At 60.5% G+C, this 54,883-nt stretch carries 58 protein-coding genes and 1 riboswitch (2 of these 59 cut by a window edge); of the genes, 40 read left to right on the top strand and 18 right to left on the bottom strand.

What is annotated here, in order from left to right; all coding sequences use genetic code 11:
• A protein-coding gene (locus ACFSKT_RS26140) for an ABC transporter ATP-binding protein (RefSeq protein ID WP_377719453.1) crosses the window boundary here: on the bottom strand, nt 1–535 show its 5' portion. Its footprint begins 251 nt before the window's first position; the window shows 535 of its 786 coding nt (coding positions 1–535); the start codon lies at nt 533–535; its stop codon lies off the left edge, out of view.
• 120 nt (nt 536–655) lie between these two features.
• Nucleotides 656–700: riboswitch (PreQ1 riboswitch) on the top strand.
• Nucleotides 701–707: 7 nt separating this feature from the next.
• Between ACFSKT_RS26140 and queF the strand changes: the two genes are divergently transcribed.
• The gene (queF, locus tag ACFSKT_RS26135; RefSeq protein ID WP_377495976.1) at nt 708–1,211 is read left to right on the top strand and encodes a preQ(1) synthase; all 504 of its coding nucleotides are present in this window, start codon (nt 708–710) and stop codon (nt 1,209–1,211) included.
• Between the two features lie 103 nt (nt 1,212–1,314).
• On the opposite strand, the gene ACFSKT_RS26130 is transcribed toward queF, so the two are convergent.
• Nucleotides 1,315–2,112 (bottom strand): metallophosphoesterase family protein, encoded by a 798-nt coding sequence (locus ACFSKT_RS26130; protein ID WP_377719454.1) that lies wholly within the window; start codon nt 2,110–2,112, stop codon nt 1,315–1,317.
• 266 nt (nt 2,113–2,378) lie between these two features.
• Between ACFSKT_RS26130 and ACFSKT_RS26125 the strand changes: the two genes are divergently transcribed.
• The 4 genes from ACFSKT_RS26125 to ACFSKT_RS26110 all read left to right on the top strand — a co-directional run bounded on the left by ACFSKT_RS26125 (nt 2,379) and on the right by ACFSKT_RS26110 (nt 5,444).
• A complete protein-coding gene (locus ACFSKT_RS26125; protein ID WP_377719455.1) occupies nt 2,379–3,422 on the top strand; it encodes a Leu/Phe/Val dehydrogenase in 1,044 nt (347 codons plus the stop codon).
• Nucleotides 3,423–3,624: 202 nt separating this feature from the next.
• A complete protein-coding gene (locus tag ACFSKT_RS26120; RefSeq protein ID WP_377719456.1) occupies nt 3,625–3,924 on the top strand; it encodes a hypothetical protein in 300 nt (99 codons plus the stop codon).
• A gap of 74 nt (nt 3,925–3,998) precedes the next feature.
• Nucleotides 3,999–4,919, top strand: coding sequence for an orotidine-5'-phosphate decarboxylase (pyrF, locus tag ACFSKT_RS26115; protein ID WP_377719457.1), 921 nt, complete (start codon nt 3,999–4,001; stop codon nt 4,917–4,919).
• Between the two features lie 48 nt (nt 4,920–4,967).
• Complete coding sequence (locus ACFSKT_RS26110) at nt 4,968–5,444, top strand: GNAT family N-acetyltransferase (RefSeq protein ID WP_377719458.1); 477 nt, start codon at nt 4,968–4,970, stop codon at nt 5,442–5,444.
• 82 nt (nt 5,445–5,526) lie between these two features.
• On the opposite strand, the gene ACFSKT_RS26105 is transcribed toward ACFSKT_RS26110, so the two are convergent.
• Nucleotides 5,527–6,711 carry a hypothetical protein gene (locus ACFSKT_RS26105; protein ID WP_377719459.1) on the bottom strand — a complete coding sequence of 395 codons (1,185 nt, stop codon included), beginning with the start codon at nt 6,709–6,711 and terminating at the stop codon, nt 5,527–5,529.
• Nucleotides 6,712–7,071: 360 nt separating this feature from the next.
• Between ACFSKT_RS26105 and ACFSKT_RS26100 the strand changes: the two genes are divergently transcribed.
• Nucleotides 7,072–8,202: a PQQ-dependent sugar dehydrogenase gene (locus ACFSKT_RS26100; RefSeq protein WP_377719460.1), complete on the top strand. Its 1,131-nt coding sequence runs from the start codon at nt 7,072–7,074 to the stop codon at nt 8,200–8,202.
• A gap of 3 nt (nt 8,203–8,205) precedes the next feature.
• Here the strand turns inward: ACFSKT_RS26100 and ACFSKT_RS26095 are convergent, their stop codons facing one another.
• The 3 genes from ACFSKT_RS26095 to ACFSKT_RS26085 all read right to left on the bottom strand — a co-directional run bounded on the left by ACFSKT_RS26095 (nt 8,206) and on the right by ACFSKT_RS26085 (nt 11,753).
• Entirely contained in the window at nt 8,206–8,694 is a 489-nt protein-coding gene (locus ACFSKT_RS26095) for a GNAT family N-acetyltransferase (protein ID WP_377719461.1), read from the bottom strand.
• 73 nt (nt 8,695–8,767) lie between these two features.
• The gene (locus ACFSKT_RS26090) at nt 8,768–11,104 is read right to left on the bottom strand and encodes a PAS domain S-box protein (protein WP_377719462.1); all 2,337 of its coding nucleotides are present in this window, start codon (nt 11,102–11,104) and stop codon (nt 8,768–8,770) included.
• 184 nt (nt 11,105–11,288) lie between these two features.
• Nucleotides 11,289–11,753, bottom strand: coding sequence for an SEC-C domain-containing protein (locus tag ACFSKT_RS26085; RefSeq protein ID WP_377719463.1), 465 nt, complete (start codon nt 11,751–11,753; stop codon nt 11,289–11,291).
• A gap of 210 nt (nt 11,754–11,963) precedes the next feature.
• On the opposite strand from ACFSKT_RS26085, the gene ACFSKT_RS26080 reads away from it, so the two are divergent.
• From ACFSKT_RS26080 to ACFSKT_RS26060, 5 genes are all read left to right on the top strand, one after another.
• On the top strand, nt 11,964–12,293 hold the full coding sequence (locus tag ACFSKT_RS26080) for a DUF1904 family protein (RefSeq protein ID WP_377719464.1): 330 nt from the start codon (nt 11,964–11,966) through the stop codon (nt 12,291–12,293).
• 118 nt (nt 12,294–12,411) lie between these two features.
• Nucleotides 12,412–12,558 carry a hypothetical protein gene (locus tag ACFSKT_RS26075; RefSeq protein WP_377719465.1) on the top strand — a complete coding sequence of 49 codons (147 nt, stop codon included), beginning with the start codon at nt 12,412–12,414 and terminating at the stop codon, nt 12,556–12,558.
• 144 nt (nt 12,559–12,702) lie between these two features.
• Nucleotides 12,703–12,924, top strand: a complete 222-nt coding sequence (locus tag ACFSKT_RS26070) for a hypothetical protein (RefSeq protein WP_377719466.1) — start codon at nt 12,703–12,705, stop codon at nt 12,922–12,924.
• A 399-nt stretch (nt 12,925–13,323) separates the two neighbouring features.
• Complete coding sequence (locus tag ACFSKT_RS26065; protein ID WP_377719467.1) at nt 13,324–13,893, top strand: ribonuclease H-like YkuK family protein; 570 nt, start codon at nt 13,324–13,326, stop codon at nt 13,891–13,893.
• A 274-nt stretch (nt 13,894–14,167) separates the two neighbouring features.
• On the top strand, nt 14,168–15,610 hold the full coding sequence (locus ACFSKT_RS26060) for a nicotinate phosphoribosyltransferase (protein WP_377719468.1): 1,443 nt from the start codon (nt 14,168–14,170) through the stop codon (nt 15,608–15,610).
• 132 nt (nt 15,611–15,742) lie between these two features.
• Here ACFSKT_RS26060 and ACFSKT_RS26055 read toward each other — a convergent pair whose 3' ends face one another.
• Together ACFSKT_RS26055 and ACFSKT_RS26050 are read right to left on the bottom strand one after the other, a co-directional pair.
• On the bottom strand, nt 15,743–16,507 hold the full coding sequence (locus tag ACFSKT_RS26055; RefSeq protein WP_377719469.1) for a M15 family metallopeptidase: 765 nt from the start codon (nt 16,505–16,507) through the stop codon (nt 15,743–15,745).
• Nucleotides 16,508–17,012: 505 nt separating this feature from the next.
• Nucleotides 17,013–18,221, bottom strand: coding sequence for a GGDEF domain-containing protein (locus ACFSKT_RS26050; protein WP_377719470.1), 1,209 nt, complete (start codon nt 18,219–18,221; stop codon nt 17,013–17,015).
• A gap of 273 nt (nt 18,222–18,494) precedes the next feature.
• Here ACFSKT_RS26050 and ACFSKT_RS26045 point away from each other — a divergent pair, with 273 nt between their 5' ends.
• The 10 genes from ACFSKT_RS26045 (at nt 18,495) to ACFSKT_RS26000 (ending at nt 30,454) form a co-directional block, all read left to right on the top strand.
• Entirely contained in the window at nt 18,495–19,274 is a 780-nt protein-coding gene (locus ACFSKT_RS26045) for a YheC/YheD family protein (RefSeq protein WP_377719471.1), read from the top strand.
• Between the two features lie 116 nt (nt 19,275–19,390).
• Nucleotides 19,391–19,573, top strand: a complete 183-nt coding sequence (locus ACFSKT_RS26040; RefSeq protein WP_377719472.1) for a hypothetical protein — start codon at nt 19,391–19,393, stop codon at nt 19,571–19,573.
• Between the two features lie 115 nt (nt 19,574–19,688).
• Complete coding sequence (locus ACFSKT_RS26035; RefSeq protein ID WP_377719473.1) at nt 19,689–19,889, top strand: hypothetical protein; 201 nt, start codon at nt 19,689–19,691, stop codon at nt 19,887–19,889.
• Nucleotides 19,890–20,381: 492 nt separating this feature from the next.
• Nucleotides 20,382–21,839: an SWIM zinc finger family protein gene (locus ACFSKT_RS26030; RefSeq protein ID WP_377719474.1), complete on the top strand. Its 1,458-nt coding sequence runs from the start codon at nt 20,382–20,384 to the stop codon at nt 21,837–21,839.
• Nucleotides 21,840–21,866: 27 nt separating this feature from the next.
• Entirely contained in the window at nt 21,867–23,777 is a 1,911-nt protein-coding gene (locus ACFSKT_RS26025; RefSeq protein WP_377719475.1) for a hypothetical protein, read from the top strand.
• Nucleotides 23,756–24,847, top strand: coding sequence for an AAA family ATPase (locus tag ACFSKT_RS26020; protein ID WP_377719476.1), 1,092 nt, complete (start codon nt 23,756–23,758; stop codon nt 24,845–24,847). The genes ACFSKT_RS26025 and ACFSKT_RS26020 overlap by 22 nt, the downstream gene beginning before the upstream one ends.
• A complete protein-coding gene (locus ACFSKT_RS26015) occupies nt 24,844–27,285 on the top strand; it encodes a DUF5682 family protein (protein WP_377719477.1) in 2,442 nt (813 codons plus the stop codon). The genes ACFSKT_RS26020 and ACFSKT_RS26015 overlap by 4 nt, the downstream gene beginning before the upstream one ends.
• A gap of 22 nt (nt 27,286–27,307) precedes the next feature.
• Nucleotides 27,308–28,510: a VWA domain-containing protein gene (locus ACFSKT_RS26010; protein ID WP_377719478.1), complete on the top strand. Its 1,203-nt coding sequence runs from the start codon at nt 27,308–27,310 to the stop codon at nt 28,508–28,510.
• A 250-nt stretch (nt 28,511–28,760) separates the two neighbouring features.
• The gene (locus ACFSKT_RS26005) at nt 28,761–30,041 is read left to right on the top strand and encodes a GIY-YIG nuclease family protein (protein WP_377719479.1); all 1,281 of its coding nucleotides are present in this window, start codon (nt 28,761–28,763) and stop codon (nt 30,039–30,041) included.
• A gap of 68 nt (nt 30,042–30,109) precedes the next feature.
• Nucleotides 30,110–30,454 (top strand): MmcQ/YjbR family DNA-binding protein, encoded by a 345-nt coding sequence (locus ACFSKT_RS26000; RefSeq protein ID WP_377719480.1) that lies wholly within the window; start codon nt 30,110–30,112, stop codon nt 30,452–30,454.
• Nucleotides 30,455–30,811: 357 nt separating this feature from the next.
• Here the strand turns inward: ACFSKT_RS26000 and ACFSKT_RS25995 are convergent, their stop codons facing one another.
• On the bottom strand, nt 30,812–31,657 hold the full coding sequence (locus ACFSKT_RS25995) for a lipase family protein (RefSeq protein WP_377719481.1): 846 nt from the start codon (nt 31,655–31,657) through the stop codon (nt 30,812–30,814).
• Between the two features lie 243 nt (nt 31,658–31,900).
• On the bottom strand, nt 31,901–32,068 hold the full coding sequence (locus ACFSKT_RS25990) for a DUF1328 domain-containing protein (protein ID WP_148933443.1): 168 nt from the start codon (nt 32,066–32,068) through the stop codon (nt 31,901–31,903).
• Nucleotides 32,069–32,311: 243 nt separating this feature from the next.
• Here ACFSKT_RS25990 and ACFSKT_RS25985 point away from each other — a divergent pair, with 243 nt between their 5' ends.
• Nucleotides 32,312–32,866 (top strand): DUF948 domain-containing protein, encoded by a 555-nt coding sequence (locus ACFSKT_RS25985; RefSeq protein ID WP_377719482.1) that lies wholly within the window; start codon nt 32,312–32,314, stop codon nt 32,864–32,866.
• Nucleotides 32,867–32,972: 106 nt separating this feature from the next.
• The gene (locus ACFSKT_RS25980) at nt 32,973–34,142 is read left to right on the top strand and encodes a PP2C family protein-serine/threonine phosphatase (RefSeq protein ID WP_377719483.1); all 1,170 of its coding nucleotides are present in this window, start codon (nt 32,973–32,975) and stop codon (nt 34,140–34,142) included.
• 56 nt (nt 34,143–34,198) lie between these two features.
• Here ACFSKT_RS25980 and ACFSKT_RS25975 read toward each other — a convergent pair whose 3' ends face one another.
• The 4 genes from ACFSKT_RS25975 to ACFSKT_RS25960 form a co-directional block, all read right to left on the bottom strand.
• Nucleotides 34,199–35,401 carry a magnesium transporter CorA family protein gene (locus tag ACFSKT_RS25975; RefSeq protein ID WP_377719484.1) on the bottom strand — a complete coding sequence of 401 codons (1,203 nt, stop codon included), beginning with the start codon at nt 35,399–35,401 and terminating at the stop codon, nt 34,199–34,201.
• Nucleotides 35,402–35,672: 271 nt separating this feature from the next.
• Entirely contained in the window at nt 35,673–36,464 is a 792-nt protein-coding gene (locus ACFSKT_RS25970; protein WP_377719485.1) for a sigma-70 family RNA polymerase sigma factor, read from the bottom strand.
• A complete protein-coding gene (gene rsbW, locus ACFSKT_RS25965) occupies nt 36,461–36,940 on the bottom strand; it encodes an anti-sigma B factor RsbW (RefSeq protein ID WP_377719486.1) in 480 nt (159 codons plus the stop codon). The genes ACFSKT_RS25970 and rsbW overlap by 4 nt, the downstream gene beginning before the upstream one ends.
• A gap of 30 nt (nt 36,941–36,970) precedes the next feature.
• Nucleotides 36,971–37,297 carry an STAS domain-containing protein gene (locus ACFSKT_RS25960; protein WP_377495909.1) on the bottom strand — a complete coding sequence of 109 codons (327 nt, stop codon included), beginning with the start codon at nt 37,295–37,297 and terminating at the stop codon, nt 36,971–36,973.
• A gap of 314 nt (nt 37,298–37,611) precedes the next feature.
• On the opposite strand from ACFSKT_RS25960, the gene ACFSKT_RS25955 reads away from it, so the two are divergent.
• Nucleotides 37,612–38,148, top strand: coding sequence for a general stress protein (locus tag ACFSKT_RS25955; protein WP_377719487.1), 537 nt, complete (start codon nt 37,612–37,614; stop codon nt 38,146–38,148).
• A 137-nt stretch (nt 38,149–38,285) separates the two neighbouring features.
• On the opposite strand, the gene ligD is transcribed toward ACFSKT_RS25955, so the two are convergent.
• From ligD to ku, 3 genes are read right to left on the bottom strand one after another with little or no spacing between them, the layout of a single operon-like run.
• Entirely contained in the window at nt 38,286–39,179 is an 894-nt protein-coding gene (gene ligD / locus ACFSKT_RS25950) for a non-homologous end-joining DNA ligase (protein WP_377719488.1), read from the bottom strand.
• The gene (locus ACFSKT_RS25945; RefSeq protein ID WP_377719489.1) at nt 39,176–40,483 is read right to left on the bottom strand and encodes an ATP-dependent DNA ligase; all 1,308 of its coding nucleotides are present in this window, start codon (nt 40,481–40,483) and stop codon (nt 39,176–39,178) included. The genes ligD and ACFSKT_RS25945 overlap by 4 nt, the downstream gene beginning before the upstream one ends.
• 1 nt (nt 40,484) lies before the next feature.
• Nucleotides 40,485–41,447 (bottom strand): non-homologous end joining protein Ku, encoded by a 963-nt coding sequence (ku, locus tag ACFSKT_RS25940; RefSeq protein WP_377719490.1) that lies wholly within the window; start codon nt 41,445–41,447, stop codon nt 40,485–40,487.
• A 193-nt stretch (nt 41,448–41,640) separates the two neighbouring features.
• On the opposite strand from ku, the gene ACFSKT_RS25935 reads away from it, so the two are divergent.
• The 10 genes from ACFSKT_RS25935 (at nt 41,641) to tsaD (ending at nt 47,936) form a co-directional block, all read left to right on the top strand.
• Nucleotides 41,641–41,862, top strand: coding sequence for a hypothetical protein (locus tag ACFSKT_RS25935; RefSeq protein ID WP_377719491.1), 222 nt, complete (start codon nt 41,641–41,643; stop codon nt 41,860–41,862).
• Nucleotides 41,852–42,031 carry an H-type small acid-soluble spore protein gene (locus ACFSKT_RS25930; RefSeq protein WP_377719555.1) on the top strand — a complete coding sequence of 60 codons (180 nt, stop codon included), beginning with the start codon at nt 41,852–41,854 and terminating at the stop codon, nt 42,029–42,031. Before ACFSKT_RS25935 ends, ACFSKT_RS25930 begins: the two co-directional genes overlap by 11 nt.
• Nucleotides 42,032–42,266: 235 nt before the next feature.
• The gene (locus ACFSKT_RS25925) at nt 42,267–42,428 is read left to right on the top strand and encodes a hypothetical protein (protein ID WP_377719559.1); all 162 of its coding nucleotides are present in this window, start codon (nt 42,267–42,269) and stop codon (nt 42,426–42,428) included.
• A gap of 84 nt (nt 42,429–42,512) precedes the next feature.
• Nucleotides 42,513–42,737: a hypothetical protein gene (locus tag ACFSKT_RS25920; RefSeq protein WP_377719492.1), complete on the top strand. Its 225-nt coding sequence runs from the start codon at nt 42,513–42,515 to the stop codon at nt 42,735–42,737.
• A gap of 85 nt (nt 42,738–42,822) precedes the next feature.
• Nucleotides 42,823–43,695 carry a YitT family protein gene (locus tag ACFSKT_RS25915; protein WP_377719493.1) on the top strand — a complete coding sequence of 291 codons (873 nt, stop codon included), beginning with the start codon at nt 42,823–42,825 and terminating at the stop codon, nt 43,693–43,695.
• A gap of 222 nt (nt 43,696–43,917) precedes the next feature.
• Complete coding sequence (thiL, locus tag ACFSKT_RS25910) at nt 43,918–45,054, top strand: thiamine-phosphate kinase (protein WP_377719494.1); 1,137 nt, start codon at nt 43,918–43,920, stop codon at nt 45,052–45,054.
• Nucleotides 45,055–45,111: 57 nt separating this feature from the next.
• Nucleotides 45,112–45,594: a tRNA (adenosine(37)-N6)-threonylcarbamoyltransferase complex ATPase subunit type 1 TsaE gene (gene tsaE / locus ACFSKT_RS25905; RefSeq protein ID WP_377719495.1), complete on the top strand. Its 483-nt coding sequence runs from the start codon at nt 45,112–45,114 to the stop codon at nt 45,592–45,594.
• Nucleotides 45,591–46,430, top strand: coding sequence for a tRNA (adenosine(37)-N6)-threonylcarbamoyltransferase complex dimerization subunit type 1 TsaB (gene tsaB / locus ACFSKT_RS25900; protein WP_377719496.1), 840 nt, complete (start codon nt 45,591–45,593; stop codon nt 46,428–46,430). Before tsaE ends, tsaB begins: the two co-directional genes overlap by 4 nt.
• Nucleotides 46,431–46,465: 35 nt before the next feature.
• Nucleotides 46,466–46,921 (top strand): ribosomal protein S18-alanine N-acetyltransferase, encoded by a 456-nt coding sequence (rimI, locus tag ACFSKT_RS25895; RefSeq protein WP_377719556.1) that lies wholly within the window; start codon nt 46,466–46,468, stop codon nt 46,919–46,921.
• On the top strand, nt 46,908–47,936 hold the full coding sequence (tsaD, locus tag ACFSKT_RS25890) for a tRNA (adenosine(37)-N6)-threonylcarbamoyltransferase complex transferase subunit TsaD (RefSeq protein ID WP_377719497.1): 1,029 nt from the start codon (nt 46,908–46,910) through the stop codon (nt 47,934–47,936). Before rimI ends, tsaD begins: the two co-directional genes overlap by 14 nt.
• A gap of 996 nt (nt 47,937–48,932) precedes the next feature.
• On the opposite strand, the gene ACFSKT_RS25885 is transcribed toward tsaD, so the two are convergent.
• Entirely contained in the window at nt 48,933–50,876 is a 1,944-nt protein-coding gene (locus ACFSKT_RS25885; RefSeq protein WP_377719498.1) for an ABC-F family ATP-binding cassette domain-containing protein, read from the bottom strand.
• A 227-nt stretch (nt 50,877–51,103) separates the two neighbouring features.
• On the opposite strand from ACFSKT_RS25885, the gene ACFSKT_RS25880 reads away from it, so the two are divergent.
• The 6 genes from ACFSKT_RS25880 to tatC all read left to right on the top strand — a co-directional run.
• Entirely contained in the window at nt 51,104–51,745 is a 642-nt protein-coding gene (locus ACFSKT_RS25880) for a 5-formyltetrahydrofolate cyclo-ligase (protein ID WP_377719499.1), read from the top strand.
• Complete coding sequence (moaC, locus tag ACFSKT_RS25875; protein WP_377719500.1) at nt 51,709–52,215, top strand: cyclic pyranopterin monophosphate synthase MoaC; 507 nt, start codon at nt 51,709–51,711, stop codon at nt 52,213–52,215. The genes ACFSKT_RS25880 and moaC overlap by 37 nt, the downstream gene beginning before the upstream one ends.
• A 29-nt stretch (nt 52,216–52,244) precedes the next feature.
• The gene (locus ACFSKT_RS25870) at nt 52,245–52,739 is read left to right on the top strand and encodes a MogA/MoaB family molybdenum cofactor biosynthesis protein (RefSeq protein ID WP_377502185.1); all 495 of its coding nucleotides are present in this window, start codon (nt 52,245–52,247) and stop codon (nt 52,737–52,739) included.
• Nucleotides 52,736–53,767 carry a molybdopterin-binding protein gene (locus ACFSKT_RS25865; protein ID WP_377719501.1) on the top strand — a complete coding sequence of 344 codons (1,032 nt, stop codon included), beginning with the start codon at nt 52,736–52,738 and terminating at the stop codon, nt 53,765–53,767. Before ACFSKT_RS25870 ends, ACFSKT_RS25865 begins: the two co-directional genes overlap by 4 nt.
• Before the next feature lie 164 nt (nt 53,768–53,931).
• Nucleotides 53,932–54,165 (top strand): twin-arginine translocase TatA/TatE family subunit, encoded by a 234-nt coding sequence (gene tatA / locus ACFSKT_RS25860; RefSeq protein ID WP_377719502.1) that lies wholly within the window; start codon nt 53,932–53,934, stop codon nt 54,163–54,165.
• Between the two features lie 181 nt (nt 54,166–54,346).
• Nucleotides 54,347–54,883: the 5' portion of a twin-arginine translocase subunit TatC gene (gene tatC, locus ACFSKT_RS25855; protein WP_377719503.1), read on the top strand. It continues 249 nt past the right edge of the window; the window shows 537 of its 786 coding nt (coding positions 1–537); it begins with the start codon at nt 54,347–54,349; the stop codon falls past the right edge of the window.

Below are 54,883 nucleotides of genomic sequence, written 5' to 3'. Positions count from 1 at the left end.
CGCGGGAGAAGAGATCCAGCCCGTTGGTCGGCTCGTCCAGAATGAGGATGCGGGGATCGGCCATGAGCGCCCGCGCGATGAGCAGCTTCTGTTTCTCGCCTTGTGAGCAGGTGCGGTATTCGCGATCCCACAGATGGAGACAGCCGAGCGTACGCATGAGCGATTCCGCGCGGGCGAGATCGGCCTCCAGCAGTTTCTCGTACAAGCCGATCGTCGCGTATTTGCCGCTAATGACGACGTGCTGAGTTCGATCGCTGGCGTACAGCTTCTCCTGCAGCGACGAGCTGACCCAGCCGATCGAGCGGCGCAGCTCGCGCAGGTCGACCTCGCCGAAGCGGCGGCCGAGCACGGAGACCGAGCCGGATGTCGGCCAGATATAGCCGGTGACGATATTGAGCAGCGTCGTCTTGCCCGAGCCGTTCAAGCCGAGCAGCGCCCAGTGCTCGCCTTGTCGCACCGTCCAGTTGACGCCGCGCAGCAGCTCATTCGCGCCCGCGCGCCAGCTGACGTTCTGAATGTCAATGACGGGTTGCATGTTAGAGAACCTCCGTTTCGCTTCGCCGTCTAGGCGACCAGGGCGCTTCGGCATTCGCGCTGGATAACGCTCCCGATTCCCAAACGGCTTTGATTCATGGTATACTACAGGGCGTTCAAAATTCGAGAGGTTCGAAATCCTCCCTCTATAAAAAACTAAGGAGCCACACAACATGAGCGGAAGAAGCAAAGAAGAACTGCAGGCAGGCGGCATCACCCAATTGGGCAATCAAGGCACGAAATACACGTTCGAGTACGACCCGTCCATTCTCGAGTCGTTCGATAACAAGCACCCGAACCGCGATTATTTCGTTAAGTTCAACTGCCCGGAATTCACGAGTCTCTGCCCGATCACGGGCCAGCCGGACTTCGCGACGATCTACATTTCGTATATCCCGGATATCAAAATGGTCGAGAGCAAATCGCTCAAGCTGTATCTGTTCAGCTTCCGCAACCACGGCGATTTCCACGAGGACTGCATGAACATTATCATGAACGACCTGATCGCGCTCATGGAGCCGCGTTATATTGAAGTGTGGGGCAAATTCACCCCGCGCGGCGGCATCTCCATCGACCCGTACACGAACTGGGGACGCCCCGGCACGAAGTACGAGCAGATGGCGGAGTATCGCCTGATGAATCACGATTTGTATCCGGAGAAAGTGGACAACCGGTAAGAACGGCCAGCCGCCTGCGGCACAACTGGCGAGGTTGACCGTTCAAAAGAAGCTCCTGCCCGCATGGGCAGGAGCTTCTTTATTGTCATCCTGCTTCAATCGCCTAAGGCTCGATCGAGATCGTCCGCACCTCGACGTCCCGGCCTAGCGTGACGATTCGCGCCGATGCTTGGAGCGAAGGGCGCCGCGGCGACGTGACGGCCGTCCCGAGCATGTGCATGCGGGTGCCAACGATCTCGAGCATGCCGGGGATGTGCAGATGACCCGTGAATACGTCGCTTACCCGGCCCGCCAGCGAAGCCTCGAACAGCCAGGGCGTCCGGCTTTGTACGTATTTGTTCAGGTCGCGGACATCGTCCACGGCCGTGATGTGGGCGCGAATCTGCGGCAGATCCAGCGGCACGTGCGTGAAGACGAGATTGCGTCCGCGCCGGCCGATATTCGCTTCGATCCAGTCCTTCGTGCCGTCGGGCACGCCGCTCAAGGCGCTGTCGAGCAGCAGCAGGCCGCAATCCCCGGTATCCACGTACCGGTTATGCAGCTCGATGCCGCGCGCGAGCCAGCCTTTGCGGGCGGTATCGCAGCCTTCCATCGCGGAGATCTTGCGGATGCCGCTCTCCGTCCGGTGGAACAGCTGATAGTCGTGATTGCCGGGCACCGACATCCAGGGGCAGGGCAGTTCGTTCAGGAGCTCGATCGCAAAATCGCGGTTGGCTTCGCTGTACCAGTCCACCATGTCGCCGAGGCAGATGACCAGGTCCGGCGCTTCGTCTCGGATCAGCGCGCGGAGTTTCACGAAGGTCGGCCACGCTTCCGCGAAAAAGCCGCGGCTGGTGCGCACCTCGTGAAGCGGCTCGCGGGACGAAATGGCATGCATATCGGAGAAAACGGCGATTTTCAAAGATGGAGCCCTCCCTTGCGTCACTTCATATTTTCTTATTATAAGTGAAGCAGTTCAATAGTGGAACCGCAAAAGAAGCGGGAGGAGACGTCGGAGTGCTGCCGAGTTAGCGCGCTGAACCGGCAGAACCTGCACATATTGAAGGCGAATGCACATATACTGATATTCCTTATTCGTTTGATCGATGCAGCTTGTTGACGATGAACCCGATCTCCTCGTATACGGTATCGCATTGCCGGCTTGGAAGAGCGAAGGGAGAGATCATCATGCTGGTATTGGAAGAGATGGAGCGCTTGTCGCTGGAGCAGGTCGTATTCTGCCAGGATCGCGCGAGCGGGCTTCGCGCCGTCATCGCCGTCCACAGCACGCGGCTCGGACCCGCCTTGGGCGGCTGCCGGATGAGGCCGTACGCGACCGAGCAGGAAGCGGTCATCGATGCGATGCGGCTAGCTCGGGGCATGACGTACAAGTCGGCTGTCTTCGGGCTCGGCTACGGCGGCGGCAAGGCGGTCATCATCGGCGATCCGGCCAAGGACAAAAGCGCGGAGCTGTTCCGGACGCTGGGCCGCTACATCGGGTATATGAACGGCAGATACATTACCGGCGTCGATCTGGGTACGTCCGTCGCCGATATGAACGAGATCGCCAAGGAGACGATCTACGTCACCGACACGCCCGGTTCGGTCATGGCGACGAACGATTTCACCGCGGATATGACCGCCTATGGCGTCTACATCGGCATTAAGGCGAGCGCGAACGCGGTCTACGGCTCGCATGCGCTGCTGGGCAGAACGGTAGCGGTTCAGGGGCTCGGTAAAGTTGGCCTTCGGTTGTGCCGCTATCTGCACGAGGCGGGCGCGAAGCTGATCGTCGCTGATCCCGACGCGCAGCGGGTGAAGCTTGCCGTCGCGGCTTACGGCGCGGCCGTGTCGGAGCCGGAGCGGATTGCCTTCGCCTCCTGCGATATATTCGCGCCGTGCGCGCTGGGCGGCATCCTGAACGAGGCGACGATTCCGCAGCTGGACTGCCGGATCGTCGCAGGGGCAGCCAACAACCAGCTGGGCGAAGAATGGCACGGCGAGCTGCTGCAGGAGCGGGATATTCTCTATGCGCCGGACTTCGTCATTAATGCGGGCGGGATGCTCATTACGGCGCGGGAAATCCAAGGCGGCTCGGAGGCGGACATGAGGCGCAGCGTCGAGGCGATCGACCGCGTGCTGCGGACGGTGTACCGGTTCGCGCGCCAGACCGGCATCGCGACGAGCGACGCGGCCGGGTATTTGGCGGAGCGGAACTTGGCACGGGCGTAAGGCGTGCGCCGAGCCGGCGCAGGAGCTGCAGATCGCGTTACAAGCCGATTGAAGGTTCACGTTGTTAACGGATCTGTTAACGGCGTGAACCTTTTTGCCGATTAACGGCCGGTTGTTATTGTTTCATGCTCTTAAATAAGGTAACATTTACCTGCTGAAAAGAGAGAGGGATAGATCCTGCGGTTGGAAGGAGGGTGGAAACGTGAACGTGAAGCTGATGGTCGAATCGGCGATCGTCGGGACGCTGCTGTACGTGTTGGGCGGCATCGTAATGGGCATGGTGATGACGGCCTATTTCGTGCCTGACATTCTCGAGGCGTACGAGTCGCCCGACATTCGCGCAGCTTATGAATCGGGGCAGGGATCGTCGCAGGTATCGTTCGGCGGACCGGTGAACCCGTGGCTGGAAGGAATGAAGGCGCTGCTTGTGTGCGCGGCCTATTACGGCATTCGCCTGGGCATTGCGAGATGGCGGCGGGTGAAGCGCCAGAGAAGGGTCTAGCGCGCGGGCGAGAACGGACAAGGCAACGGTTAAACCCGGACAAGCCGTAACGAACACATACACCGAGGTGGAGCATGAGTCATTTTGGAGATCGTCTGATCGAAGAAGGCAGAAGGAAACGAACGGCGCTCGTGGTCGGGCTGGACCCGGATCTGCGCTTTATTCCGGAGGCGATCCGGCAGGGCGCCGATCCGGAGACGGGCGAAGGCGCGGAGGAGGCGATCTTCGCATTCAACCGGGTCGTCATCGACGCGGTGGCGGAGCATGTCGTCGCCGTCAAGCCGCAGCTGGCGTATTACGAAATTTACGGCGCGAGCGGGATCACGGCGCTTGAGCGGACGATTCGTTACGCGCGGAGCAAAGGACTGCTCGTGTTGAACGACGCAAAGCGCGGCGATATCGGGCCGACCTCGGCCGCCTATGCCCGCGCGTTCCTGGGCGACGGCCCGATCGCGGGCGACATGGTGACGGTTAATCCGTTCCTCGGCAGCGACGGCTACATGCCGTTTATCGAAACGGCCGAGGCGGCGGGCAAAGGCGTCTTCGTACTGCTGAAGACGTCGAATCCGTCATCGGGCGAGCTGCAGGATTTGAAGCTGGACGGCGGCGGCATGCTGTACATGAAGCTGGCGGAGGAGCTCGAGCGTCTGGCAGCCCGCTCCATAGGGCTTCATGGCTATTCCTGCGTAGGCGCCGTCGTCGGCGGCACTTATCCGGAGGAGGCCCGCGCGATTCGCACGGCCTTGAAGAGCGCGATCTTCCTCGTGCCGGGTTATGGCGCCCAGGGCGGGTCGGCGGACTCTCTGCGGCCGTTCTTCGACGCCCGCGGCGAGGGCGCCATCGTCTCGTCGTCCAGAGCCATTCTCTATGCCTATCGGAACGTTGGCGAGCATTGGTCTTCGCTCTCCGAGGCGGAGATCAGCCGGGCGATTGGCGAGGAAGCGTCGCGGGCCAAAGATGCGATCAACGCGGTACGCGGTCTCCGATCCCAGTAAGGCAGTGTAGGAAGCGGGACAAGACCGGCACCCAGAGGAGATGACGACATGACGGTCGAATTGCGCGAACTAACGAAAGCGCATGAAACGAGGCTGCGGACGTTCGAACTGCCGCCCGAGCAAGCGAGATTTACCGCCATGCCCGCCGAGCTGCTGGAGCCGGCGCCGGGCAGGTATCCCATCGTCATTACGGCCGGCGAAGAGCCAGTCGGCTTCTTCCTGCTCCATGACAGCGAGCGGGTGAAGGATTATACCGACAATCCCCGGGCGATGCTGCTCACGGCGTTCTCCGTCGACAACGCGAAGCAGGGCCAAGGATATGCCAAGCAAGGCATGGCACTGATCCCCGCGTTCGCGAAGGAACGCTTCCCGGATTGCGACGAAATCGTGCTTGCGGTGAATCACCGCAACATCCCCGCCCAGAAGCTGTACGAGCGGGTCGGGTTCGCCGACACGGGTCGCAGGCGAATCGGCACGCAAGGGGAGCAGTTCGTATACGGTTGGACGCTGGCCGGGCGGGAGTAGAAGTTGAACGCTATAGAAGAAGGCTGCCGTCACCGGCAGCCTTCTTCGTCTTGGGTAATAGCGTCAGCGAGCGAAGGGAGGGTTAAGCCTCGAACATGCTGCTTACCCGGCCCGTTAGGCGGTCGACCTCTAGCCAGTCGACGGTGGCGGTATGGCCTTCTTCGCCATCTTCGACGAGTTCATACAGATGAACGACCACGGTGGCTTCGTCCGAGGAATCGATCTCCTGTATATAGCGGGAGCCGGCCGCTGCGGGCTCGTCGCGCAGCTGCTCCGTACGGGTGACGCTGTGTTCGCCGGTCGCGATGTAGAACGCTTCTTGCTCCGATAGCGGCGCGTTCTCGGGCATCTCGCGGGTCGCGCGGTCCTCCAGCACGTCGCGGTAACGGTCCGCATATCGCTTATGGGTGATCTCGTAAATCATTGCTTCGCTCGCGTCCTGAAGACGCAGCGTCTCCAGCGCCTTCTCCCATGGAATCGGCGCGAATTGTCCCGTGTGAGGACGATAGCGGACGAGCGAAGGCGGATTCGCGGTCCCGCCGCCTTCGCTATCGCGCGCTTCTAGCAGCAGCCACCGTTCATCCGGACCGAGTGGATAAGTATGGATGACCAGCTGCCCTTGACGCATCGTGCCCGACAGCTGAATGCTGTCGTAGAGCGCACGGAGGAAAGGGGATTCGTCGCTCGGGGCGCTTCGCAAATAATAAGTGCCTCTAAGGTCCGCTTCCGGGTCGCCGAAGGCGTTCGCCGGATAGTCGATCGTGATCGAATCGTCGCCGAGCGTAAGGGACAGCTCGCGGTAGGCGTCGTCTTGGAAGGCGACGGTCTGGCCATCGACTATGAACGCCGCGTCCAACTCGACGGTATCCACGCCGGATAGGTGAACGGCCGCATACAGTCGATACCGATTGTCGCCGAGCTGCTCCAGCGTCGCGATGGCTTCCCGCTGCGAGGAACCGCCTGCTTGCGCGTAGGTGCCGCTTTGTATGTAGAGTGGAAGGGGTTCCAGCGGATCTGAGGCGGCTGCTTGCGGAGGCGAATCTCCGGCGTACGCCGCGAGAATCGGGCCGCCCGCGTTGGCCGCGGCGACCGCGGCTTGCGCGGAGCCGGGTCCTGCGCCGATGAACGCGGATAACCGGGGAGAGGCGCCCGCGCCGGGAGGGGCGGCGGCGCGGCCGGGGTCAAGGCTCGCCTTGTACCCCGCCAGAATGAGCAGCGGAATAAGGAGCAGAAACGCGACATTTACCCATGATTCCTGATTTTTCATAGCGGCTTCTCCCTGGATGAGCGGCGGCTATCCGCATCTTCGCTCACGTATAGAATTTGGCGGCTGCCGTAATCGGCGGCCTATACTACAATCTATGCCGGAGAAGGACCGAACATTATCGGATTCATAGATTTCTTCGGGCGTGGACAACCGAGGGACGACAGCCGGGCCTTGGGCGAAGCGGCTGGCTGACGGGCCCGATCATGGCGCCGCCACATCGTGTCGAATCGCGGCCCGACCGGAGACGCGGGCAAGTGGCATCGGATGTACGGTTGGGGTTTGAGGCTGCGCCTGCGGCGGTTAAAACCAGGAGAAACTGCTATACTGGTAGATAATAGAATTTGCCGGGGAGGGATGAAGATGAGGAAGGGCAATGTGGGGAAAGCGGCGCTGCTGGCGGTATTGGCGGGCAGCTTGGCGGCATGCGATGGAAGCGGAAGCGAGCGCGGCGACGGCGGAGCGGCGCAGACGGGAGCTCCGGCGCGAGAAGCGGCGGTGAACGTCGAGAACGGTTCGGATACCGCCGCCTACGAGGTGCTGGCTGAGAAGCTGAATACGCCTTGGGCGATCGCGATGACGCAAGATGCGATCTATATTAGCGAACGGGGAGGCGAGGTCGTCAAAGTTCAGGCGGGCAAGCAGTCGAGACAGCATCTCACGCTAAGCAAACCGGTGAAGGAGGAGGGCGAGGGCGGCTTGCTCGGATTCGCGCTCGCGCCGGATTTCGAGACGTCGAGACAGGCATTCGCCTACCATACGTACGAGGAAAGCGGCGAGCGGCTGAACCGGATCGTGCTGCTGCGCGAGGATGCGGACGGTCAGGGATGGACCGAACAACGGGAGCTGCTCGGCGGCATTCCGGGGGCGGCGAATCATAACGGCGGACGGCTTGCCTTCGGCCCGGACGGGTACCTATACGCCACGACCGGCGACGCGCAGGACGAGGCGTCTGCGCAGAACCGCGCCAGTCTGGCCGGCAAAATCCTGCGGATCAAGCGCGACGGCTCCGTCCCGGCGGACAATCCGTTCCCCGGCTCGCCGGTCTACTCTTACGGGCATCGCAATCCGCAAGGCATCGCGTGGGATCAGACCGGCACGCTGTACAGCTCGGAGCACGGTCCTTCCGGCTCGCCGGGCGGCCATGACGAGCTGAACCGCATCACGGCCGGCGGCAACTACGGGTGGCCGGACATCATCGGGGACGAGAAGAAGGAAGGGATGATCGCGCCAATCTACCATACCGGCGAGGACACGCTTGCGCCTTCGGGTATGGCGGCGGACGCCAGCGGTCAACTGCTCGTGACCGGTCTGCGGGGGCAATCGCTTGTCCGCTTCGCTTCCGATGGCACGAGGAAGGAGACGCTTGTCCGATCCGAGGGACGATTGCGGGATGTGGCGGTGAAGGACGGGATCGTCTATGTCGTTACGAACAATACCGACGGCCGCGGCGATCCGGGCAATAACGACGACCGGCTGCTGCGGTTGAAATAAGGTCTAGAGCATGACGTACATCATGATGTCGTCGACGTACTGCCCGTCCACAACGAATTCGTCGACCAACCGTCCCTGCTCGATGAAGCCGCAGCTCTTATAGAACGCGATTGCTTTCGGGTTGGTGGCCATGACGCGCAGCGACAGCTTGCGCTTGCCTTGGGCGGCGCAGTGCGTCTTCGCCGCTTCGATGAGCGCCTGGCCGATGCCCATTCGGTGGTAGTCGGGGTGGACGGCAATGTCGAGCTGCACGACGTGCGCGTTGCTCGGCAGCGGCGTCGGAGCGCGGAAGCCGACGTAGCCGCAGACGACGTCTGCGATGACGGCGACCAGTTGGCTGCCGGGCGGATTCTGCGCGGCAAACTCGGCCGCCGTCTTGCCGGCGAGCGGTACCGGCGCGTTGGCCGGCGTCCAGACGCCGCTGTTGTCGATGGCGACGAGCGAAGCGGCGTCCGCCGCTTGGGATAAGCGAACTTGAATGGTTGATTTCACAGGTGCAATCCTCCGAGTACATAATTTACAGGCAGCGGCATCGGCCGCTGCCTGTTTGACGTGCAAGATTGAGTTATCGCCGCTGGCCGTCTGCCGGAAACAGAACCTTCGCATCCGCGGGCGAGCCGTTCTCGGCCCGCTCGGCGTCCGCAGGTTCCGGCGCGGAGAGCGTGCCGAACGGCAGCGTAAAATAAAAGGTGGAGCCGGTCCCCTCCGCGCTATCGACGCCGATGATGCCGCCCATCAATTCAACCAGCTTGCGGCAGATCGACAGGCCAAGCCCGGTGCCGCCGTATTTGCGGTTCAGCGACGGGTGGAGCTGGGAGAACGACTGGAACAATTGTCCCTGCAGCCGGACGGGAATGCCGATGCCGGTGTCCTTCACGCAGAACGCGAGCGTAAGCGCGTGCGGGTCGGGATTGGCGAGCCGCTCGATGGTGACCGAGATTTCGCCGCTGTCCGTGAATTTGACCGCGTTGCCGACCAGATTGATCAGAATTTGCCGCAGTCTGGCGCCGTCCCCCATGAAGACCGGAGGGATCGACTCGTTCAGCACCGACGCGAGCGCCAGCTGCTTCTCCTGCGCGGCTGGCGTGAACAGCGTCAGCACGCCTTCCACGAGATGCGCGATATCGATGGGTTCGTGCATGATGGACATTTTGCCCGCTTCCAGCTTGCTGTAATCGAGCACTTCGTTCAGAATGTACAGCAGCGAGTCGCTGCTCTTGCGGATAATGTCCAAATAGGCGCGCTGCTCGTCGTCTAGTTCGGTATCGGTCAGCAGATCCATGATGCCGACGATGCCGTTCATCGGCGTCCGCAGCTCGTGGCTGATGATGGCCAGAAACTCCGATTTGGCCCGGTCGGCCTGCTCGGCCATTTCTTTGGCGCGCAAAACTTCCTTCTGGCTCGTTTTGTCGTGATAGTTCACGACTGCGCCGATCTGCATGCCGTTATCGTATAGCGGCGTCACCCGATATTCGGCCAGAAAGCTCGATCCGTCCTTACGCCAGAAGACGCCTTCCTTCCATACCGGATCTTCCCCGAGCAGAATCGCCGCATGGATCGGTGTCTGCCCAATGGCATAATGACTGCCGTCCGGCGCGGTCTGCTGAATTTGATTCAAGCACTTCGTACCCTCGAGGTCGGCGATCGAATAGCCGAGCTTGCGCGCGCCAGCCGGGTTAATGAACGTGCACCGTCCTTCCATATCCAAGCCGCAGATGCCCTCCGACACCGTATTCAGAATGAGCGCATGCTCATGGCTAAGCTGCTCGATCTGCGTAATATAGCGTTCGCGCTGCGTAATATCTTGAATCATGCCGATGATGCGAGCGGGATTGCCGTTCACGTCGAGTTCCGGCTCCCATTGGGCGTGAAGCACGCGGAGATCGCCCTCCCGCAAGCAGATCCGGTAGGTGAGATCGCTGCCGTGCTGCCCGGTTCGCATGCGCTCGACCGCCGAGAGCACCCTTGGCAGGTCATCCGGATGAACGCATTGAAGCATGGAATCCAGCGAGTAGGCGACGTCGGGCAGCTGACCATCGAAGATCCGACGCAATTGCTCGGAGTAGGTCAGACGGCCGCTCAACAAATCCCAGTCCCAGCATCCGATATGCGCGATTTCTTGGGCACGGTTCAGCGTATCCTCGTATTGCTTGCGTTTGGTAATATCGCGGGTGATCGTGAGCACCTTGGACGGCTCGCCCGTCTCACGGTGGCGGATAATGCGCGAGACGATCTCCAGCCAAATATAGTGTCCGTCGTTATGCTTGGCGCGGCGAATGAACGTATCCCGGTCCGAATACAGCTTGGAGCGGTCCTTGCGCATCTCTTCGGCATCGTCGGGATGGTAGAATTCGATCCGGTTGCGGCCGACGACGGAGCTCGGATCATAGCCGAGCACCGGCAGCATCGAAGGAGTGCAATACAGAAGCGTACCGTCGGGTTCGCTGAACGAGATGACGTCCTGCGTATATTCCGTAATGAGCGAGAGCATCTCCAGCTCCTTGCGCAGCCTCCGTTCTTCCGAGCGGATAGCGGTCAGGTCGATCAGCTGCAGCATAAGGAAAGCCGGCGCCGGATGGCCGTCTCCGATGCGATAGAGGTGGGCGCGGACCGGGACGAGTTCCCCGTTCTTCAGCGCGATCTGCAGCTCCCGCTCGATGCGGCCGTCTTGCGAAGCGAGGACCGCCTGCGCGAAGGCGCCGTGATCGGGCAACTCCGTGCCCGATGGTACGGCCAGGTCCGTCCACGCGAGGCCGCGAAGCTCGGCTTGCGTCTCGTGGCCGGCCAATTGGCAGAAGGCCGGATTGGCATAAGCGATTTCGCCATGCTCCGCGGTCAGCGCGGCCGTGGCGATCGGCGAATAATGGACGATGGAACGAAAGTCGATGTCCAATGAGCTCATTGGTTGCAGCCCCTTTCTACCTCTGGCTGTCCAGGTTAAGAGTGATATCTTGTTTTTACCATTGTAGCAGGGCGGGCAAACGGGGCCTATATAAAAAAACGGAAGGACCTGGCGGATAACGCCAAAAACCGCCTGTTCGACGGAGCGAACGGGCGGTTTCATTGAGAGGGAGCGAACAGTTGACTTACGCGAGCCCCGCGCCAAAGGAGAGCGAAAGCGCGAAATCGAATACTTCCTGGTAGCGCTTGGACATTGTAGACGAAGAAACCTCGTACTTCGATGCCAGCTCGGCCATCGTGCCGCCGTTGAAGAAAAACTCGATCGCCGCGCAATACACGCCGGATTTGCGGTAGACCGGCTGCGTCTCGGCGGAGAAACGATTCCACAGAATAACGGCAAAATAAACCGTATCCGGTTCATAGCGGCCTTGCATATTGGCCACAAGCTCGTTCGAGAGTTCACGATATGCTTCGCTGCTCCACGTCAATCCCTCGATCAGCTCGTGAATGTCGATTGTCGTCGGGTCGATGACAGGCGCCGCGCTAGACGTTCCCGATCCGGCCGCTTGCTCATCCTTCCCCAAATGACAACGTTTGTACTTGAGCCCGCTGCCGCAATGACAGAGCTCGTTTCTTCCCCATTTCGTCACAACCATCGTCTCCTAAACTTTCATGTTGTACCTCTATTATAGAAAGAAATCGATCGAATGACAAAAGAATAGTTGAAATTCGCGCATATTTTGCCCCTTTTTCGTGAAAATTGTCATTCATTTGAAAATAATCCGGGAAGATGGCGCCCTGGACAGCCGAGAAAGGTCAAGGTAAGATGGGGGCAAGTTCGATTGGAAGGAGCTGCAAGTATGCCTCAATTAACGTTCAGGGGAATCGCGCGGGACGCGCTGGCGGCCGCGGCCGGCCCGCTCGTCGCTGAGCTGGCGGAGATTTGCGAATGCGGCACGGACAATTTTACGGTGGATTTGCTGGAGACGGCGCCGATCTTTGGCGGCGAGGGCGGGGTAAGCTATCCGTTCGTGGAAGCCGCCTGGTTCGAGCGGGGCGACGACGTCCGGAATCGGTTCGCCGAAGCGGTTTCGCGGCATTTGCGCAGCGTCGGGGTGCCAGACCTCGAGCTGGCGTTCAAGGTGTACCGCGAGGAGATGTATTACATTAACGGGCAGCCGTGCGGGTAAGAGGCGGCGCAGGTTCCTTGAATTTTTTGAAAAGGGACCCATAAAGTGGTTGACGCTTCGGAAGAGGCCGTGATAAGATAGCCACTAATTTAGAGCGCGAGGGCGAAAGGAGGCACGGATGATGAAGAACTTGGCGAAGCTGCAGCAGTACGAACGCACGTTCATGACCACGCGAGAAGGGCTGGCGGATTCCGTGCACCCTTTCGCGATCGATCGTCATGGCGGCTTCCCCGGAACCGTACGGACAAGGCGCGCCTGCCGATGAGCAGGCCTGTCCTTGCATTCCCGTACGCATCTGGCTAGGAGGCTGCAGGCTGGCGGCTGTTCTTTCGTCCAAGGACGTAAGGCGGCGCCCGTCCCGCGGTCTTTTTTTATTCCCATTCTAACGAGAAAAGGAGGCGTTCCCGCCATGAGAACGATCATTACGTTTCATGTTCAGCTGCAGCAAGCATTCAACCGCATGGAGAAGGAACCGCGTCTGCCGGCTGTTCGGCCGGCCGTTCGCTCGTACCCGCAAGGGCGCCTCGCGCGCGCCGCGCGTCTGCACGTCAGGCGCCGCCAGCATGCGCGTCGACGTGAGCAATGGCCATTCGAGCTGCCGGGATCGCGGCGTTTCACCCTACCTGACTGAAGCGGGGGACAAGGGGAACGAGCGGGCCGACAGCTTTTTTATTTCGCAGCAAGCCTAAACCAAGGAGGTAAGCAAGTTGAAAGGGAACACGAAACACCACGGGGCACAAATACGCGCTGAAGGAGTTTCACCGGAACGAACCGATGCTCGTCAGACGCAAAAGCGCGACGTGCGCGCTTCCGCCTGGCCATTTCCTGAATACAATAGCATATAAGATAACCGGTCATCCCGCATTGCTGGCGGACGTCGTGGCCCTGGTGCAGGGAAAAAGGCATAGAACCTTTCGCCTGCCGAATAAACCTGCTTTAGCTGGATTTTGCGCTCGCTTCGCGCTCTTCACTGCCGCCGTCCGAACCCGGATTACCGATTGTCTTCCCTAGAAGAAAAGGAGTGATTCGAATGAGCAAGCAGGCTTCAAAATGGGGCGATCTGCGCTTCCAAAACGTAAGCGAGAGCGGCATGACGCTCGAGGACGTCATGAACCGGATGCTTCGCTTTATCGGCCAAGACCCCAGGTGCGCGTATCATTTCGTCATCGGCACCGACTCCCAAGTATTCCGCGGCTACACGAAATTCGTCACCGGCATCGTGCTCCATCGGCCGGGCAAAGGCGCCTGGGCGTGTTACCGGGTCGTCGTCCTTCCCCGCGAGGTGTTGAGCCTTCGGGAGAAGCTCTCCTATGAAACATCGCTCTCGCAGGAGCTTGCCGCTTATTTCGCGGATGATCTGCTGCACATGATGGAAGCCCCGTTGCTCCCTTATGTATACCAAGGCGCGTCGCTGGAGTCTTTTATCGATATCGACGCCGGCACCGAGCCGGTCGTGAACAAGACGTCGCTCTACGTCCAAGAGATGGTGGAGCGGGTCGAAGCGTCGGGCGTCTTCCTCGCCCGGGTCAAGCCCGAGTCGTACGCCGCCTCGGCGTATGCGAACCGCTATACGAAACGTCCGGTTAAGAAGGTGATGTAGACCATGAGAGCAGGATGGATAAGGCCGTGCGCCGCGCATGCAAGTTGTGCGGTGCACGGTTTTTTGGCGTTAAATCCGATCAGAATTGGAGATGGGATGCGCGCTTGGAAGGCGTACGGCAGGGCGGGGACGGGTAGAAGGGGGTATGCGATCGCTGCCGGATCCGGTATAGTAGGCGCATGATGCGCGGCGATGATTAGGAAGATGCCTTATTGGCAAACTACGTAAAACAGGATCCAGCCGACAGCGGCGGCGCGCGGACAGGAGTGACGACATGAACTACTCGAATCTGAGCCTACATACGGACAAGTACCAGATCAATATGATGTACGCCCACTGGATGCAGGGCTCGCTGAACAAGAAGTCGGTATTCGAAGCCTATTTCCGCAAACTGCCGTTCGGCAACGGCTACGCGGTGTTCGCCGGGCTGGAGCGAGTCGTTTCGTATATTCAGCATCTGGCGTTCGACGACGAGACGATCGACTATCTGCGGCAGCAGGAGGAAGGCTATCAGGAGGGGTTTCTGGAGGAACTGAGGCGCTTCCGGTTCACGGGCTGCATTCGCGCGGTGCCGGAAGGGACGCTTGTCTTCCCGAACGTGCCGATTATCCGGGTGGAAGCCCGTATTTTCGAGGCGCAGCTCATCGAGACGGCGATCCTTAATTTCATGAACTACCAGACGCTCATAGCTACCAAGGCGTCGCGGATCAAGCAGGTCGCCCCGCACGACACGCTGCTGGAGTTCGGCACCAGACGCGCGCAGGAAGCGGACGCGGCGGTATGGGGCGCGCGAGCCGCTTACATCGCGGGCTTCCATGCGACATCGAATTTGCGGGCGGGCATGCTGTTCGGCATTCCGACCAAAGGGACGCATGCCCACGCTTGGATTCAAGCGCACGACACGGAGGAGGAGGCGTTCGCGAAGTTCGCGGAGGCGCTGCCGGATCAAGTCTCGCTGCTGGTCGATACGTACGATACGCTGAAGAGCGGCGTGCCGAACGCGATTAAGACAGCCAAGCTGCTGGAGGCGAAGGGCAAGCGGCTGCAATCGATCCGGCTCGACAGCGGGGATCTGGCGCTCATCTCGAAGGAAGCGCGCGCGATGCTCGATCAGGCGGGCTTCCCCCACGTGAAAATCATCGCGTCGAACGATCTGGACGAGAATCTGATCATGAACTTGAAGGCGCAGGGCGCGCGGATCGACGTGTGGGGCGTCGGGACGCAGCTCATCACGGCGGCGGACCAGCCTTCGCTCGGCGGCGTCTACAAGCTCGTCGCCAAGGAGAAGGACGGCGATTACGAGCCGGTCATCAAGATTTCGGGCAATCCCGAGAAAGTCTCCAATCCCGGTGTCAAGGAGACGTACCGGCTGTTGAACCGGCAGAGCGGCCGGGCCGAGGCGGACTACATCGCGCTGGGCAGCGAGCAGGAACCCCGCGAGGGCGCGCCGCTGCTGCTGTTCGATCCGGCGACCCCGTACCGCAGCAAAACGCTTCATGACTACGAGAGCGTGCGGCTGCTCCGGGATATCTACGTGAACGGAGAGCTGGTGTATGTCCTGCCCGACGTGGAGACGATTCGTGCGTATCATGAATCCCAACTGACGTTGTTCCGGCCCGAAATTCGGCGCATGCTTAATCCGGAGGAGTATCGGGTAACCTTAAGCCGTAAGGCGTGGGATTTGAAAATGGAACTCATTCACGAGTATCACCCATAACGCCTCGCAAAAAAAAACGCACCGGCTCGTTCCCGAGCGGTGCGTTCTTTCGCGGTGCGGTTGTACGCGCATGCCGCGAGTTGGAGCGTCTGTGATTGGTCGACTCCCCGCGCGTCGCGTTCCATGCGAATTTCAATTATATTGGGCCAAATATTGCTCCAACGTCAGATGCTTATTCGTGATTTCTTTGGCGATGTAGACGCCGACGTAGCGGACATGCCAGGGCTCGTACGAGTAGCCGGTCAGCTTCTCCATGCCTTTGCCGTATCGGATGATGAAGCCGTAATCGGCGGCATGCTTCGCCAGCCACTTGCCTTCCTTCGTATCGCCGAAGCTCGCTTCGAGCGCATAGCCGGCCGATGCGCTCGATATATCCATGGCAAGACCCGTCTGATGCTCGCTTTGCCCCGGGAGGGCGCTCGTCTTGTTGGCGACGGCTGCGCCCTTGATCGCCTTGTTGCGGTCGAAGATCGCCTTCTGCGTCGCATAAGAGCGATAGCCCGAGACGGCGGTCAACTTGATGCCATCCTTTTTGGCGGCGGCGAATAGCTTCTCCAAGGCGCCCGCGGCGATGCTGCGCATTTGTTTCTTCGGGCTGCTGCCTGCGAACGAGAACGGCACGTTCGGCTTGACCAGATCGGCCGGTACGTAAGTGGACGGCAAATTGCGTTGCTTATTCACGAGCACGACCGTGCTCTGCATATTCGTGACGAATGTTTTGCCAGCCGCGTTCTTGGTGATGGTGCGGACGGCCGCGTTGTCGTACAGGAACGTGGAGGCGGCCGCGGCGTGGGCGGTCGCGTCGACGACGCCGGTCATCGTGCAGCCCGCTAGCAGTCCGGCGCCGAGCAGCAGAGCGGCTAAACGATTGGTGCGTTTGCGCGTAGTGGTTGTCATGGCTCTCATCTCCTTCTAGTCTATTACCCGATGTAGGCGAGAATGTTGTCGATTCTATCTACGGCTTATTGCGGGCTTGTAAACAATCGAAAGCTTGCAAGTGCGGTCTGCAAGTTTCATAGCGTAATAGAAGACGGATGGCCGGGGCGAAAAGTTGCCGCCAATCGGCTGGATTTCGCTGGGCCTGGCTATTTCACAGCAGCCATTTGCAAAGGGCTTCACAAACGCAAGATTTATGGGGAATTGGCGAAAGGCGTTTTAACGCCTGTTGAAATCCGCCGGAACGCAAAAAAAGATCGCCAACCACCTGTCCAAGCAGGCAGGTTGAGGCGATCTCGTTGTTTGGATTGAAGCAGATGTTATTGCAATGTTCGGCATTGAAAAAAGCTTGAAAGGAAGACTTTATCCGACCCCCTTGCATAAAAAAATGGCGTGCTACAGGGTCTTATCCCTGCGACGCCATTTGCTATTTTTCGGTTCACAGCGGCTTTCTTCAGGTTGATAATCATTTTAATGTGCCAAAAGGGACTTCCTCGGGATCTGCGGACTGTCCAATAAGGAGCGGGTCAGCATGGGGGGGACCGTTGACCGCTACTTGGTCTCTTCCGCTGCTTTTGGCCTTATAGAGTGCGATATCTGCTCGCTCGACTATTGCACTTGGCACTAAATCGGCTGTCGGAATTATCGTTGCTAAACCAATGCTGAGGGTAAGCCTGCCTTTGTCCGAGGGTTCATGCGCGATATTCAAGGACCGAATACGTTCTAGGATTCGTTCACTAACCTTTATGGCCCCGGCTTTATCCGTGTCGGGCATAATAACCGCGAATTCTTCTCCTCCGTAACGGGCTACGATATCGCTCGTGCGATAGATACATCCTTGAATCGCGGCCGCCACATGCTTCAAACACTCGTCTCCGGCAAGATGACCGTAGTAGTCGTTATATTTCTTGAAATAATCCACATCGATCAAGAGCACGGAAAGCGGGTCATTATTCGTGCGCAACAAACTCCAATGCTCCTCTAATTTCTCGTTGAAATAGCGCCTATTAAACAAACCGGTCAATCCGTCCGAATGCGCAAGCACCTGCAATTGTTGGTTTAATTCATGCAGTCGATGCTCGGCATGGACCTTCTCCTTCGTTAACCTGCCGATGTAGTGAAAGGTAATCATCCCCGCAAACGATTCGATAATAAAGAAAAGAACGATTCTCAAGATCTCCATGGACCGAATAGAGCCGTATAGCATGTGGTTATATTTCTCGATCAAGATGATGGTCGCGGTAAACAGTACAATGCTGATCGTGTTGCTGACGATTAATTTTTTTAATAACGACCAGACTTGCTTCGAAACGATCAACCCGACCATTCCGGTCAAGACAACGGTAACCAAGAATAAGGCGGTGACCCAAACATGATCTGTATTTATTGCCGTCGTAATCAAGCTAATACCGAACGAATAGATGGCCGATTTGTTGCCAAAGTAAAAGATCGGTATAAGAATGGTTAGATAACGAATGGTGAGCGGATATACATCATAGTAGGGGATAGGGAAGCTGTAAAGAATCGCGCCCACGATGCCGAATAGAACGCCAATCCCTTCTTCCCTATAACGATTCCAGAGCGAATGTCTTCGATTTTGACTCCAGATGATCCGGCTCGTGAAGAAGAAGAACGTTGTGATGACGGAGAAGTCTATGATAAGCAATTCGAGCAAGATGGCATCTCCTCATACATGACATTTTCACGGGATGTACACACCTAATGACGCCAAGATAGAGAACAAGCCATCCATAATGGCGAAGTGGCGATCTCTATAGGAAGGACTGGGGAAAGGCTGAACTTACAGTCAAATGGCTGTTATTAACATCGCCTATGCACGAACTCCTTATGCGCTCGGCATTCCGCGCGAAAACACGGCGTTTGAACCCGAGCCAATGACACAAGAGCCGCGGCATACTTGGACATAAGGTATTGCGAGGTGATATCCATGACGCGCAAAACCTATAACAGCGCCACGCTGAGAGGGAAGCTTCGCGTATGCAGGTATTTGTCGGCGGATGATGAACTGCGGGAGCTGGTCCCTCGAACCGTGCGGTTTACGCGCAAAGGCATGCTGAACATGTCCGAGCGCTGCACGGCCCTCTATATCAAGCCGGATGTCGGGTCGCTAGGCATGGGGATTTTCAAAGTTACGCGATCAGAGGGCGGATGCGAGTTGCTCGCAACCGTCCGGCGCAAGCAGAGCCGCAAAACGTTCGATACGATCGAAAAGGCGTACGGGCATATGAAGGCGAAGGCGAAAGGTCCCATGATCATACAGGCCGCGGTCGAGCTGGACGCCGTCGATGGAAGTCCCTATGACCTGCGGGTCATGGTGCAGCGCAAGCCAGGCGGCAAGTGGACCGTCACGGGCAAATTCGCCAAGATCGGGGTGAAGGGCAAAATCGTCACGAATTACGCGCAGGGCGGACGCGTGGTGACCTTGTCGGAGCTGTGGCACCGCAAAGGCTTGAGCGAGCACGAGGGCGAGCGGCGCGGCGAGCTGCTGGAGCGCAAGGCGCTTGGCATCGCCCGCCTCCTCAGCGGCAAACGCGCCGGCATGCGGGAGATGGGCGTCGACTTCGCATTCGATCGGAGCGGACGGCTCTGGGTGCTGGAGGTCAACTCGAACCATCCGCAGTATTATCCGCTGCGGCATATCGACCGGCGCGCGTACCAGCGCATGAAGCGGTTCGCCGCCAGTTACGGGCGTTTCTCGAGCCGATAGTCAAAGCCGCGCGGTTGGCCGAGCGATCCGCATGCTTGCTCGCTTGCAGGGGCAGCTCGCGCTGCGCTACAATGAACCGTGGCGAGAAGTCGACTGGACGGACGGAGGAACGGTTCATGAGGGAAGAAGGGGGAACGCTGCCGGAAGCGGCGGACGCGAGGACGCTTGCGGAGGAGAACCGGCGGCTGCGCGAAGAGCTCGCGCGTCTGCAGGCGGAGAACGCCAAGCTGCGCGGCGTCATCCGGGCGAAGGCGCAGGAGACGATGTCTACCCGCTTGAAGGACGCGCTTCGGGAATAAAGCGGCCGGTCGGCGGCAGAGACTGGCAGACGAACCGTGCTTGCCCAATTCCGAGGTGGAAAGCGGCGCGAAAAAACGCTACAATAAGACCAGAACACGCAGATGAGGTGATCTCATGTCAGAAGAACAATCGGTCCAATCGGAAGAGAAGAAGAAGATTTCGCTGGCCGAAGCCGTGAAGCAGAAGCTTGCGCAGAAGAAACAAGAGCAAGCCGAAGGCGGCAAACAAAAACACGGCCATGGCGGCAACCAAGCGGTCATGAAGAGCCAGAACCACAAGAAAGTCAACAACCAGCGCAAAAAGATGGGCGTATAAGCAATGCGAACCGGGGGCGGGAAGCCTCCGGTTTTTTTATTGCTTAGAGATTATGCAAAGAACTTATTCTTATGGATCACGTAGAGCGTGTCCGCGGCAGCGGACGATAGCGAGAGTCAGCACGGAGTAGCAAGTCACGGTATTTCCGGGTGACTTGAAAAGATGCCCTCCAAACGCATGAAGCTTTGTCCATTAGGACAAGAGCGTGCCAGCTCGAAGCAACCCGCCAACCGCGAACAAACGTCCAAGCACGAAAAAGGGAGTCCTGAAGTTTTCTAGTGGAAAACTCACTTCGGAAGCATAAGCTGGGCAGAGCCCTATGGTTCCCCTCAGCGGAGGGGGAAGGGGGAGGAAGAAAGCGGGATTCGAAGGGCGCAGCCCTTTGTTCTTTTTTTAGGACTTGTACGGCCGGACGACGCATAGGAGTAAGAGGAAAAATGAACCCAGCCGTGGAAATAGTAGGGTATCCCGGCATAGATGGAGATGACACGCATGATGACGGTTACGGAGGCATTCGTCGATTCAATCGCCTTGAACGCGGCGGCGGCCAAGAACGGCCGAGACCTGGTCAAGAAAAATAGCTTCGCGGAATTGAACCGATCGGAAGACGGGACGCTGCTGTTCGGCGCCTGTAAGGGCAGCGGGAAAGAACCGTACCGCTGTTCGGCGGACTTCGTGAAGCCGGAGAGTCCGGTATACCGGTGCTCCTGCCCGAGCCGGCAGTTCCCGTGCAAGCACGTGCTCGGCCTGCTGTACGCATTCGCGCAAGGCCGCGCTTTCGAGGCCGCCGCGGTTCCGGACGAGATCGCGGACAAGCGCGAGAAGGCGGAGAAACGCGAGGAGAAGCGGGAAGAGAAGCGTCAGGCGGAAGCGGAAGGCGCCGCGGACGGCGCAGCCCCGCGCAAGAAGACGAACAAGGCGGCGCTCGCCAAGAAGCTCGCCGCGCAGCTGGAGGGCGTGGAGCTCGCCAGTAAGGTGGTGCTGCAGATCGCGCAGGGCGGCATCGCTTCGGTCGACGCCGCCATGGCGCGTCTGTTGGAGCAGCAGATCAAGCAGCTCGGCAGCTATTACGTGCCTGGCCTTGCGGCTTCGGCCGAATCGCTCGTGCGGCTGCTGCGGCGGACGGATGGACGAGACGCGATCTATACGGAGGCGATTCACCAGCTGACGGCGCTGCACGCGCTGCTCAAGCGGAGCGCCGACTATCTGAACGCGCGGCTGGCCGATCCCGAGCGAGGACCGGATGCCGCGACCGTCCTGGAGGAGCGCATCGGCCACGCCTGGCAGCTGGCCGAGCTTCGCGAGCATGGCCGAGCTTCGGCAGACGCGGAGCTGGCGCAGCTGGCTTTCTATTCCTACGCCGACGAGGCGCGCGGGGAATATGTGGACGAAGGGTATTGGGTGTCGCTGCAGGATGGCGTGGTCGTAAGAACGTTGACGTACCGGCCTTTCCGCGCGGCGAAACATATCAAGGAAGAGGACAGCTTCTTTCAAGTGGCGGCGGCCAAGGAGCTGTTCACGTATCCGGGCGGGCTGAACCCGCGTGTCCGCTGGGAGGCGTCGACGATGCGCGAGCTATCGGCCGGCGATCGCGGCCGCATCGCTTCGTATGCGCTGCCCGCGGTGAACGAGGCGCTGAAAATCGTCAAGAACGAGCTGAAGAATCCGCTCGCCGTCAAGCGGCCGGCGCTGCTGCTCCGAGCAAGTCGGCTGACGGCCGCCTATGAGGGCGGCTATGCGCTGGAGGACGGACGGGGAGGGCGGCTGGCGCTGGACGACTTGGGCGGCGGGCTGCCGCCGACCACCCCGCTGCTCGAGCTGCTTGGCCCTGTTCAATTGTCGGACGTCGCGGTGCTCGTCCTGTTCGGCCACGACCTGGATACGGGCCGGCTGACGGCGCAGCCGCTGTCGATCGTGACGGAGCAAGAAATTGTACGGCTTGCTTATTAGCATTTCACGGAAAGGAAGCATGTCCCGATGAGTATAGCCATATTAACGGAACTGCACGCGGAAGTGCGGAGGTTGTTCATCGCCGGCAGCGGATTGGCCGCCTCCGACCCCCGCTTGCTCAAGCTGCATCCGCAGCTGGCCAAGCTGGGGGAGAGCTCGCCCGCATTCCGCAAGCTGGCCGAAGGCGTGCAGAGGACGACGGAGGCCAGCGGCGCGGAAGCGGCGGCGGCCCTGCTCGACTTGGGCGGCCTGCTGCATGCGATTCTGTATACGCAAGGCGAGAGCGAGCCGCGGGGAGCGAGCGTGCCGATCGACGCGCTTGCGAGCGCCGGTCCGACGGCGGCCCCGTACCGCAGGCTAGCGCCGGTGCTGGAGGCGTTGACGTCCAAAGGCGGCGGACGTCTCCAGGTCATCCGTCAGGGTCATGAGGACGGCGTGTTCGGCGATTTTCGCAGCTTCCTCCCGGCTGTTGAGGGGCTAGGGGACGTGCCGGAAATCGCCGAGTACCTCGCGCGCAAGGTGCTGCCGTCCATCGGCGCCAAGATCGTGCCGGTGCTGCTCCGTCGGTTCGACGCGCAGGGCGGCAGGGCCGACGCGCGCATGCTTGGCGTCATTCACGCGATCGAAGGCGAGAAGCAGCTGGCGCTGTACGAGCGCGCGGCGCGGGAAGGCGCGGTCGAGCCGCAGATCGAAGCGATCGGCCTGCTCGCCCGTTACGACGGCTTCCTGCCCTTGCTGCTCGAACGCTCGCAGGACGGGAGGAGGGCGATCCGGCAAGCGGCGTATGATGCGCTGGCGCTGCAGGAGCATGAGGAAGCCGCGAAGAGGCTGATGGAGGCGCTGTCCGGCAAGGACCACGATATGGTGATCGAGCCGATCAGGCATTCGCGGTATGGTCCTCTGGAGCAGCGGGTCGTCGCTTATGTCCGCAGCGAGCTGGGACATTACGCGGATGCGTTGGCGGAGTTCGAGCGGAGCAAGCGGGACAACCCGGAGCAGCCGCCGGCGAAGTCGTCGCCGAAGATGGAGCTTTCGTTCGACCGGCTGACCGTCGGTATCCAGGCGCTGGAAGGGAAGCGGAGCGACGGGGCGCTGCAGGCGGTGTCCGAACTGCTCGGCAGCGAGATCTTCCTCTCCGGCGCGGACGCGAGAATGAAGGAATACGCCGCGCAGCTGCTGCTCGATATGAAGCGCGCCGATGCGGACGAAGCGCTGCTGTCGCGGGATGGCGCCGCTTATGGTTGGCTCGCCGGCTTCCGGCTGCGAGCGGCGATCCGGCATTGGACCGCGGCGGAAGTCTACGACCGGTTCGCGCCGCTGCTTGCCAAGCGGTCGGCGGAGTCCGTTTCGCTCAAGGAAGCGCTGGTCGGCCTGGTGCCGGATCTGCGCGAGGTGCTGCGTCACGTGTCATGGCATACGGCGAATCCCGATGAGGGGGCGCTTCCTGCGGAGAGGACGGAACTCCCGGAAGCGCTGTCCGACCGGCGCTGGATGAAGCGACTCGCGGAGGCGGATTTGCCGTGGATGCTCCTCCCGTACCTGCTTCGTTACGAAGCGGACGCGGAGACGCTGGACTACCTGCGGACGCAGCTGAACGCCGCTCTTGCTTCGCGCAAGAAGCGGGATATCGCCTACACGCTGTGGCTTGGACTGTTCATCGCCGGCGTGCCGCTGGACGTCGAGCAAATGCGTCAGCTCGTCCGTCAGCTCGCTGCTCAATACGGATACGCGTATATCGATCCGGTCTCGTCCGCGCAGCTCCGCTCGCTGCCCGCCAGCTATGCGCCGGCGCTCGAAGCGCTGCTGGCCGACCAGACCGTCGCGCGGCTGGCCAGCGTGCTGGAGCCGATTTTGGAAGATGTCAAACGCAATCAATTCGCCGAATTCCCGGCTGACAAAGGAGCGGAACGATACGCATGGCTGAAAAGCAAAATGTGATGAGATTGCCGGCGGAGGCGCTGTACGCGCACGAGCTGGCCGCACTGAAGGAAATCGACAAGGCGCCTCGCCCGGCCGGCTGGCAGCTGTCCCCGCGGGCCGTCCTCACGTACCTGACCGGCGGCACCGCCGGCGACACGGTCATCACGCCGAAGTATATCGGCAACAACCGGCTGGTGGAAGTCGCGATCGCGACGCTGCTGACCGACCGCGCCCTGCTGCTCATCGGAGAGCCGGGCACGGCCAAATCGTGGCTGTCCGAGAATTTGACGGCGGCCATCCACGGCAGCTCGTCCAAAGTCATTCAAGGGACGGCGGGCACGACCGAGGAGCAAATTCGCTATTCGTGGAACTACGCGATGCTGCTGGCGAACGGGCCTTCCGACCAGGCGCTGATCAAGAGTCCGATCTACCGCGCGATGGAGGAAGGCGGGATCGCCCGATTCGAGGAAATTTCCCGCTGTGCTTCGGAGGTGCAGGACGCGCTCATCTCGATCCTGTCCGAGAAGACGATCTCCGTGCCGGAGCTCGGCAGCGAGATCGCGGCGGCGAAGGGCTTCTCCGTCATCGCGACGGCGAACACGCGCGACCGCGGCGTCAACGACATGTCCTCCGCCCTCAAGCGCCGCTTCAACATTATCGTGCTGCCGGCGCCGGGCGATCTGGAGACGGAGGTGGACATCGTGCGCAGACGGGTGAAGGAGCTGGCGAATAGCTACGAGATCGGCGCCGCGCTGCCTGCCGATGATGCGATCCGCCAAGTCGTCACCATCTTCCGCGAGCTGCGCAGCGGCGTGACGCTCGAAGGCAAGGAGAAGGTGAAAGGGCCGAGCGGCGTCATCTCGACGGCGGAGGCGATCTCGCTGCTGACCGGCAGCATGGCGCTGGCGGCAAGCTTCGGCAGCGGCGAGGTGGAGGCGCAGGATTTGGCGGCCGGGCTGCAAGGAGCGATCGTCAAGGACGAGGAGAAGGACCGGGGCGTCTGGAAGGACTACCTGGAGAACGTGATGAAGAAGCGGGGATCGGAATGGCGGCCACTGTACAACGCTTGCCGGGAGATGAACGTGTGAGCGCGTCCTCGGCAGAGGGCCGCGTCCACGTCTTCGGCGTCCGGCATCTGTCGCCTGCCGGGGCGCATCATCTCCGCCGGTTTCTGGACGCGGTCAAGCCGGCCGTCGTGCTCGTCGAAGGCCCTGCCGATGCGAGCGACTGGATCGGCCAACTGACGAAGAGCGGCGTCGTGCCGCCGATCGCGCTCATGGCGTATACCGAGAACCTGCCGGTCCGGACGCTGCTCTACCCGTTCGCCTCTTATTCGCCGGAATACGAGGCGTTCCGCTGGGCGGCGGCCAATGGCGCGAGCGCGGCGTTCATCGATCTGCCCTCGGACATCTCGATTCCGCTGTACGATTATCGCAAGGCGGCGCGACGGGAGGCGGAGGACGCCGAGGCGCTCGCGAAGACGGAAGCGCAGGGGACAGCTGCGGGCGAAAGCGCGCGAGATGACGCGGAATCGTCTGAGGCGGACGATCGGGGCGACGTCCCCGATACCGGGAGGACGGGAGCTGCCCGCAGGGACTTCTACGTCAAGCAGCACGAATTATACGAACGGATCGCTTCGTTCGCCGGCGAGGACGATTACGAGAGCTACTGGGAGCGGCATTTCGAGCATGACGAGCGGACGGACGGCTACCGACAGGAGATCGAGGAGCTGTCGCGCCAGATGCGCGGGTTGCTGGAGCATGACGAGCGGCTCGCCGATCCGGTGGAATCGGCCGTCAACGAAGTGCGCGAGAGCTACATGCGGCTGGAGATCGCGCGCAGGCTGGAGAGCGGCGTGCCGCCGGAGCGGATCGTCGTCGTCACCGGGGCGCATCACGTGTCCGGTCTGACCGCGGATCTGCCGCCGATGTCCGAAGCGCAGCTGGCCGCGCTGCCCCGAACGTCGACCAAGCGGACGCTCATGCCTTACTCCTACTACAAGCTGTCCAGCCATTCGGGCTACGGGGCGGGCAATCCGGCGCCGGCGTATTTCGAGCTGCTGTGGGCATGCCTGCAGGAGGGCGGGCTCGCGCGTCTGCCATCGATCTACCTGACCCGGGTTGCCCAGCGGCTGCGGGAGCAGGGCACGTACCGTTCGACCGCCTCCGTCATCGAGGGCGTCCGGCTGGCGTCCGCGCTTGCTTCCATGCGGGGCAGCGGCCAGCCGATCCTGCGGGATTTGCGGGATGCGGCCGTCGTCACGCTGGGGTACGGCGAACGCGCGGTCGTGGCGGAGGCGATGGCCCGTACCGAGATCGGAACGGACATCGGCTATTTGCCGGAGGGGATTAGCCAGACGCCGATCCAGGACGACATGAACCGGAACCTGAAGCGGCTGAAGCTGGACAAATACAAGCGCGCCGAGGCGAGCGAGCTCGAGCTGGATTTGCGCGAGAACCGACGAGTTAAATCCGAGGAAGCGGCCTTCATCGATCTCAACCGCTCGACGTTCCTACACCGGCTTGCGCTGCTTGGCATCTCGTTCGCCAAGAAGAAGGCGCTGCGCGCGGACGCCGGCGCCTGGGCGGAGCATTGGGTGCTGCAGTGGAGCCCGGAGGCGGAGATCGAGTTGATCGAATCGACATTGAAGGGAGAGACGATCGAGTGGGCCGCGGCGTTCACGATCCGCGAGCGGCTGGCCGATTGCGCGGATATCGCCGAGGCTTCGCGCCTGATCCGAATCTCCAGCGATTGCGGGCTGCCCGCCTGCATGGAGGAGGCGAGGGCGGCGCTGCAGCGGCTGTCGGTGGACGGCCAGCAGTTCGTCCCGCTCGCGGACGCGGCGTTCGAGCTGTCCGGATTGATCCGATACGGCTCGATCCGCAAGACGGACACCGCGCCTCTTATGCCGCTGCTGTCGCAGCTGTTCTTCCGGGCGGCGATCGGCCTGATCGACGCGTCCGCGTGCAGCGACGATGCGGCGAAGGCCATGCTGGCCGGCATCAACCGGATGCACACCGTCTCGCAGGACCAGTACGATACCGTGGACGACGAGCTGTGGAAGCGGCAGCTGCGGGAGCTGGCCTTCCGCGACGATCGCAACGCGAGGCTGTCCGGCTTCGCGTTCGCGATCATGCTGGAGCGGCATGCCGTCACGGAAGCGGAATGCGAGCGGGAAGTCGCGCGTCGACTGTCGCCCGGCATTCCGGCCGATCTGGGGGCCGGCTGGTTCGAGGGGCTGTCGATGCGCAACCGGTACGCGCTGCTGTCGCGGCCTTCGCTCTGGGGGCAGCTGGACGATTACTTGGGATCGCTTGAGCCGGCACAGTTCAAGCGTTCGCTCGTCTTCCTGCGCCGGGCGTTCGCCGCCTTCGACGCGCGGGAGAAGGCGGCGGTGGCGGAGCTGCTCGGCGATTGGTGGGGAGCCGACGCCCAGCGGGACGCCGAAGCGCTGCAGCAGCCGCTATCCGACGAGGTGCTGGCGGCCATCGCGGCGCTGGACGAATTCGATTTTAGCGACTTCTAGAGAGGGGAGCGAGAATAGCGCGATGTTAACCGACGATAACGCGGAGCGGCGCAAAAGATGGCGGCTCGTGCTGGGCCATGCCGCGGACGAGAAGCTGCAGCCGCCGGGCGGCGCGGGCCTGCTGGGGGAAGAGGAGCGGCTCATGGACGAAGCGCTGGCCGCGATCTACGACGGCGACGCGCACGGCGAGGAGACTTCCCGCGGTCCGCGCGGCGCGGGCCTTGGTCCCTCGTATCTGAAGCTGGCCAAGTGGCTGGGCGACGTGCGGAGCTTTTTTCCATCGGATGTCGTCTCCGTCATTCAGGCGGACGCGATCGAGCGCAAGGGGCTGACCCAACTGCTGTTCGAACCGGAGACGCTCTCGAAGGTGAAGCCCGATATCCGGATGGTCTCGACGCTCATGTCGCTGAAGGGGCAAATTCCCGAGAAGACGAAGGAGACGGCGCGGCTGTTCATCCGGGCGGTCGTGGACGACATCGCCCGCAGGCTGGCGAGCGACATTCGCCGGGCGGTCACCGGGGCGCTCAACAAGCGGCGGCATACGCCGCTGCCTTCGGTCAGCGGGATTGACTGGAAGCGAACGATTGAGCGGAATTTGAAAAATTACAACGAGGAACGGCGGCGTCTCGTGCCGGAGCGATTCTATTTCTTCGACCGGGCGCGCAAAAGCAACGAGTGGACCGTCATCCTCGACATCGACCAAAGCGGATCGATGTCCGAATCGGTCATCTATGCCTCGGTCATCGGTTCGATCTTCGCCTCGCTGCCGGCGCTCGATACGCGCGTCGTCGCCTTCGATACCGAGGTGGTCGACCTGACCGAGCAGTGCGCGGGCGATCCCGTCGACATGCTGTTCGGCATTCAGCTTGGCGGGGGCACGGATATCAACAAGTCGGTCGAGTACTGCGGCTCGTTCGTGCGGGAGCCGAAGAAGACGATCTTTATCCTCATCTCGGACTTGTACGAAGGCGGCAACAACGCGGAGATGCTGCGGCGGCTCGGCGAGATGCACCAGGCGGGCGTGAAGGTCATCTGCCTGCTGGCGCTCTCGGACAGCGGGGTGCCATCATACGACGAGCGCAACGCCAAGAAGCTGGCCGAGCAGGGCATCCCGTGCTTCGGCTGCACGCCGGACCGGCTGCCCGAGCTGCTCGAGTCAGCGCTGGGCGGCAAGGACTTGCTTGCGTTCGCGGCGGCCGCGGATGCGAAGGGGAAAGGGAAGTAGGCGGATTGAAGCAGGCGCGGTCGTTCCCGGTCAGGGAGGATGCGCCTGCTTTTTGTTATTTTCTCGGGAGCGAAATCCATAATTTTGAAAATAACGGGTTGCCGCTCTGAGACGAGTCTGCTACACTATTGGCAAGAATGTATGTTCGTGTCGGTTGGTCGTCATCATGTCGGAAGTCAACGAGAAGAGGCAGCCCGGACGTCAGCAAGCGAGCACCCGGCGGCCTAACGATTAACGGGGGGATTCAAGGGTGTCGTCCTACACGTTCCGCGCGGCGGATTTTCCGAACAAGCCCGGCTGTTACATCATGAAGGGCGAGGATGGCCGCATTCTCTACATCGGCAAGTCGAAGGCACTGCGCAAGCGGCTCGCCTCTTATTTCCGGGGCAAGCACGACCGGAAGCGGATCGCACAGCTCGTCGAGCAGATCGCGCATATCGACGTCATCGTCGTCAATAACGAGCACGAGAGTCTGCTGCTCGAGAACAATCTCATCAAGGTGCACAAGCCGCCCTTCAACCGGGCGCTGAAGAAGGACAACAGCGGCTACGCGTATCTCAAAATGACCGACGGGCGTTTCCCGCGGCTGGACGTGCATTACCGAGACCGCCGGACGGCGAAGGAGGAGGCGCGACTGGCCGATCCCACCGAATCGTCCCTTCTGGCAAGTCCCGTCGAAGAAGCGCGGAAGGAGAGCGCGGCTTCGCGCGAGCGCGTCCGTCGCGATCAGGCATCGAACGCTGTCGCATCGGCGTCGGAACTCGGACGCGCGAATACTGCGCCTCGGCCTGCTGCCGTTCCCGATCCGGAAGAGATCCGGTTCGGTCCGTTCGCGAGCACGTATTTCCGCGATCAGCTGATGACGTTCGTCAATGATCATTTTCAGCTGCGTACCTGCGATTCCATGCCGAAGAAGGCGTGCCTGCTGTACCATCTGAAGCGATGCAGCGGCGTATGCGAAGGGCTGATCGCCGAAGAAGACTATCGGACGAGCGCCAAGGAGGCGGCGGCCTTGCTCGCCAACCAAGGCGAGCGGCTGATCGAAGCGATGAAGGCGAAGATGGAGCTGTACGCGTCCAGACTGGAGTTCGAGCGGGCGGCGCATATCCTGGAGCATATCCGCATTCTCGAGCGGGTGCCGGACAAGCAGGTCGTCGACCGGGAATCGTTGGTCGATCAGGACGTGATTTATTTCGGGGATGGCCATGCCGCGGTCGCGAAAGTCCGCCAAGGGATGCTGCACGATCTGAACCTGTGCGAGTGGGCCGGCGGCGAAGAAGGCGGCGGGATCGACCGGTTCGTCGTCGAGCGCTATCGGCAGCGCTACCGGCCGGACGAGCTGATCGTCAGCGAGATCGGCGACCGCAAGGCGGTGCAGCAGGCGTTGAGACGGCGCGGGCAGCGTTCCCTGCAGCTCTATGTAGCGCCCAAGCGCGGGCTCCGTCGCGAGCTCATGGAGCTGTGCCGGGCTAATTACGAGCAGCGGATGGCGCTGCGGTCGACGGCTGGCGAGCGCGACGGCGGAGGCTAGGCCGGCCCTTGAAGGAGCAGGAATGGCAAGGCCAAGCTGACCCGTTATGTATAGAGGAGGAGACCCCCTTGCAAGCCATTATCGATTACTGCAAGCGCAAGAAGGCGGCCGTCGAGGATTACCCGTTCGGTCCGGAGCCGCTCGTCATGAAAGTGGGCGGCAAAATGTTCGCGCTCATCTCCGATTCGTCCATCGCGCTCAAGTGCGATCCGGCCATTGCGGAGAATTTGCGCGAGCAGCACGAAGCGGTCAAGCCGGGCTACCATTTGAACAAGAAGCATTGGAACACCGTTCTTGTGGACGGATCGCTGGACGACGACGAAATATTCGCGATGATCGACCACTCGTACGCGCTAGTCGTCTCCAAGCTGACGAAAGCGGAGCGGGAGCGCGTGGAACAAGCGGCGAAGTGAGCCGCAGCAAGGGATGAACGAAGACGGCGTGATGCGCGGCAGGGACGAGAGTTTCTTCAGCGTTCCGCCGTTTGTTGCATTTCCGGACGATCCGCGGTTTGTGCCATCGATCCAGACGCAGTTGTCCAGAGGGACAACAGCCAAGGTGAGGGCGCCCTCGACGAACGGTCGAGTCGCGTCAGGGCCGAGATCCGAACTGATTTCATCTGCATGCTCGCTAGCATGCAGCCGTTCAATGCATATCACAAAGGCAGCCATCGGCTGCCTTTTCAGGTTGTCTTGCGGCTGCCCGGCTGGCTCGCCAATGGAGGCCGGTGAGGTGCCCCGTCCTCGGCTGATCTTCGGCCGCCTGCCCCCTTAGGACTGGCCCGGACACCAGCCGGGCGGCTCCGAGCAGATCGCGGCCGTGAAGCCGGGCGCTTGCTGCGCCATGTTGGCGAAATAGCTGCTCAGAACGTGGTTGCCCCCGACCGAACCGGTGCGGAAGCTGAGCGGCGATTCGCCCTTCACGTGCAGGTAGGCGTACGTTTTGTCCGTGCGCGGCGAACGGTAGAGCAGCGGCGGCAAATGCGGGACGATGTCGAACTCGTTCTGGATGCGGACATGGTACGGGACGGTGTGATTGTACTTGCGGACGAATTTCGGATCGCCCACGCGAGGGGCGGCGAACGTGTAGACGATCAGCTGCTTATGCTTGCGATTGGCGGCGATATCGAGCGCGGCCAGCGTCGCAAGCGCCCCGCCCAGGCTGTGCCCGGTGACGAACAACGGCTTGTCGTTGGGCAGCTGGTCGAGCAGCTCGTGAATCGCTTTGCGGGCGGACATATAGATGTCGGTAAAGCCATGGTGCGTCTGGCCGGCGCCGGACACCGGCTTATAGGCGATTTGCTCGGCGATCAGATCGGACACCCAATCGACGGCGGAGCCGGTACCGCGGAACGCGAGAATCGCCGCCCGGTCCGATTCGATGACGAAGCCGAACGGCTCCACGACGCCGTTGTACACCTCCGCCGAGAACGGCCCGACGGTCATATAGGCGCGGGGCACCATGAACCAGTGCTGCGGGTTTTGAAATTGCGCGTAGGTTTGTCCGCATACGGCCGCCAGAAAAATCGCGGTGCGGATATCCATCGGGTTCTGCTCTTGCCGTTGCTCTTGCTCTTGTTGTTGCTCTTGCCCGTATTCGCGGTCTTGCTCTTGCATGGGCAACTCCCTCCTCTGGCAGCGCGTACCAGCGGACAAGGCGCCGCGTCATCACGCTTTTGCTGCATCGTATGCAAGGATGGGCGGTTGTGTCACTGATTGGGAGCTGCCGAACCGGGCGAATTCGGCGAGAGGGGCGGATTTCATCGCGGCAGACAGACGCGAAGAAGCCGGCAGGCTCCGTAGAGCGTGCCGGCTTCTTGCTTGCGGCGCTTTAAGCCGCTTTCCACGCGGGTCGCTTCGTTACAATGACGAATTGCGGCGTCCCGTGAAGAGGGAGACGATGAACAGAATGAGGAAGACAAAGAACAAGATTTTGGCAATACCGGTTGCCGCGTCGACGATGCCGCCGAAGCCGAAAATCGCGGCGACCACCGCAATAATAAAGAAAATCGCTGCCCAACGTAACATGAGCAATCACCTGACCTTTCGCATCAAGAATAGGGTATGGAGTCGTTCGCAAGCGGCCGGTGCACCTTCCGTAGAGGGTTGTCCATCTCGGCCGTCTTCCGATCGGCTCCGACCTGCTTGTTCGGACTTTAACCGCGAGTCCGCCGGTCGAAACAGGGGCCGCGAAAGGGGTTCAACTCGGGAGGGGACGGGTAATCATGGACTAGAATCACGATATGATAAGCGCGAAAGAGAGGGATTTGGATGATGTTTGAAATTGCGATGCTGATTATCGGCTTGTCGGTTGCGGTGCTCGTATTTTTCCTGATTCAAACGCTTAAGAAAGTACAGACTTCGCTGGATGCGGCCAGCCGCACGCTGACCGAGGTGCAGGGCGTCGTGCAGACCGTCAAAGGCGACGTGAGCGAGATCGTCACGAGCGCCAGACGCATCGCCGACCAGGCGGAAGGCAAGCTGACCGCGATCGACCCGCTCGTCGAAACCGTTCGCGAGACGGGCGAGGTGCTGCATGAGGTGGCCAGCGTCGCCCACAATTTCTCTTCGCTATGGACGGAGCGCCTGAACCGCCGCGCGCAGATGTCGGCGGTCAAACAGCAGGCGAAGCTCGCCGCAGAGGAAGCGGCTGCCGCCAATACGCGCGTCAGCATGGATGCTGGACATGATAGCCTGCGCCCGGCGAATACGATTAGCGTAAATGGCAGCCGCGCCCTGCATACGGACGTCAAGCCATCCCCGTCTTGGCTCGATTACGTGGAGACGGGCGTCAAAGTGGCGCGTGCCATTACTGGCACACGCTAGCAGCCCGCGCGATCACGGGTATCCGCTAGCATGCGGATGGCGTTCATTGTAAAATAGGAAAAGCAGGTTAGATTTAGAGTACATCGTCAAGCTGGGAGAACAAAGGATGCGCATAGTAGTCGTAGATGATAACCCGATGAACGTGACGGTCGTGCAGGAGATATTGAAACGCGCGGGCTATACCGATATTTTGGCGGCCTCCTCCGGCATGGAGCTGTTCAAGCTGCTCGGCCTGGAGAGCGACGGGCGAGAGCCCGACGTGCCGGGGACGGACGACCATGGCGTCGATTTGATTCTGATGGACATGATGATGCCCGGCGTAGACGGCATCTATGCCTGCCGGGCCGTCTATGAATCGGAGCGGCTGCGCGATATTCCGATCATTATGGTCACCGCGATCGGGGATTCGAAGAAGCTCGCGGAAGCGCTCGATGCCGGCGCCATCGATTACGTGACGAAGCCGATCAACCGGATCGAGCTGCTCGCCCGCATTCGCGTGGCGCTGCGCCTCAAGGAGCAGAAGGATTGGCATAAGGAGCGGGATCGCCGCGTACGCGAGGAGCTTCAGCTGGCGCGGGAAGTGCAGAGCGCGGTACTGCCGCATCTGTTGAGCGAGGACGGGATACGGATCGAGGCCATCTACCGGCCGTCGGAGGAATTATCCGGCGATCTGTATGCGTGGCATCGGATCGATCGCAACCGGTACGGCATTGCCGTGATCGACGCGATGGGACATGGCATTTCTTCTTCGCTCGTCTGCATGTTCATCGCCTCGGTGCTGAAGGACGCGATGGCCAAATTGGTCGATCCGCAGCTGGTCGTACTGGAGTTGAACCGGCGCTCGCAGCAGCTTCAATTCGCGGATCAATTGATCCAGTATTATTTCACCGCGCTCTATATGGTCGTCGATCTGGAGAAGAAGCAGGTGGAGTATGTCAACGCCGGTCATCCGGCGGGCATGCTGATCCGGGGAGCGGACGGCAGCGTCGTTCCTTTCGCCCAAGGCGGCATCGCCATCGGGATGTTCGATCGCATCCAGGTGGAGAAGCATGTGATCGATATCGCGGCCGGGGACCGGATGGTGCTCGTCACGGACGGCATCTTCGATCTGGTCGCGGGCGCGGAGGAGGAAGAGGATCAGCTGGGCCGTCTCGCGGAGGTGCTTCGGCCGTTCGGCGGCAGCGTGCCGCCCGAGGAGCTGGAACGCCACTTGTTCAATCAAGACGATTCGAGCCGCCAAGATGACCGCTGCTTGGTCATGGTCGATATTTTGTAAACCATGCAGCAGCGATGCAAAAAGGGAAATGCGTATTTCGGTCAGGAAGCTTCTTCCTATCCGACGTGCGCATTTCCCTTTTCGTCTTCCGGAGGCGGGGGCCCAGGTTTTCTTCTGCCGCCGCGTCCGCGTCTCTTGCGTGATTTGGCGGCTAGCTGCGAGGCTGTGTGCGGCCGCTTGCCGTTCAGCAAGTCGCCCGTCCAGCCTTTCACCCACAGCCACCAGTAGATGGCGATCGTGCTGAAGAGCACGACTAGGCTGGCCACGACGAAGCCGAGCGGCTCTTGGGCGTACGGAATTCGCTCGAAATTCATGCCGAACAGCGCGCCGATGACCGTGGCCGGGGTGAACAGCGCCGTGAAGATCGTCAGCGTCTTCATGATCTCGTTGCCGCGGAAGCTGGAAATCGCGTCATCCATCGCCAGGAGCGTATCGATCTCGAGCGCGTAATGCGTCAAGAGGGCCCCGATTCGCTCGAGCTTGTATTCGATCCGCTTGAATTCCTCTTGCTCGACGAGCGTGTCGAGGAACGCTTCTTTCGCGGCGCTGTGGATCTCGCGGATCGGGATGAACAGATGGCTCCAGTGGAGCAGGTCGTACCGGCGCTCGAAAATATCGTTCATCAGCCCGGTTCGGTTGCTCGTGCGCATCGCGCGTTCCAGCTCGCCGAGCCGGGTCTCGAAGCCGTCAAGTCCGGAGTGGAACGTCTCCAGCAAGCAGGCGATGACGACGAAGAACGCTTCCGGCGCGGACTGGCAGCGGTCTAGCTTGTCCTTCCACGGCTCCATCTGCAGCCGAATCGACAGCCGCATATCGTGGTGTAAGGTGACGAGCTGTTTGGCCGTAATCCAGAAGTGGATCGGCGCGATGTCCTCCGCGTCCTCGGACGCTTGGAATAGCAGGGTGCCATGCAGCACCGGCTCGCCGCCGTTGCGTTCCGACACTGCGATATGGTTGTATCGGCAGTTCTCGGCTTCCTCCAGCCACCCGCCCAGATCGGGCAAATCCTGCTTCACCAGCAGGCGAAATTCCGCTCGCTCCCGGTCGGTCGACTCCGGCGTCATCGAATGCGACGCCATCAGGCGCGGAGGATCCGCAAGGGCTGCACGCGATAGGGGCTGGGGTTCTTCCCGGCTGGGGGAAGGGCGGCTGCCGGCAGCCGACTTACTTCGGCGGCTTAGCCCTTCCGTCGCTTCGCGCGGCGAATGCAGGACATGCCATTCCCATTGGGAAGGGAACCTCAGCATACGATGCATCATAAACGTTTGAACCTCCCGGGTAATCCGTTCACAGGGTTATGTTTCCATCATAACCGTAACCGCTGTCTTTCACAACTTTTCAGACGGTTTATCCTGTTGAATTTTAGGCTTATGAATGATAGGCCGCGGCTCGCGGACGGCAAAAAGCACGCCCGGGTTGCGGGAACCCACGAAGCGTGCTTGTCCGAACGGATGATTGGGAGCGAATGAGTGCGGTCAATGGGACAAGATGGTTGATCCTGCGCTGCCCCGGACGGGCTTTGCGTGCGCCTCACGTTCCGACGCCGTAGTCTCCGTCCTCGTGGCCTTCGCTGAGCAGCTGCTTGAGCTTGTCGATGGCCCTTCGCTGGATGCGGGAGATGCTCATCTGCGAGACGCCGAGCTGATCGGCGATCGTCCGCTGCGGCAGTCCTTCCTGGTAGATGAGCAGCAGCACCTGCTGCTCCTGCGGCTTCAGCTGCGCCATCGCCGCTTGGAGATCGAGCTTCTTGTCGACAGTCTCGTAATCGTCGGCTTGCGAACCGATCAGATCACCGAGCGTCGTCGTATTCTCTTCCTCGGAGATCGGGGTGTCCAGCGAGACGTAATGATACAGCTCGCGTCCTGCCAGAATTTCCGTGGTCTCTTCGACGGAGAGCTCCATATACGCGGCGATTTCGTCGATCTTCGGCGAGCGCTCCAGCCGGACGGTCAGATCGTCGACGGCCTGCTGGACGGCAATGCCTTTTTCCTTGATGCGCCGCGGAACCTGCACATACCATGACTTGTCCCGCAGAAAGTTTTTCATATGGCCGATGATGCTTTTCATGGCATACGGTTCGAATTGAACGCCAAGGCTCATATCGAACTGCCGAAATAGGCGGATTAGCGCGATCTGTCCTACCTGAAGCAGATCTTCATACAAATCAGGGCGATTGCGCGAAATTTTACCGGCCGCCATTCGGACCATCGGCTCATAATGCTCGATTAGCGTCGTCGCCGCGTCGTTCGTCGGATTACTCTGGTAGGCCAGAATGAGATCCGCACCCGATGCGGGATTTTGCTTGGCCGGCCCTAAGTTCATGCCAATTCCCCACTTCTAACCAGACGTTTGGTCAAGACGACTTCAGTTCCCATTTCACTGTTGACTTCGACTTGATCCATCAGCGCCTGCATAAGATAGAGGCCGAGACCGCCTGCTTGCAGCTCTTCGACCGATTTGCCCGTCGCCGGCTGCGCCTTGCGGGCGGCCGCGGCCGCGTCAAAGCTGCGGCCGTCGTCCTTGACCACGATGGAGAGGGCGTCCGATTGCTTGATGAACCGGACCTCGATGCGCGGGGCAACGTCCGGCGCGCTCATCGTCGCGCCCGGCGCCAGATCGCCGTACGCGTAGAGCACCGCATTGTTGCAGGCTTCCGACACGGCGACTTTCATATCTTCGATTTCCTCGTAAGAGAATCCGATTTTGACGGCGAGTCCATATAGAGTTAGGCGAACCAGGTCGATGTATTCGGCTGACGCTGGCACCTGGAGGAGTACGACTTCTTCATTTGCTTTCATGGCGTAGTCTCGTTCCTTTCTTCGTGACGATCAGGCTTGCTGCTTGAGCAGAAAAGGTGTGATGCCGGTCATGTCGAACAGCTTGCGGATATTCGGGGGAATGGCTTCGACGGCGAAAGGCGCATTGTTCGCGTGGCGGGCTTTCAGGACGGATACGATAATGCCGATGCCGGTGCTGTCCACGTAACGAAGATCGCGGAGATTGATCGTCAGCTCCCGGTCGCACAGCTCCACGAGGGGGGACATGGCCGCTCTCATCTGAGCCGCCGACTCAAGGTCGAGCTCGCCGCCGACGAATACGGTGCATTTGCCCTCCTTGTTCTCGGTGCGAAGGATCAATTTATCAGTTTGTTTCATACGGACGTCCTCTCCTGTAAACGTAAATTTATGTAGCGATTCCGCTGCAGCGTGGCGGGAATGGGAAGCTGCCCGTCGGGCGGCAAACGCACATTTCCTTTGTAAGGATGAATTAACCGCTTCGAAACGCGTTGAAACAGGGAAGTGGCGTAAACCTTATTTCTAATTTTATCCGATTGGGAGCAAAAGAAACAGGGTATACCAAGCGTACGAAGGCTGCGTTAATGACGTGCAAGCGACGGCGGGGTTCGCCGGTCGTCGCGGGACGCAGCGGGAGATCAAACAGTAGGACAACCTATCGGGAGGCGATTAGGATGGCGTATAAGTTGGGGATTTTCAACACGCAGCAGCAGGTGATCGAGGCGATTCAGGCGTTGGAGGCGGAAGGCATTGCGAGCAGCGCGGTTCGCGTCATCGCAAAGGATCACGAGCATACGAACCGGGTCGAGTCCGAGACGAACGTGCACGCCGACGAGGTGAACGACGTGACCGAGACGCGGCATCAAGTCGAGGATAACAACGGCGTCATCGGCTTCGCGGGGCTGGCGGCGGCCGGGTCGGTGGGGACGGGGTATAACATGGGAACGCCGTCCGCCGTCGGGATCGCGCCTTATTATGGCGCCGCCGTTCTGGGCGGCTTCGGCGATGGCGACTCCGACATGATCGAGTCGCTGCGCGCGCTCGGCATCTCGGGCGGCGATGCGAAGACGTGCCGGGACGCGATCGCCGAGGGCGCGATCGTGGTCGCGGCGGAGACCGGCGACGCGGCGTCCGGCGAAGGGCCGGATCTGACGCCGGCCGGCGCGGCCGAAGCGGCGTTCCGCCGCGCGGGGGCGCGCACGATTTTGTAGTGGAGTCGAATTAGCTGATGAGACAGGAAGAACGCGCGGTTTCCACCTGCGGTGGGGGCAGCGCGTTTTTTTTTGTGAAACGACGGCCCCAGGAGGAAATAACCAAACAAACCTGCCCGCATCACGCGCGAGCAGGTTTATTTCTTCCTAATAAAGGCCAGGATTGGCCGCAGCGATTGGGCGGGGGCCGCCTCGAGGAGATCGCCTTCCCGTTCGAGCCGTGCCGCGATGTTGAGCAGGTTGTAGTCGGTTATCGCGGTATTCGCCCGTACCTCGCGCCAGTGCAGCGGCGTTGAGACGGTGGCGCCGGGGCGGGCGCGGGGGGAATAAGGGGCGACGATCGTTTTGCCCTCGTAATGCTGCAGGTAGTCGATATAAATGAGGTCGCCGCGGTTTTTCTTCAGTCGCTCGATCGTGAACAGTCCGGGATATTTGCCGGATAGATACGCGCCGACGAATTCGCCGATCGCCCGCAGCTCATCGAACGTCAAATCCGGTTGCAGCGGCACGATGATTTGGACGCCGGTCGCGCCCGACGTCTTGGGGACCGACGCGATGCCGAGCGACTCGAGCAAATCCCCGACGAGCGAAGCGGCTTCCATGATGCGCGGCTCCTCTTCGACGGAGGGATCGAGATCGAGCACCCATTCGGTCGGCTTCACCGGATTGCTGATGCGGTCGAACGACGCGTGGTACTCGATGCAGGCCAGATTGCCGAGCCACAGCAGGACGGGCAGCGAATTGAGCCGGACGTAATGGATGTCCCCGTGCGTATCGGTTTCCACGAACGGCGGGGCGGGCTGCGGGCAGTTTTTCTGATAGAACGATTTGCCGTGCACGCCGTCCGGGAATCGGATCGTCGTCAAATACCGGTCGCGACAGTGCTTCAGCAGCCACGGCGCCAGCACGGCCAGCTTCTGCAGGAACACCGCCTTCGTAATGCCCATCTCGGGAAAAAGCAGCTTATTCGGGTTGCTCACCGTCAGCTCCCGGCCTTCGATGACGATCGTCCCCTTGATCGCGCGGCTCATGGCAGCGCATCCTTGGGCAGGAACGTGACGAGCTTCGGATGGCGAAGCTGCCCGGCGGAGGTGATCTCCAGGCCGCTCACCCGGCAGCGGAACGGCAGCTGCAGCCACTGGACCTCTTCGCGCTTCAAATCGTCCGGCAGCGCGGCGAACGGACAAGGACGAGCGGGCACATGCGCATCGGCAGCACCGGGACGAAATGTCGACATGAGCACTTTGCGCAGCGCATCGTTTAATCCCGAGGAGACCGAACCTAAGTACGCGCCGTCATAGGCCATGACGAGGCTGGCGATCATGCCGCTGCGCCATTTCAGCCCGACGATGTCGACGTCGAGCAGGACGGCAGTCCGCTTCTTCAGCCAATCCCGATGCTTCTTGCCCTCCCGGTAAGGACTGGACCACCGTTTGCTGACGACGCCTTCCCACTGATTCGCCTCGACCCATCCCCAGAGGGCTTCACCGTCGGCGAACGTATCGGTCACGAACAGCTGCGGTTCTTTGACCGGGACTTTGGCATTCAGCCTGCGGTACCGTTCCTCGTAGGGCAGCGCGCGCAAATCCTCTTCGCCCTCTGCAAGCAGGTCGAACAGCACGTAGACGATAGCCCCGGCGCTTCCCACAGGCGTATCCGCACTTGCATCCGCGGTTCCCGGCTCCTGGCGTGAATACGGCGAGCGGGGAGCGGCGGAGCCGATCGACGTCCCGCGTGAACGCTCTCGCTTCAACACCTGCTGAAAATTAGGGCGAACGCCGTTCCACCACACGACCTCCCCGTCGAGGAGGCAAGGGCCGAGCTCGGCCGCTTTGCGCGACAGCAGCCGCACGATTTCGGGATAGATCGGATTTTTGAGAAACATGCTCCGCGAATACAGCTCCACGCTGCCGTCCGAGCCGATGCGGGCCAGAATGCGGACGCCGTCCCACTTCAACTGGTAGCACCAGTCGCCGCCGGACGGAATGTCGTTGTCCGCGATCGGAGCCATCGGGTCGGCGGGCAGCTGGAGGACGTTGTCGCTAGTCGTTGACGAGTATCGGCCAGGCACGGTGTTCGCCGCCTGGCGCGCTGCGGCTGCGAGACCGTCCATTACCGCTGCGTGCTGATGCGGATCAGGCGCTGCAGCAGGAGCTTCGCGGCTTGAAACGATCATGCGGGCCGCCGCGGCTGTGCCGCTCTCGTCGGCCAGCGTCACCTCCGGTTGCGCGAGAGTCTCTGCTGCTAGGCTCATGGCCGAGTCGTCCACAGGCGGCAGCGCGGCGAGCTCTTCGCCCCGCTGTGCCGGTAATTCATTCTGCCAGGCACCCTCCATATTACGATACGGTCTCCTTTGCTTTCTCCGTCTTCGGTTTGCGCGCGCGCGGCTTTTTGGCCGGCGCATTCGCATCTGCTGAAGCGCCGTCCTCGCTCTGCGGAGCATCGACGGCGGTCTGTTTTTTGGTCGGCTTGGCCGGCTTGGCGGCGGCGGCCGCCCCGGTATCGAGCGCCCCCGGCGCATCCGGCGAGATCCGGACCGCTTCCAGGCTGGCCTGAAGCGCGGCCATCAGATCGAGCACGTTCGTGCGCTGCTGCTGGTCCGGCGCGACGCGGATTTCTTCGCCGGCGATTTTCGTCTGGATTACATCCATGAGGCGGCTGCGGTAATCGTCGGTGTATTTGGCCGGCTCGAACGGGGTGGACAGCTGTTCGATCAGCATCCGCGCCATCGTGAGCTCCTTCTCGTTGACGTTGATCGCATCCGGCAAACCCGGCACCTGCTCGATCGAACGAATCTCGTCCGGGAAGAAGATCGTCTCCATCGCCAGCGCGTTGTCGATGACGCGAATGGCCGCAAGCGAGCTTTTGGAGCGGATGGACACTTTGGCGAGGCCGATTTTCCCGGATTGCCGCATCGCTTCGAGCAGCAGGTTGTAAGCATTCCCGCCGGCCTGGTCAGGCGAAAGATAGTACGTCTTCTGGAAATAGATCGGATCGATCTCCGTCAAATCGACGAAATCGAGGATGGTGATCGTCTTCGACCGCTCGTCGCTGACAGCCTCGAGTTCCTCCTTCTCGAACAGAACGAACCGCCCTTTCTCATATTCGTAGCCTTTGACGATCTCGTCGAAGGCCACCTCCACGTTGCAGTTGTCGCATTTGCGCACGAAGGCGATCGGACTGCCGCACGTGCGGTGAATCATGCGCATCGAGATATCCTTGTCTTCGGTAGCGGAGAACATTTTGACGGGAACATGGACAAGTCCGAAGCTGATGGCGCCTTTCCAGACGGTATGCATGGTTCATCTCTCCCTTGGGCTGAGCATTCAGCCAGATTAGTCGCGCTCAAGCGAAAATAAGCTTGTCATGAGGGCGTTTGACATCTTGAGAATCCTTGGTATCAGTGTTCCCGGAATGCATGAAACTCAACCGGATCGGGCATATTTTCGAAAAGCAAGTCATTCTCGCATAGAAGGAAAGGAGCAGCGCAAGATGAGTGAAGCGGGCAATTCCCCGACAGGTTCGAGCAACGACAAGATGCATGAGGGCCGGGACGACTATTTCATGGATATCGACCGGATGGTTAACGAGGGACTGGGCGGAGGCCAAGTGACGCTTCACAACGGATATATTGACGAATCGACGACGGATACGATGGAGCCGGAAGGCCAACACGTCTCCGCGGGCGTAACGCCGATTGCCGATGAATACTGAGCGCGCCAAACAAATTCTAGCGGCGAAGGAGACGATCCCCGTCCTTTTCGAGGGCAAGCCGATCTGGATCGAGAAGGTCGACGAGACGTTCGGCACGGCGACGATTGAAATCGAGGCCAGTCCCAGACAGGTGGAGACGGTGTCCGTCGAGAAGCTGATCGAAGCGTAGCGACCGGGAGATGACGTTCCAACCGACCGAGCATGCCATTTAAACAATAGAAAGCTTCAACAGCCGCCGGGTTCCCGCGCGGCTTTTCGGTTCGTTCTGCAGTATCGGCGGCTTGTTTACGCGTCCCATCCGGGCAGGGTACTAATGCCTAAGGAGATTCGCAACAACCAAACAACTCGGTGAGGCAATAGGCAGTTGACATGCCGGAAGCCGGGACTAAAGGGAGATGGTCAAAATGGCAATGGTCGACCGCAACGTGGACATTGAGGAGCGTCATGTAGAGAAGAAACACGATTCGAGCATGGTGGCATCGACATTCATCAAGTACGCGGCATACATTATCATTTTCTTCGGTTTGCTGTATTTCCTCGTGCAATATGTGTTCCCGAAATTCTAAACGCGGGCAGCCGAGGCTGTCTTCGATTAAGGGACAGACAATAGTTTACTAAAACCGCATCTCGATGGAGGTGCGGTTTTTGGCATGCCTGCAAACGACGCCGATAAGGCGCGGCTGGCGAAATCGGGTGGAGTCGATGACGGGGGAGTTGGAGTCGCGGCAAAAGGGCGGTTGAACATGGGAGCGTCACGATCCTCGCCGGTCGTGCGCTTCTTTTTCGTTGCTTTCAAAAGCATAGCTTCTTCGGAATTTCACCGTAATAAAGGAAATAAACGAAAACACGTGAAAAATGAAGATAATAAACCTTAATATCAGGTAAAACGATACTTTTGCTTGGAAAAACGTCAAAAATCAGCTATAATAAGATAAATCAGAAGAAAATAGGGGGTAAGATATGGCTAAAAAAATACAACACGTGAAGTTGTCCATGCTGGAAATTATACGTCGGGTCGTATTTATTACATTGGGCGCAGCGATCGTTTCGGTTGCGCTGGAGATCTTCCTCGTCCCGAACGAAGTCATCGACGGCGGCATTACGGGTATTTCGATCATGCTGTCGCATCTCACGGATTTGCCGCTCGGTATTTTTCTTTTCATTCTCAATCTGCCTTTCCTCATCATCGGGTATAAACAAATCGGCAAGACCTTCGCGTTATCGACGCTGTACGGCGTCATCGTGATGTCCATCGGCACGCAGCTGCTGCATCACGTCGATCCGTTGACGGAGAGCACGTTCCTGGCGCCGGTTATCGGCGGGGTGCTGCTCGGCATCGGGATCGGCATCGTCATCCGTTTCGGCGGCTCGCTGGACGGGACCGAAATCATGGCCATTCTCTTCAGCAAAAACTTGCCGTTCTCCGTTGGCGAGTTCGTCATGTTCATCAACTTGTTCATTCTAGGCAGCGCGGGCTTTGTCTACGGTTGGGACAGCGCGATGTACTCGCTCATTGCCTACTATATAGCGTTCAAAATGATCGACGTGACCGTCGAAGGCTTCGACGAGTCGAAGTCGGTCTGGATTATCAGCGAAGAAGCGGTGGAAATCGGCGAGGCGATCATGAGCCGTTTGGGCCGCGGCGTCACGTATTTGCACGGCGAGGGCGGCTTCACCGGCGGATCGAAGAAAGTCATCTTCTGCGTCATCACCCGTCTGGAGGAAGCGAAACTGAAATCGATCGTGCACGAGCTCGATCCCGTCGCTTTCCTCGCGGTCGGCAACATTCACGACGTGAAGGGCGGACGGTTCAAGAAGCGGGATATTCACTAGCATTGCGGAACGCCGGCTATCGGCGGACGATCAGGCGGGCGGCACCCTCGGCGTAAGCGGGCGGGCCGCCCGCCTTTTGTTGCGGCTGATGGGGCGGACCGATATAATAAGGTCAATGAATAGGGCAAGAACGAGAAGCGCCGGGCCGGCGCTTCTCGCATTGCGGGGCATGTTCGCGCCGATGGGCCGGGCGCCTGCCTCCACGAGCGGAAATCGCTTGGGATGGCGGCATCACGGCGCCATCCGGACGGGGTCCGCCATGGGATCAAGAAGCAGGGGGAGCTTATGCTGGACGAGTTTGCGAGAATCCGCTTATGGACGGGGGAGCGGCAGCGGCCGGCGCTGCTGCGGGAGCAGGGCGTCGTGCTCGGCATCGGCGACGATGCGGCCGTCGTGGAGACGCCGCCGGATGCGGAGGGCGGCGCGACGCAGTGGCTGCTGGCGGTCGACACGATGGTCGAGACCGTCCACTTCAACGACGCCACGATGGGCGATGCCGATGTCGGCTGGAAGGCGCTGGCCGCCAACGTGAGCGATATCGCGGCGATGGGCGGGGTGCCCCGGCACGCGCTCGTCTCGGTGAGCGTGCCGAAGACGTGGGAGCCGGCGCGGGTCGGCCGGCTCTACGACGGGCTGTACGCGTGCGCCGATTATTACGGCGTCGCGATCGTGGGCGGCGACACGACATCGTCGCCCGCGCAGCTGGTCGTGGCCGTGACGGTCACGGGCACCGTCGAGGCCGGAGCGGCGATCAGCCGGGCGGGGGCCTCGCCCGGCGACGCCGTGTTCGTCACCGGCCCGGTCGGCATGTCAGGGGCCGGTCTGCATTGGCTGCTCGCCGCGGCCGAGCCAGGCGCCGGGCAGCCGGTGCCGCTGGCCGCGGCGGAGGCGGACGGGACGGCGGCGCTCGTCGCGGCGCACCGCCGTCCGCTGCCGTCCGTGCGGGCGGCGCGATTGCTCGCCGCGCGCGGCACGGTGACGTCGCTGAACGACGTCAGCGACGGGCTCGCGAGCGAAGCGTGGGAGATTGCCATGGCCTCGGGCGTGACACTCGCGCTGCGCGAATCGCAGCTGCCGTACAGCGGAAGCATGACCGCCTACGCGCATCGCCGCGGCGTTGATCCGCTGGAGTGGATGCTCTACGGCGGCGAGGACTACGTGCTGCTCGGCACGATCCGCCGGGAGGATGCGGAAGCGGCCCGCGCGGCGCTGGCCGCCGAAGGGCTGCCGATGTACATCGTGGGCGAAGCCGAGGAAGGCGAGATCGGAGTCTCGCTTATTCGCGACCGCGGCGCTGCTAGGCAAGCCGGCCGGCGCGAGGCGATCGCCAAGCGGGGGTATAATCATTTTAACGGATAAAGACGCAGGCGGCCGCGGCCACGGATACGGCACGCCGAAGCAAGAAGGATGATGAAGATGACGAATACCGCAGTATGGCACGCGGCGTCCGAAGCGGATACGATCCGGCTGGCGGCGCTGCTCGCGTCTTGGGCGGAGCCCGGGGCGCTGTTGTCGCTCGACGGCGACCTGGGCGCCGGCAAGACCCGGTTCTCGCAAGCGTTCGCGCAGGCGATCGGCGTGCAGGGCGTCGTGAACAGTCCGACGTTTACGATCATTAAGGAATACGAAGGCGAGCGCATGCCTTTTTATCATATGGACGTCTATCGGCTGTCGGTCGAGGAGGCGGACGATTTGGGGCTGGACGAGTATTTTTTCGGCAAAGGCGTGACGATCGTCGAGTGGGCCAGCTTGATTCGGGAGCTCCTCCCGGACGAGCGGCTTGAGGTCTACATCGAACACCTGGGAGACGAAGCCCGGCGCATTACGCTGAAGGGCATCGGCGCCCTCTATGAGGGCTGGTGCGGCCAACTAGCGGAGATGGGAGCGGACAAGGCATGACAGAATCGAATTTAACGCCCATAACGGACGCGGGCGAGGGAAAAACGGTGCTGGCCCTCGATACGTCAACGGCGGCGCTCGCTTGCGCGCTCGTGCGGGGCGGCCGCCTGCTCGGCAGCATTCAGTCGATGGCGGAGCGGAATCACTCGGTCTTCACGGTATCGCACGTGAAGACGCTTCTCGCCGAACACGGCGTGACGGCGGACGAGCTGGATGGCATCGCGGTTGGGCAAGGGCCGGGTTCCTATACGGGGATGCGCATCGCGGTGACGCTCGGCAAGACGCTGGCTTGGGCATGGGGCAAGCCGCTCGTCGGCATTTCCTCGCTGGAAGCGCTCGCGTTCGGGGCTAACCGGTCGGTGATGCGCGAGATTGGCGAAGGACGCCAGGCGGGGACGCGGTGGTTCGTGCCGATCATGGACGCGCGTCGCGGACAGGCGTATACGGCCTTGTTCGCGGCGGAGGAAGCGGGCGCGTGGGAACGGCTGGCCGAGGACGGCAACCGGCCGATGGCGGATTGGGTCGATCGGCTTGCGGAGCTTGCCCAGGAGAACAAACGCCCGGCGCTTATCTGCATCGCGGGCGACTTGACGGTGCATGAGGCGCAGGCGCGGCGATTGGGCGAGCTGCTGCGCGATCAGGGCGTAGCGTGCCGGCTCGTCCCGTTCGATATGGACGGCGAGGCCATCGCGGAGCTTGGCCTAAGAAGGCTGAACGCCGGCGATTCCGATGACGTCCACGCCTTCATTCCGAACTATACGCAGCTGACGGAAGCCGAGGTCAATCTGCGCGCGCGCCGGGAGGCCGCCGCGGCCGAAGGAGGGAGCGGCAAGTGAACGTGATCGAGGAAGACAAGCTCGTCTTTCGGCTCATGCAGCTGCCGGACATCCCGCAGATCGTGGCCATCGAGCAGGAAGCGTTCACGAGTCCTTGGACGAGCGAAGCGTTCGTGAACGAGCTGACGAAGAATCATTTTGCCCGTTACATGGTCATGGCCTACGGCGAGGACGTGATCGGCTATGGCGGCATGTGGACGATCATGGACGAGGCGCATATTACGAATATTGCCGTTCGGGCCGATTATCGCGGCAGAGGGCTGGGCGAGCGGCTCCTGACGGAGCTTCAGCGGACGGCCGTCATGTTCGGCGCGGCGCGTATGACGCTCGAAGTGCGCGTGTCGAACGAAATCGCGCAGCGGCTGTATCGCAAAATGGGGTTCGAGCCTTCGGGCATTCGGCCCGGCTATTATTCGGATAATCACGAGGATGCCCTCATCATGTGGGCGGAGTTGGAACATGAGGGCGGGGAAACGCATGACGAAGAATGAACTCATACTAGCGATTGAGACAAGCTGTGACGAGACGAGCGTATCCGTCGTGCGCGGCGGCCGCGAAGTGCTCGTGAATCTCGTCTCCAGCCAGATCGAGACGCACGAACAGTTCGGCGGGGTCGTGCCCGAGATCGCGTCGCGGCAGCATGTCGAATCGATCACGATTATTATGGAGCAGGCCGTCCGCGAAGCCGGCGTCGAGCTGAAGGATCTGTCCGCCATCGCGGTTACGCAAGGACCGGGGCTGGTCGGATCGCTGCTGGTTGGCATCGTGGCCGCCAAGACACTGGCGATGGCGCTCGACATTCCGCTGATTGGCACGCATCATATCGCAGGCCATATCTATGCGAACCAACTGGTGCATGAATTGATCTACCCGAGCATCGCGCTCGTCGTATCGGGCGGGCATACGGAATTAGTCGTACTGGAGCGGGAAGGAGATTTCCGAATCATCGGGCGCACGCGCGATGACGCGGTCGGCGAGGCGTACGACAAGGTAGCGAGGGCGCTGCAATTCCCGTACCCGGGGGGTCCCCATGTGGACCGGCTTGCGGCGGAAGCGGAGGAAGAGATCGAGCTGCCGCGTGCCTGGCTGGAGCCGGATTCGTACGATTTCAGCTTCAGCGGGCTCAAATCCGCCGTGTTGGCAGCAGTCAACCAGGCGAAGATGAAAGGGCAAGAGCTCAATAAGCCGGCACTGGCGCGCGGGTTCCAGGCGTCGGTCATCGACGTGCTGGTCACGAAGGCGCTGAGGGCCGTGCACGCCGAAGGCGCGCGGCAGCTCCTGCTCTGCGGCGGCGTAGCGGCCAACCGCGGCTTGCGCGCCGCCCTTGCGGCCCGCTGCCAAGCGGAGGGCGTGCCGCTGCTCGTCCCGCCAATGTCGCTCTGTTCGGACAACGCGGCGATGATCGGCGCGGCCGCGCATTTGAAGTGGAAGCAGGGCGAGTTCACGGCGCTCGAGATGAAGGCGGAGCCGTCGTTCTCGCTAGAAGGCTGGTCGGTTCGCGACTAGCGCGCTTGCGGGGACTCGATGGGATTGCGTACGTCGCCGTATAGAAGCATCGGGAACTCCAATACAGATAAACAGCCTGCCGTAAGGGGAACCTCCCGCTTACGGCAGGCTTTTGACGTTTGTCGCGCTCCGCGTTGGCGCGGGCGGCAGGCGTGCCGGAGAAAGTCGTGCAACGGATCCAATTTGGAGCTTCCATCATTATCCACAGGGTTATCCACATGATTTGGAAATCCCTGTGCATAAGCGCAGAAAAGCGCATAACCGCGGGCATCGCCAATGTGTACAACGGGGGGATAAGTTTCCCACAGGTCAATTGTGGATAATGTGGATAATGGGTGTAATTAACCAGCTTAACTTTTGGATAGCGCGCCATTCGCCAAAAAACGGCTAGGAATCAAGCACTATGGAATCGCGTTGCAAGCCAGAATTGAATAACAATTCATGTGAGGATGTGGATAAATCTGTGGAAAACGGGGATAGATGCCGTTATTCGCCATATTAATGAATAGCTAGCGTATCGGGAAGATTTTTTACCCAAAAGACGGTTTTATTGAAACTTTCGACAACTGCAGGTTCGAAGTGATGTCGAATTCGGCGCAGTGGCCGTGAGGTCGCAAGTGAAAATCAAGATACGCCTTGTCGCAGGCTTAGCGCAAACCTTCGCTTGGTCCAACCATTGCCTGGAGATACGGAGCACACAAATAAGCAGCGCGGACGAAGAACTCTCCACGGGTTGGCTGATTGCCTTACCATGGATTCGCCTTACCATAAATTGCGCTTAGTCGGGATCAGAAAAGTCATTGCTGTTCCGCAGGTTGGAAAAAAGCGGCGGCTCCGTGTCAGATCCAGCCTGCATAGCCGATCGTGCCAGGTTTGTTAGCCGGTCGGATTCAATCTGTCGAAAGCATGTTTTTCCACGTCAAAAACGCCACCCATGTCGACCATGAGCGGCGTAATTTATCTTTATCGAAAAGAGGCGGATCGGCGCGTGCGGCACTAAGCGAGCAGTTCCTCCCACTGGTCGTAAGCCGACTGCAGTTGTGTCTTGCGCGCGTCGATGTCGGATTGAATCGTTTGAATGCGCACGTAGTCGTTGAAAACGTCCGGATCGGCGAGCTGCTCCTCGAGCGTCGTGATTTCCGACTCCAGGCGCGCGATATCGGCTTCGAGCTGCTCCTGCTTGCGCTGGCGGCTGCGCTCCTCGCGCTTCGCCTGTTTGTCGGCTTCATACGACGTAGGCGCCGCGGTTTCCGGCGAAGCGGCGGTTTTTTTCGGGGTTGACGCCGTTTGCGACAGCGATTCTTGAAGCAGCTCATCCATTTCACGCTTTTTCTCAATCATTTCGTCATAATTTCCCAGGAAATGCTCCGTGCCCTGCGGCGTAAGTTCGACAATGCGCTCGGCCATCTTGTTCAGGAAGTAACGGTCATGGGAAATGAACAGCAGCGTGCCGTCATAATCGAGTAGAGCACCTTCCAATACTTCCTTGCTGAACAGATCCAAATGGTTGGTCGGCTCGTCGAGAATGAGGACGTTGGCTTTGGCCAGCATGAGTTTCGACAGCGAAACGCGGGCTTTTTCTCCGCCGCTGAGCGAACCGACGCGCTTGAGCACGTCTTCGCCGCTGAACAGGAAGTTGCCGAGCACGGTGCGGATGCGCACTTCCTCGAGTCCCGGGTAGGCGCTCCACAGCTCTTCCAGCACCGTGTTCGACGGATTAAGCGCCGTGTGCTCCTGGTCGTAATAGCCGAGCTTGATGTTGGTGCCCCATTTGATCGTGCCGTCTTGATGCGGCTGCTGGCCGACAAGCGCCTTGAGCAGCGTCGATTTGCCGATGCCGTTCGGGCCGATGAGCGCGACGTGCTCGCCTCGCTTAAGCTGGAACGACACGTTGCTGAACAGCGGGCCTTTCTTCTCGGGGAATTGAATCGACAAGCCGCTCACGTCCAGGACGTCGTTGCCGGTCTGCCGCTCGATTTCGAACGAGAAATGCGCTTTCTTCAGATCGCCCATCGGTTTGTCGAGCCGGTCCATCCTATCGAGCGCCTTGCGTCTGCTCTGGGCGCGTTTGGTCGTTGAGGCGCGAACGATGTTCTTCTGGATAAAATCCTCCAGCTTGGCGATTTCGTCCTGTTGTTTCTCGTACTGCTTCATCTGCGACTCGTACTCGGCCGCCTTCAGATCGATATAACGGCTATAGTTCCCGGTATACCGCTTGGCGGTGTGGCGTTCGATTTCGACGATGGCCTGCACGACCGCATCGAGGAAATACCGGTCATGGGAGACGACAAGGACCGCGCCGGAATAGGCGCGTAAATAATCTTCGAGCCAAGTCAGCGTCGGGATGTCGAGATAGTTGGTCGGCTCGTCGAGCATGAGCAGATCGGGCGCTTGCAGCAGGATGCGGGCGAGCGCAAGCCGTGTTTTTTGGCCGCCGCTGAGCGTCGAGACGAGCGTTTCTTTCGGAAAATGGCCGAAGCCCATTCCGTGAAGGACGCTGCGGATGCGCGTCTCCATCTCGAAGCCGCCTTGTTCGCGGAACCGGTCGGATAGCTTCGAGTATTTGTCCAGCGCATCTTCGTAAGCCTTCGCATCCTGCTCGGACTGCGCCAGGTCGGCGATGCGCTGCTCGAGCGCGCGCAGCTCCTGCTCCATGTCGATCAGATGGGCGAAGACGGCGCGCATCTCCGCTTCGATCGTCCGCTCGGATTGGAGTCCGCTCGTCTGGGCGAGATAGCCGATCGTCGTTTCCTTCGCTTTGTAAATGGTGCCGGCATCATGTGACATTTCGCCGGCGATGATTTTGAGCAGCGTCGATTTGCCCGCGCCGTTGACGCCGACGAGGCCGATGCGCTCACGGGGAAGAATTTGAAAGGTGATGCCGGATAAAATCGGCTGGGCGCCGTAATTTTTGGATATATCGGATACTTGAAGAAGCATGATCGTTTAAACCTCCGGATCTGGCGTGCGTTACGCTTGCATTTTCCTTAAGTGTACCGAATCTTCCGGGAAACGACAACGCCGCCGCGCGCGAAGATGCGCGGGGAATCCCACCTTCGGGCCATTGGCGAAAAATGGGCAACAGTGGTACACTTAATAAACAATGCGTGCAAAAGGGAGAGGGCGTGCCTTGCGTTCGGGAGGCGACGCCGGCTAGGCGGGGAAAGATGAACGAATGGAAGAAGGCGGAACGCGCGCGGATGGCCGATCTGCGGAAAGGCATCCCGGCCGCGCAGCGCGCTGCGTGGTCGGAGTCGGCATGCGCCCATGCCGTACGAATGTTGGAGGAATGCGGTGTTGACCGGTTCATGGCCTATGTCTCGTTTCGCTCCGAATTGGATACGGCGCCGCTGCTCGAGTGGGGATTCATGAACGGAAAGACGGTCATCGTCCCCCGTTGCATCCCGGAGGATCGATCAATGGAGCTGTACGCGATTTCGAGCTTGGACATGTTGGTTCCTGGCGCTTACGGAATTATGGAACCGGATCCTGCGCTGGCGGCGCGAGTCGATCTCGCGCGGACGATGCCGCAGGCTATTGTCGTGCCGGGACTGGCATTCGACGTAGAAGGCGGGAGGCTTGGCTACGGGGGCGGATACTACGACAGGTTCCGCGATCGTATTACAATGGCCGCGGCCTCGCAGGGCTGTCCGGTTCCGCCGTGGATCGGCCTTGGCTTCGACATGCAGCTGGTCGAATCGGTCCCCATGGAGGCGCATGACGCGCGGATGGACGCGATCGTGACGGAACGCGGAAGAAGAAGGATTACGCCATGTGCAAAGGAAAGGAGCGGGTGCTCGTGGAGTTGACCCATTTTAATGAACAAGGACGCGCCCGAATGGTCGACGTCTCCGATAAGGACATTACGAGTCGGACGGCGACGGCGCGCACGACCGTGACGATGAATGCGGACACGCTGTCCCGGATCAAGTCGGGCACGATCGGCAAAGGGGACGTGCTGGCGGTGGCCCAGGTCGCGGGCATCATGGCGGCGAAGAAAACGTCCGACTGGATTCCGATGTGCCACCCGCTGCCGCTCACCGGCATCAATCTGGTGTTCGGCGACAATGGCGTGGACGAGTTATATATAGAAGGAACCGTGAAGACCACCGGCAAAACGGGCGTCGAAATGGAGGCGCTGACCGCCGTTTCCGCCGCGGCGCTTACCGTTTACGACATGTGTAAGGCGCTGCAGAAGGACATGGTTATCGGGCCGACGCATCTGGTGTCGAAGACCGGCGGCAAGAACGGCGATTATACGCATCAATCGAACGGCTAAATCTCGAAGCGAGAGGGGGAGAGCGGAATATGCGGTGGAAAGTAGCATTGCTGACGGCGAGCGACAAAGGCTCGCGGGGCGAACGGGAAGATACGAGCGCACAGGTGATCCGCGAGCTCGTGGAAGAAGAGCTCGGCGGCGATATTGTCGACTACCGGATCGTGCCCGACGAGCAGGATGAAATCATGGCCGCCCTTATTGAGATGGCCGATTATTATCGCGCCGACCTCGTCATTACGACGGGCGGAACCGGACTGTCTCCGCGGGACTGGACGCCGGAGGCCACGCTGAAGGTCATCGACCGGGAGGTGCCGGGCCTGGCGGAGGCGATGCGCATGGGCGCGATGCAGCGGACCCGGCAGGCGATGCTCTCGCGCGGGGTCTGCGGCATTCGCGGCCGATCGCTCATCATTAATTTGCCGGGCAGCCCGAAGGGCGTGCACGAGAATTTGATGGCGATTATGGACCAGCTTCCCCACGCGCTTAGCATTTTGTCCGGACGGATTGGAGAACACAACGCATGAGCGGCGAAGCGAAAAGAACGACGCTGCGCGAGGTGCCGGTGGAGGAGGCGGTCGGCCTCCGGTTGGCGCATGACCTGACGCAGATTTTGCCCGGCGAATTCAAAGGCCGGCTGTTCAAGAAGGGCCATGTCATCACGGAGGCGGACATTCCGAAGCTGCTCGATATCGGCAAAGCCCATATTTACGCGATGGAGCTGGGCGAAGGCGAGCTGCATGAGGACGATGCCGCGCTGCGGATGGCCGAGGCGCTTCGGGGCGACGGAACGCGCATGACGGAGCCTCATGAAGGCAAAGTGGCGGTGAAGTCGGATTTGGACGCGCCGGGCTTGGCGGTCATCGATCCGGCTTTCGTGCAGGCGGTGAACGAGATCGGCGAGATCGCGCTCGCGACCGTGAAGACGAACCATGTCGTGCAGCCGGGCGGCCAAATCGCGGCGACGCGCGTCATTCCGCTTGTCGTCGACGAAGCGAAGGTGCGGAAGGTCGAGGAGCTGGCGGCGCGCTATCGGGAGTCGCACGGCGGCGAAGGTCCGCTGCGGATCAAGCCGCTGCGCCGGATGCGCATCGGGCTGGTGACGACCGGCGGCGAAGTGTTCAGCGGACGAATACAGGATAAATTCGGACCGGCCGTGCGACGCATCGTGGAATCGCTCGGTTCGGAGATCGGGGAACAGCGTTTCGCCCCGGATGACCGTCAAACAATTGTCAAGGAAATCCACTATTTGCTTGATAACCATTATGATATGATACTAGTGACTGGCGGTATGTCCGTCGATCCGGACGATCGTACGCCTGCTGCCATTAAGGCGGCGGGGGCGGATATTGTCAGCTACGGCACGCCGATGCTGCCGGGCTCGATGCTGCTCGTCGGCTATATCGGCAGCGTGCCGATCATGGGCCTGCCGGGCTGCGTCATGCACGATCCATATACGTCGTTCAACGTCTTGCTCCCGCGGGTATTGGCCGGCGACGTGATTAAGTTAGCGGACATTGTCGATATGGGTTATGGCGGTTTGTACGGCTGCTAACGGGTAATAGGTTACATAGAGAGAACGTCGTGGTTTTGATCATAGGGACGTAAGTGCAGCGCGGAGTATAGCTCCGCAAAACAAAGTTTAGGCTTCCGAAGCAAGTTTTGCTGGGAAGTCATCTCAGCGGAGCAACCCTCCGCAAAACTTTTAGGAGGAACAATATGTTCAACGGCATTGGCGTGACAGGTATTATATTGATCGTGCTGGTCGCTTTGCTGCTGTTCGGTCCGAACAAGCTGCCCGAGCTGGGGCGCGCATTCGGGCGGACGCTGAAGGAGTTCAAGGCGGGCGCGAAGGATTTGATGGACGACGACGACCGCGAGCGCAGAGACGCGAACCGGATTGAAGTGAACCGCGACAAAGAGGAAAAAAACGATAAGCGGCTCCCAGAATAATCGGAGTTCGCTTTTTTTATGACGACGTCGGAATCTAGAGGTTCCGAATTGACAGCACATCTTGTTTCACTCCGGCGAGTATCGCGCTCCGCCTATAGACGGCGAGTGCGGATTGCCCTGCTGCAGCGGATAGCCGTATAGGCCGCTACCACCAACACGGCCGTTAAGAGGTGAGCTTTGCATGAACGAAGATACGACCCCGCGCCCAACGCGCGAGGAATTAGCCATGACCTTGTTCGATCATATCGGCGAGCTGCGCAAACGAATCATTTATACGCTCATCGTACTTGTCATCGGCCTTGCGATCGGCCTTTTTCTGGCGAATCCGGCCTATGATTTTCTCATGTCGCAAGAGCCCGTCAGCGGGATGAAGCTGCATACCTTCTCCTTATGGGACGGCATCGGCATGTACATGAAATTCGCGTTCGTCATCGCGCTTCTGCTGGTGGTGCCGTTCGCCTTCTTTCAATTGTGGGCGTTCGTGAAGCCGGCCCTGCACCAGCGGGAGCAGCGCGCGGCGCTGACCTTCGTGCCGATGGCGCTCCTGCTCTTCATCGGAGGGCTGGCATTCTCCTATTTCGTCGTTTTCCCGATGGCGTTCAATTTCACGACCGAGGTGTCCCGGCATTTGGGACTGGAGGAGACATACGGGATTACGCAGTATTTTACGTTTTTGTTCAACATCCTCATTCCGATCTCGCTGCTGTTCGAGCTGCCG

The organism is Paenibacillus xanthanilyticus (assembly GCF_042682185.1).
Classification (GTDB): domain Bacteria; phylum Bacillota; class Bacilli; order Paenibacillales; family Paenibacillaceae; genus Paenibacillus_Z; species Paenibacillus_Z xanthanilyticus.
Note: the sequence above shows the minus strand (reverse complement) of the source record. Positions and strands in the feature narration are given on the sequence as shown.

Excerpts from the sequence above, each read along its gene's own strand:
- ACFSKT_RS25915 (WP_377719493.1), top strand. The coding sequence starts at position 42,823 with ATGGCTAAAAAAATACAACACGTGAAGTTGTCCATGCTGGAAATTATA.
- ACFSKT_RS25980 (WP_377719483.1), top strand. The coding sequence starts at position 32,973 with ATGCGCATAGTAGTCGTAGATGATAACCCGATGAACGTGACGGTCGTG.
- ACFSKT_RS25935 (WP_377719491.1), top strand. The coding sequence starts at position 41,641 with ATGAGTGAAGCGGGCAATTCCCCGACAGGTTCGAGCAACGACAAGATG.
- rimI (WP_377719556.1), top strand. The coding sequence starts at position 46,466 with ATGCAGCTGCCGGACATCCCGCAGATCGTGGCCATCGAGCAGGAAGCG.
- moaC (WP_377719500.1), top strand. The coding sequence starts at position 51,709 with ATGTGCAAAGGAAAGGAGCGGGTGCTCGTGGAGTTGACCCATTTTAAT.
- ACFSKT_RS26125 (WP_377719455.1), top strand. The coding sequence starts at position 2,379 with ATGCTGGTATTGGAAGAGATGGAGCGCTTGTCGCTGGAGCAGGTCGTA.
- ACFSKT_RS26020 (WP_377719476.1), top strand. The coding sequence starts at position 23,756 with ATGGCTGAAAAGCAAAATGTGATGAGATTGCCGGCGGAGGCGCTGTAC.
- tatA (WP_377719502.1), top strand. The coding sequence starts at position 53,932 with ATGTTCAACGGCATTGGCGTGACAGGTATTATATTGATCGTGCTGGTC.
- ACFSKT_RS25885 (WP_377719498.1), bottom strand. The coding sequence starts at position 50,876 with ATGCTTCTTCAAGTATCCGATATATCCAAAAATTACGGCGCCCAGCCG.
- ACFSKT_RS26100 (WP_377719460.1), top strand. The coding sequence starts at position 7,072 with ATGAGGAAGGGCAATGTGGGGAAAGCGGCGCTGCTGGCGGTATTGGCG.
- thiL (WP_377719494.1), top strand. The coding sequence starts at position 43,918 with ATGGCGGCATCACGGCGCCATCCGGACGGGGTCCGCCATGGGATCAAG.
- tsaB (WP_377719496.1), top strand. The coding sequence starts at position 45,591 with ATGACAGAATCGAATTTAACGCCCATAACGGACGCGGGCGAGGGAAAA.
- ACFSKT_RS26030 (WP_377719474.1), top strand. The coding sequence starts at position 20,382 with ATGATGACGGTTACGGAGGCATTCGTCGATTCAATCGCCTTGAACGCG.
- ACFSKT_RS26025 (WP_377719475.1), top strand. The coding sequence starts at position 21,867 with ATGAGTATAGCCATATTAACGGAACTGCACGCGGAAGTGCGGAGGTTG.
- ACFSKT_RS25985 (WP_377719482.1), top strand. The coding sequence starts at position 32,312 with ATGATGTTTGAAATTGCGATGCTGATTATCGGCTTGTCGGTTGCGGTG.
- tsaD (WP_377719497.1), top strand. The coding sequence starts at position 46,908 with ATGACGAAGAATGAACTCATACTAGCGATTGAGACAAGCTGTGACGAG.
- ACFSKT_RS26090 (WP_377719462.1), bottom strand. The coding sequence starts at position 11,104 with ATGAGCTCATTGGACATCGACTTTCGTTCCATCGTCCATTATTCGCCG.
- tsaE (WP_377719495.1), top strand. The coding sequence starts at position 45,112 with ATGACGAATACCGCAGTATGGCACGCGGCGTCCGAAGCGGATACGATC.
- ku (WP_377719490.1), bottom strand. The coding sequence starts at position 41,447 with ATGCATACCGTCTGGAAAGGCGCCATCAGCTTCGGACTTGTCCATGTT.
- rsbW (WP_377719486.1), bottom strand. The coding sequence starts at position 36,940 with ATGAAAGCAAATGAAGAAGTCGTACTCCTCCAGGTGCCAGCGTCAGCC.
- ACFSKT_RS26080 (WP_377719464.1), top strand. The coding sequence starts at position 11,964 with ATGCCTCAATTAACGTTCAGGGGAATCGCGCGGGACGCGCTGGCGGCC.
- ACFSKT_RS26010 (WP_377719478.1), top strand. The coding sequence starts at position 27,308 with ATGTTAACCGACGATAACGCGGAGCGGCGCAAAAGATGGCGGCTCGTG.
- ACFSKT_RS25990 (WP_148933443.1), bottom strand. The coding sequence starts at position 32,068 with ATGTTACGTTGGGCAGCGATTTTCTTTATTATTGCGGTGGTCGCCGCG.
- ACFSKT_RS26070 (WP_377719466.1), top strand. The coding sequence starts at position 12,703 with ATGAGAACGATCATTACGTTTCATGTTCAGCTGCAGCAAGCATTCAAC.
- ACFSKT_RS26105 (WP_377719459.1), bottom strand. The coding sequence starts at position 6,711 with ATGAAAAATCAGGAATCATGGGTAAATGTCGCGTTTCTGCTCCTTATT.
- ACFSKT_RS25995 (WP_377719481.1), bottom strand. The coding sequence starts at position 31,657 with ATGCAAGAGCAAGACCGCGAATACGGGCAAGAGCAACAACAAGAGCAA.
- ACFSKT_RS25880 (WP_377719499.1), top strand. The coding sequence starts at position 51,104 with ATGAACGAATGGAAGAAGGCGGAACGCGCGCGGATGGCCGATCTGCGG.
- pyrF (WP_377719457.1), top strand. The coding sequence starts at position 3,999 with ATGAGTCATTTTGGAGATCGTCTGATCGAAGAAGGCAGAAGGAAACGA.
- ACFSKT_RS25865 (WP_377719501.1), top strand. The coding sequence starts at position 52,736 with ATGAGCGGCGAAGCGAAAAGAACGACGCTGCGCGAGGTGCCGGTGGAG.
- ACFSKT_RS26055 (WP_377719469.1), bottom strand. The coding sequence starts at position 16,507 with ATGACAACCACTACGCGCAAACGCACCAATCGTTTAGCCGCTCTGCTG.
- ACFSKT_RS26060 (WP_377719468.1), top strand. The coding sequence starts at position 14,168 with ATGAACTACTCGAATCTGAGCCTACATACGGACAAGTACCAGATCAAT.
- ACFSKT_RS26075 (WP_377719465.1), top strand. The coding sequence starts at position 12,412 with ATGATGAAGAACTTGGCGAAGCTGCAGCAGTACGAACGCACGTTCATG.
- ACFSKT_RS25955 (WP_377719487.1), top strand. The coding sequence starts at position 37,612 with ATGGCGTATAAGTTGGGGATTTTCAACACGCAGCAGCAGGTGATCGAG.
- ACFSKT_RS26065 (WP_377719467.1), top strand. The coding sequence starts at position 13,324 with ATGAGCAAGCAGGCTTCAAAATGGGGCGATCTGCGCTTCCAAAACGTA.
- queF (WP_377495976.1), top strand. The coding sequence starts at position 708 with ATGAGCGGAAGAAGCAAAGAAGAACTGCAGGCAGGCGGCATCACCCAA.
- ACFSKT_RS26045 (WP_377719471.1), top strand. The coding sequence starts at position 18,495 with ATGACGCGCAAAACCTATAACAGCGCCACGCTGAGAGGGAAGCTTCGC.
- ACFSKT_RS25960 (WP_377495909.1), bottom strand. The coding sequence starts at position 37,297 with ATGAAACAAACTGATAAATTGATCCTTCGCACCGAGAACAAGGAGGGC.
- ACFSKT_RS25925 (WP_377719559.1), top strand. The coding sequence starts at position 42,267 with ATGGCAATGGTCGACCGCAACGTGGACATTGAGGAGCGTCATGTAGAG.
- ACFSKT_RS25975 (WP_377719484.1), bottom strand. The coding sequence starts at position 35,401 with ATGATGCATCGTATGCTGAGGTTCCCTTCCCAATGGGAATGGCATGTC.
- ACFSKT_RS25930 (WP_377719555.1), top strand. The coding sequence starts at position 41,852 with ATGAATACTGAGCGCGCCAAACAAATTCTAGCGGCGAAGGAGACGATC.
- ACFSKT_RS25945 (WP_377719489.1), bottom strand. The coding sequence starts at position 40,483 with ATGGAGGGTGCCTGGCAGAATGAATTACCGGCACAGCGGGGCGAAGAG.
- ACFSKT_RS26035 (WP_377719473.1), top strand. The coding sequence starts at position 19,689 with ATGTCAGAAGAACAATCGGTCCAATCGGAAGAGAAGAAGAAGATTTCG.
- ACFSKT_RS25870 (WP_377502185.1), top strand. The coding sequence starts at position 52,245 with ATGCGGTGGAAAGTAGCATTGCTGACGGCGAGCGACAAAGGCTCGCGG.
- ACFSKT_RS25970 (WP_377719485.1), bottom strand. The coding sequence starts at position 36,464 with ATGAACTTAGGGCCGGCCAAGCAAAATCCCGCATCGGGTGCGGATCTC.
- ligD (WP_377719488.1), bottom strand. The coding sequence starts at position 39,179 with ATGAGCCGCGCGATCAAGGGGACGATCGTCATCGAAGGCCGGGAGCTG.
- ACFSKT_RS26040 (WP_377719472.1), top strand. The coding sequence starts at position 19,391 with ATGAGGGAAGAAGGGGGAACGCTGCCGGAAGCGGCGGACGCGAGGACG.
- ACFSKT_RS25920 (WP_377719492.1), top strand. The coding sequence starts at position 42,513 with ATGCCTGCAAACGACGCCGATAAGGCGCGGCTGGCGAAATCGGGTGGA.
- ACFSKT_RS26110 (WP_377719458.1), top strand. The coding sequence starts at position 4,968 with ATGACGGTCGAATTGCGCGAACTAACGAAAGCGCATGAAACGAGGCTG.